The organism is Cohnella sp. CFH 77786 (genome assembly GCF_019400745.1).
Classification (GTDB): Bacteria; Bacillota; Bacilli; order Paenibacillales; family Paenibacillaceae; genus Cohnella.
The window spans coordinates 1-57671 of sequence record NZ_WJIB01000025.1 but is presented as its reverse complement, the minus strand read 5'-3'; the positions used below and the strand labels follow the sequence as shown (position 1 = coordinate 57671).

Genomic DNA, 57671 nt, shown 5'->3' with positions numbered 1-57671 from the left:
AAGGCGAATTTTGCACGAAAATCGGACTCGCAGTGCGGCAGATCATGGACCTTAGTCCTTGGACGGCGTCCCGGATCACGGGATGACGTTTATCGTATCCGACGGCGAGCAGCGCGAAAATCATCAGAAACGTGCAAGAAGCATAGCTGTAGAACGTCCCGTCCGGCTCGATCCTCTCCAGCATGTACCGTTCCGCACGCTTGCTCGCTTCCCCATGCAGCTGCTCCGGTATGCCGGCAAGAAGATCGATGCCTTTTCCGATTTGGTCCAACAACGACTGAAGAGCCGGGGAGCGATCGCGTCCAACCCCTTCCGACCAGAACGACAAGCGATCCCATGGAAGCGATCCCGCCAGTTCGGACAATTCGGGGGTTCGATCCGTTCGGATCGTGAACCGCCGGTCGGCGAGCAGCAGGGCCGGAATCATATGAACGCGGGCATAGCCGGAAAAGTCGAACATGTTGACCGGAAAGGAGGAGGGAAAGAGAAGCACTTCCAGGGGGATCATCGGGGAGCGCGGCCACGGATATTGGCCATTGACCGCCAGCATGACTTTGGTCATCAATCCGCCGATATTTCGAAGACCGCCTTGGGCCAGAATGAACGCTCGGGCTTTCGCTACCTGCGGATCCGCAACCTGGCTGTAACCGGAATAGAGCAGCGCGAAATAACACTCCACCGTCGCCGACAGATTCCCCTCTCGCTCATCGGGGTAGGCTCTCCAGGAACCGTCCTCGAATTGGGTGGCCAACAGCCGGTCGCGAAGAAGGCGAATGAGAGGTTCGTCCGGGATTTCCAATGCTCTCAGCACGATGATCATGTACGCATCCGTCAGCACCGCGTTTTCGAAGCAGAATCTCCAGGAGCCGTCCGGCGCTTGCAATCGAGACAAGAGTTCCGTCAATCGTTCGATTTCCCGGCCAACCTGGCCGCTCAGGTTCACTCCCCATCAACCCCTTCCTTTCCGCCGTTTGATTAAGCGATCAAGATTAGCATATTCCATGATTATAAAAAAAGAGGCGATTTCTCTTCGTCCGTGAAGACCCGAGAAACCGCCCTATTCGGATGATTCGGTTCGCTTTGCCCTTTGCCCTAGATCAAGCCGGCTTGCTGCAGAAAACGGCGGATGATGACCGCGGTCTCCGCTCTTGTGATATTTTGCAAGGGTCTTGCCTGATTCTGATTGCCGGTGACGATCCCGGAGCGAATCGTCAGCGCCGCGGCCTCGCGGGACCAAGAATGGAATTGTCCGTTGTCTCCGAACGCCGCCAGAAGCTTATCCTGATCTTGTTCGGCGAGCTCCGTTTTCATCTGCGCGACGCGCATTGCCCTGGCGATGATCACCATGGCCTCCTCGCGCGTAATCTGCTTGTTCGGGCGGAAAGTCCCGTCGTCGTAGCCGCTGACAAGCCCGTAGGCGACGCCGACGTGAACCGCTGAAGCAAACCAATCGTCCTGATGCACGTCGGTAAATGCAGGGCCCGCATCCGCAGATCTCAAACCTAACGCTCTTACGACAATGGCGGTGAATTCCGCCCTCGTAATTTCCTTGTCCGGCAGGAACCGCCCATCATCCGTCCCGCTTACGATGAGTCTAGAAGCCATGTCCTCAATCGCCGCCTTGGCCCAGTGACCGGAAATGTCTTCAAGCGTCTTGTGGTTATAGATCAACGCATAAACGCTGTTCGTAAGGCTGTTGATCACGGCCACATATTTACCGTTTACTTGTGCGACTTTAGTCGGAACATGATGCAATGTTCCATCCGAACCCACCACGACGCCGGTCGTGACCTTGTTCGGGTCTACCCCGTCCGGAATCGCGATCGTTCTTTCCACGAAGGCGTTAAACTTTTGCACCTCGATCTCCTGCCCGTCATGCACCGCTTTCACGGTGAATTCGACGGCCGGCGCTACAAGCTGGATATGGTCTCCCCGTGCCGCCGCAAAACGCACCTCCGAATCCGGAATGTTTGTGACGGAGATATGGAGTTCAATATCCTGCAGCGCGGTGTCGGCGCCGAATTTGCCGGACAAGGCGTCGATGCCGATCTGTTCGGCAGGCAGCGTGTACGAGCTGTTCCCGGTTATCAATTCCAGCAAGGCGTTTTTGGTTGTCATGGCTTTGACCGCTTCGCCGGTGAATATGCCTGCTGCGATATCCGGGTTGCCGTTAATCGGGATGGAAACGATCGGACGATTCGACACGGATTCAAGTTCCTTCAACAGCTGGGGACCGTCGACGATAACCGTGGTGGATTTCCGATCGTTCACCGTTTCCTCGACCGTTCGCGCGAATGGTTCGCCGATCACGATCGTGGTTGTTCCATTCTGGCCGCCCCGGTTATCACCGCTGCTGGTTCCATTGTTGCCGCTATTGTTGCTATCCGTGTTGCCGCCGTTGTCTCTGTTGTTGTTCCCGCTGTTGTCTCCGCCGCTCGGTTGACTCTTGTACAAAATCGACGCATGGACAGCCGAACTTACGTTTCCGAGCGCATCCCGGAACTGAACGAACACTTGCTTGGGTCCATATCCGTTCGTTAAGGTCCAGGTTTTCGTTGCCGTTAGGCCCTCCCAATCCGTCCAATCCGTTTCGTTATTGGAAATCCGCATTTCAACGGCTCCCGATCCTGCTCCGTCATCGGCTGAAATCGCCAAGGCAACAACAGGGGAAGTCGCGGAGGATGCCCCATGATTGATCGTGAACGTCCCGGTCGGCGCGGTTGTATCGAGTACGATGGAATCGGAAATTTCCGCCGAATTGACGTTGCCCGCCGCATCCCGGAGCCGGACATAGACCGTTTTCGTTCCATCGCCCGTCGTCGCGGTCCAAGATTTCTCGCCGGTTGCCGCTTCCCAATCGCTCCACGTACGGTTGTCGTTGGAGAACTGCATTTCCTGAACGCCTGTGCCGCTGCCGTCATGATCCGTCAATTTCAGCGTTACCGCCGGGTGCTTCGTAAACGATGACCCGCCATCGATAAGGACGGTACCGGTTGGCGCTGTTTTGTCGATCGTAAACGGAATCGTCGTGACGTTGCCTGCCTCATCGGTAACGATGAGCGTATGCGCGCCTTCCGATCCGTACGTTGTTCCGCTCGCGATCGGCGAACCGTCTAGCCTAGCCGTCCCATCGTTAAAGCTGATAACGACGTCGCGATTGTAAATTTGGTTGTACGTCACACCCGTGACGGTAGGCGGCGTTTTGTCGATCGTAAACGGAATCGTCGTGACGTTGCCTGCCTTATCGGTAACGATGAGCGTATGCGTGCCTTCCGATCCGTACGTTGTTCCGCTCGCAATCGGCGAACCGTCCAGCGTGGCCGTCCCTTCGTTGAAGCTGATCGTCACGTCGCTGTTGTACTGCTGGTTATACGTAACTCCGGTAACCGTAGGCGCGGTCGTATCGAGCGTAATCGATGCGCTGATCGTCCCCTTGCTCACGTTGCCGGCGGCATCCATGAACTGCGCATATACCGTCTTCAGCTTATCTCCGCTTGAAAGATTCAACGACGCCGAAGTCGCATAGCTTTGCCATGTCGACGGCCAGTTGTTCGGATCCTCGGTAAATCTCATCCCGGCGATAGAATCCCCTTCGGGATCCGATGCCGAAACGGAGACATTGACCGTGGTACTATTCGTATACTTTACTTCGTTGAATGAAAATGAGCCGGTCGGCGGTTCGTTATACGTCACAACCAGCTTCGGCACATATTGCGAGGCCTCAGACGAATAGATGTAGAAACTGCCGCTCTGCGAGTCGGCTTCGTTCCCCGTCAACACCAACGTAACTTTCCGATCCGAATCGCTCGTAAACGCTTTGACGATATCCGTCACGTCAACCGCAATCTTCACATCGTGACCGAAATCCGTTGGCGGCCAATACCTTCCTGCGGTCGCACTGCCGATCGATGGAAAAACGCTCCCGTCCGCATTGGTGATCGTATCCGGTGCTGCGCCCCAGACGTCGATATACGCCGATTGTCCCGCTTGTTGTTCCACCAACGAACTCGCATACAATTCGAGCGTAGCCGAAGCCACTTGGCCAGCTTTGGTTCCCAAATCAAACATAATCGCCGATCGGTTCTTGACGTTGACGTAGTTCGGGGGCTGATAGGTCATGCCTACATATAATAATCCTTGCGTATCATTGTCGTACGTATTATCCATATCGGGACTGTTGCTAATCTGAAACACATCCGCTGCGGCCGTGTATGTCTGGGTCGTAGCCGCATGCGCCTTCCCGGGCACAAACGCAATTGCGCACGCCATCAACAAAGCCATAATCGGCAACGATAAATTCTTGTTCATACTTCCCCTCCATGATGCAAACTAGGCCTCTCGGAATTCGAAACTCCCCGATCATCGCCGTGACGCTTTCACAATATGCTATTTCTTACTGTTGCAAGCATCTTGCTGTCGACGCATGGCTATACAGAATAGGGACATCGAACCTTTGCAGAGAAATTGTCGGTTATGAGGCCGAGAATTCCCAGATAAAGGACATGTCCTCGTTCTATCGTATCCTTCTATCTACCGATCGTCAAGCTTGCAAAATGAAAGAGCTATAAGACCTCAGATGAGAAAAAAGAAGCCTTCTTCGGCGTGTTGCCGATAAAGGCTTGTTGTTGGCGGGGCTGACCTCCGGCATCCGCGGTGGATACGCCGTCGATTACTCCTTCACGCTGATTAAAGTCCCCCCGCTGCGCAAGAACAACGGGATCACCTCGAGCGGCGCGTCGCACTCGATCCACTGTCCGCCTTCATGCGTTTCACCGCTGAACGCGTTTATCCAGTCCGCCCCTGCCGGCAAATAAACCTTCCGCGTTCGTGCCCCTGCGTGCAAGATCGGAGCGACGAGCAGATCGGGACCGTACATGTACTGGTCTTCGACATTCCATGTTTCGGAATCCTTCGGGAAGTCATAGAACAGCGGCCGCATGGGGGGCGTGCCCTTCTCGTGGGCGGCGCGCATCAGTTCGGTGGTATAAGGGCGCAGCCGTTCCCGGATGAACATGTAGGTTTTGAAGATTTCATACGCCTCTTCGCCGTAGCTCCACACTTCGTTCGCCGCCCCGCTGAAGCACAAGCCTCCGCCGCTCGTCCCCAATGGTTCGGAGTGCGGCTCCCGGTCTCCGTGAAGACGGAACACGGGACAGAACGCTCCGTACTGAAACCAGCGGATGATGCATTCCCGGAAAGCCGGATCGTCCGGATTGCCCCCGTGGAATCCCCCGATGTCGGTGGTCCACCAAGGGATGCCGGCCAAGCCCATGTTCAGTCCCGCCGCTAGCTGGTTCCTCATGGAGGCGAAGCTGGAATCGATATCCCCGGACCAGACCAAGGCGCCGTAACGCTGGCTCCCCGCCCAAGCGCAGCGCAACAGATTGATGACGTTGCTCTGGCCCGATTCCGTCATCCCGTCATAGAACGTTTTGGCATACATGACCGGGTAGAGGTTGCCGATTTGCACGTTCGGCCCCAAGTGATACCGGTAATTGTCGAAATCGTACACGGAATATTCCGGCTCCGCCTCGTCGAGCCAGAAGATGCGGATCCCCTTGTCGTAATAGTTCTTCTTGACGGTATTCCATACGAAATCGCGGGCACCGGGATGGGTGGCGTCGTAAAAGACGGTGTCGCTCAAAAAATCCATCGTGGTGCGGATGCCCCGGTCCGTGCGGACGAGGTAGCCCTTGCGCAGCATTTCCGGATAATTCTCGCTTTTCTTATCCACGGTGGGCCAGACGGAGACCATCAACTCGACCCCCATCTCCTTCAGCTCGCGTACCATGGCCTCGGGATCCGGCCAATAGTCGGGATCGAATCTCCAATCGCCCTGCATCGGCCAATGGAAGAAATCGATGACGATAACGTCGAGGGGAAGTCCTCTCCGTTTGTATTCGCGCGAGACCGAGAGCAGCTCTTCCTGCGTCTGATACCGGAGCTTGCATTGCCAGAACCCCATGCCGTAATCCGGCATCATCGGCACGGTGCCGGTCGCCCGGGCATAAGCTTCTTCGATTTCCGCAGGCGAATCTCCCGCGGTGATCCAGTAGTCCAGCTGCTTCGTGGATTTCGCTTCCCATTCGGTCACGTTCCGGCCGAAGGTCGCTTTGCCGATCGCCGGGTTATTCCAGAGAAAACCGTACCCCAAGCTGGACAAGGCAAAAGGAACGCTGGCCTGCGAGTTGCGGTGCGCCAGCTCAAGCGTGCAGTATTTCACGTTCAGGTTCGATTGCTGATACTGACCCATGCCGAACAGCTTCTCGTCCGGATCGGATTCGAAACGCAGGGTCAACTCGTAATCGCCGCCAAGGATCGGCTTGAATTCGCGTGCCTCGATGTTAAGGGCGCTGCAAAAATCGTGAATGTTGTTGCGATTCCGAACGTACTCCTGCAGGAGGACTTCATTCCTCGCGTTGCAGAAGGTTAGCTTCCCTCCGGCCGAGATGTCGACGCGGATGTTCCCGTTCTTGACGGTCGCCGTCCCGCCTTTGATCTCAATCTCCGCTTCGAGCTTGCGCTGCGGAAGCAGCGCCCAATCCTCGTCCCCCATCGCGGCCATATGCGTCGCGCGCACCCGAAGGCTGTTCTCTCCCCAGGGCTCGATCCACAGCTTCTCCGAATCGTATTCCCGAATCAGACGTCCGCCTTCCACTCGAAATAAACCGTCCATGCAAGTTCCTCCGTGTTTTGAGTCGTTGAATCAAGTAAGAATGAGACCGGTCCGATCGATGGACCGAATGCGGTCGACGATATCGAAGGTCAAGTTGAAATCCCATTCATAGCTGGATTTCGCGGGAAGCACAGCCGCCCGATTCCATTGAACCGCGGTGTCGAGAGCATCCAAGGCTCCGGTGCACGGTTCGAGCGCCGCCGCGTATCGCCCGTCCATGATCCCTTCCCATACGCCCAGATAAGGCACCTTATCGATCGGATAGGAAAGACCGACCGTATGGCCGGATCCGGAGTTATGCAAGGCACACCAGCCTTCTTCCACCGTTCCCACCGCATAATACTTTTCGCACTTGCCCGGATATTTCGGATATACCTTGTCGATCCGGTACCGCTCCCCCGCGACGGTCGTTTCCGGCCAATCGTGCAAGGTGCCGAACCGGCCCAAGCGGTTATCCACAGAGCAAGTGGACATCACTTGCTTGACCGAAGGCGGCAGAACGATCTCCGTATCCTCATCGCATCGAAGCAGGATATGAGGCGCCCAAATGAACGAGAAATCGAAGTCGGACAAATTGCGGGCACGATACTGAATCGTGACGGTTTGCTCCCTTGTAAACCTCACCGTCTTTTCCAGCCGGTAAGGAAACCGGACCCCGTAGGCGTCGAGCACGAGCGATTCGCCGGATGAGTGACAGCTCCAAGGCAGCGCCCAGACCTCGCCATGATCGGGAACGCCGATTCCTCTCCAGGGCGGGAGCGGATAGAAACAGGGTTCGATCGAGGGAAAGACCTCGTCGAAGCCGCTCGCGTCCCCGTCGGCATAACGGGAGTCGTAGCCGGAGCGCTTGTAGGAGGATCGCGGCGATTGCACGAGATATTCCCGGTCCAGCGTTTTGTCGTAGATGCTCTGGATTTTCCCTCCGCTTTCCGGAATAACCGTTACGGCAAGACGGACGTTCTCCAAGACGACCGAACGAATGTCTTTGTAGACCGATTCATGAATGTGCGCGGACACCGGACTCACCCTCGCTTACCCTTTTACCGCTCCGTTCGTCAGTCCGCTGACGATATAGCGCTGTATGAAAATAAAGATCAAGACGACCGGGATGATGCTGACCGTCCCGAAGGCCATCGTGTTGTTCCAAGACGTGCTCTGGAAGCCCAGGAAGTTGTAAATCCCCGCCGTAATCGGTCTCATATGTTCTTTGCCGATGAAGGTCATGCCGAAGATCAAGTCGCCCCACGCGAAGAGGAAGGAGAAGACCATGGCGACGACGACGCCGGGAACGGCGATCGGGATCATGATTCGCACGAAGGTCCCGAACAAGCCGCAGCCGTCGATTTTCGCCGACTCCTCCAGTTCCTTCGGCAAGGTGGCGAAATAAGTCCGGAGCGTGACGACGGAGAATGGAATCCCCGCCGTGGCGTTGGCCAGGATGGTTCCCCAGTAGGAAGAGCCGATCAACCCGAGATGCTTGAATTGAATGAACAGCGGCGTCAGGATGAGCGAGGCCGGCAGCATCTGCGTGACCAAGAACAGAAGAAGGAACAAGTGCATGCCCGGAAACTTGAAACGCGCCAGCCCGTACGAAGCGGGAACCGCTAGAACCGTCGAGATGGCGAGCGCCCCGAAGGCGATGATCGCGCTGTTCCGGAACCCTTCGAAAATGTTGTAGGACGATCCCGACAGCTGTTCCGTATAAGCTTTCAAATAAATCGTTTGCGGAAACCAGGTCGGCGGCGAACGGAAGATTTCCCCTTCCGCCTTGAAAGACGTGACGACCAGCCAGTAGACCGGAAACAGGAACAAAGCGACGAGAACGATGCTCACGACCGGCAGCAGCCAAGTCGACAATTGGCGTTGGCTCATGCCCCCTTCACCTCTTCCCGGTAAACCAGCCTCAAGTAGATAAACCCGATGACGAGCAGGACGAGGAACATCAGATTCGATGCCGCAGCTCCTTGACTGAAGTTGAATTCGTCGAACGACAGCTTGTACGCGTAGGTGGACATCATCTGCGTCGCGTTAACCGGGCCGCCGTGCGTCATGATGAGCACCAGATCGAACACCTTGAACGTATAGATGAAGCCGAGCACGAGCAGCGAGAGGATGGCCGGTTTCAACAACGGAAGCGTCAGGCGGAAAAAGCGTTGCACGGCGTTGGCGCCGTCTATGGCCGCGCTTTCGTAGATGTCCTTCGGGATCGTCGTAAGTCCTGTCGTCAGCAGCATCATGTTGAACGGAATGCCGATCCAGGTGTTGGCCAGCACGAGCGCGAACATGGCGGTAAATGGCGTCACCAGCCATTCCACGGGCCCGCCGCTGAGATGCAGCATCGCCAGAAGCTCATTCACGATGCCTCCGCTTGTGCCGAACATGAATTTGAAGGTCATTGCCGTAATCGTGGCAGGCAGCAGCCAGCTGATCATCACCAGCCCCCGAAGCCGCTCCGCCATCCGAAACGGACGGGAGAAGAGCAGCGCGAACCCGAGGCCGACGATAAACTGAAAGACGATGCACGCCACCGTGTAAATCAGCGTATTGGTCAGTGTAGTGAGGATCACGCCTTGATCAAACAGTTCCTTGTAATTGCCGAGCCCGACGAAGGGCTGATCGCCGCGGGCGATGTTCATGACGTTGACGTCGAACAAGCTGAGCCTGAAGTTGTCGACGATCGGATAGCCGACGAAAAACAGCATGTACAGCAGCGCCGGCAGCACGAACAGATAACCGGCCGCTCGCTCCATGGATCTTGCCATCACCTTCACCCCTAAGGAGGAAAATTGGAGTACATGAAGCTCTCATGTACTCCAATTCGGATTGTGCGGAGTTTCCCTGCCGCTTATTTGCCCATAATGGCGTCGATTTTCTCTTGCGCCTTCTTCGCCGCATCTTCGGGAGAGGCTTTCAAAGTGAGCGCCTCGGCCAATGCCTGCGAGATGGCGTTCGAAATTTCCGGCCATTTCGGATGCGGACCGCGCGGCTGGGCGTAGTTCATGTTTTCCGCGAACACTTTGAGCTGCGCGTTATCCGTCCAGTACGGATCGGCGGCGACGTCCTTGCGGGCCGGGAAGTAGCCGAAGCTTTGGGCGAACGGTTTGATCACATCAGGCGAGACGACATATTTGATGAAAGCGACGGCTTCGTCGACATTGGGCCCGTTCACGACGCCGAGATTCTCTCCGCCAAGCACGGAGGCGAACTGCTTGTCCTTCGGAACGAAGGCGAGCCCGTACTTCAAATCCGGCACGGTCGTAGCCAATTCCGGCAGCTGCCAGGGTCCGTTGATCATCATGGCCAGCTTGCCCGCGGCGAATTGTTTCATCACGTCGGATTGGCCCCAGTTGATGACCTCTTTGCTCATCGACCCGTCCTTGATCAGATCGGCCAGCACCGCGAACGCTTTCGCGCCTTCCGGGCTGCCGACCGTATCGAAATTGGCGCCGGTGGACAACAGCCAAGGCAGGAACTGGAATGTACCTTCTTCATTGGATGGAGCGCTGATGCCCAGTCCGGTTACGCCGTTCTTCGTCAGTTTCTTGGCGGCAGCCTTCAGCTCGTCCCAGGTTTGCGGAGGCGTAACGCCTGCGTCCGCCAGCATTTTCTCGTTGTAGAACAGCGCCAGGTTGTTGCTGCCGAGCGGGACGCCGTACTGCTTGCCGTCGTAAGACGCTGATTTCCACGGCCCCGGGAAAAACTGGTCTTTGTCCGGCCAATCCGCGATTTTGTCCGTAATGTCCGCGAATAGTCCCATGGCGGCGTATGCGGCATGGTCCGGATTATCGATGATCACGAGATCCGGAAGCTCGGACGAGGCGAGTCCCACCGACAACCTTTTCTTGAAGTCGGCGAACGGAACGTACACCGGCTCGATTTCGACGTTCGGATTTTGCTTCGTGAAGCCGTCCGTCAGCGATTTGATTTTGTCGAAGCGGTCTTTCCCTTCGAAGTAAAACCACAGCGTCAGCTTTTTATGCTCCGCCGGCTGGGCGGATTGCGATGCGGACGGCGATGCGGATGATTCCGCCGACTGGGAAGGAGATTCCGATGCGCTCTCCTTCTTGCCGGAACCGCATCCGACCAAGGCGAATACGAAAAACAACATCACTGCCAAAAGCCACAATCCCGACTTCTTCATTGCTGTGCCCCCTTGAGCAAGGTTGTTATTGCTTTTTCATTGTAATTTCCGTGAAAGCGCTTTGAAAATTTGAAATATCTAAAAAAGGTGGAGATGGATAAGGTCAACCGTCTAAAGCTTAGTTTAGTCCAACATTCTTAGGATTTTATAGTTTTGAAACGCTTACATGAAATTTAGAATGGGAAGTGCTTCATGATTCGTTCGTAAAGGAGGTTCTTGGAGGATTGCCCGGCTTCATGGATTGCTATCGTAACTCAATTATTTGAAAGGGGTTACACGAATGATATTTCAGAAGATCAGGCTGTTTCTGACTGCAACGTTGACAGGTATGCTGCTGTTTAACATGATTCCGGCGCCGCCGGCTTATGCCAGTACGACGATGCCGTCCCATGCAGCCGTGTATCAAGCCGAAAACGCAGCTCTATCCGGCACGGCCAAAGTCGCAACGGACCATACCGGCTATACGGGAACCGGCTTTGCAGCCGGATTCGACTTCAGCAGCACGGCGAAAACGACATTCACGGTAACGGTAGGCACTTCCGGCGATTTCTTCATCGATCTGCGCTACAGCGCCGGAAAAGTGGCCGGATGGCCGGACAATCGGACGGTCGGGCTCGTGGTCAATGGCGTGAGTCAGGGCAGTATAACGCTTGCCGGTACAAACACATGGGAAGCTTGGGCGGATGACGTCAGGACCGTGCCGCTAAACGCCGGCACCAACACGATTGCGTTTACGGCTTTAACCGCCAATGACAACAGCGATTCGATCAATCTCGATAAGCTGACGCTTTGGAAGGATGTCGCCAATCCTGTCGTATATGCTTTAAAGTTTGACCAAAGCGCGTATACGGTAACGGAATCCGGCAGCGTTCAGACGACAGTCCGCGAAGTCTATACGGATGAAACCGTAGTCGATGTGACCGCGGATTCGACCTTCAGCTCATCGGATCCCTCCAAAGCGACCGTAAGCGCGGCCGGTTTCGTCGAAGGGGTCAGTCCCGGTTCGGCAACGATTACCGCCCATAAAAACGGGAATACGGCAACGGCCGGGATCACGATACAGCCGGATCCCACGGTGACGGTTGATTTTGCCAAGCCGATGAGACAAGTGGACAGAAGCATGTTCGGCTACATTTTGACCCCCAATTACGACGTTCCCGACAGCAGAATGACGCTTCTCGGCCCTCTGATGAACAGGGAGACCATCCCCGCGCAAAATTTTCAAGCCGTCGGCGATGGGAATAACGCGCAATACCAGGTTGAGGAAAGCGTGCTTGCCAGAAGTCTTGAAGCCTACAAACGGGCAACCGACAATGGCATGAAATGGTATTTCCTGATCGGGCTGCACCCGTCCTGGACAGCGCCGAACAATAATCCATGGGGCGGCCCCCCTGCGAATGCGGCGTGGTTCAAGCAGTATACCAAGGATGTCATCCAGTTTTACAAGGACAACGGAGCCAAGATTGACATCGCCGATCTGACCAATGAGAACTGGACCGGCAACACGGAAACCTATAAGAACGTTTGGAACGCCTTGAGGGAAGTATACCCTGAAGCCATTCCTACCGTAGGACCTGGAGGCGTAAGCTTCGGACAGTATCAGAGCGCAAAATTCTGGCTGCCCTTTGCAAGCCAAAATAACATCTCCATTGAGGGTCCGTCATGGCATGATTTTTGGGAATCACAATCGTATGCGTCTTTGGAAATGCTTAAAGGATGGAACGATACCGTGAAATCCTGGCAAAACCAATATCCCGAGACGAACGGCAAATACCGGATCTGGGAAGAAAACAATTCGTCCACGACGGATCCGGCCAATTGGACCAGGGATATGGCGAACGTGATCAACTCGGGCATTACCCACAATGTGAAAGGCGTTATGCAAAACTATAATTGGAACGGCATGAGCGATCTGCTGCAAACGAACAAAACCCAACAAAATCCGGGGTTCAGAACTTCGATGTGGTGGGTGCATTACATGTTCTCCCAGCTCTCGGGCGAAATTGTAAGCGCTTCGACGGATGACGCGGCCACCGCTTTCACGGCTGTGGCCAGCAAGGACCGCACGGAATCGAAAATCATTTTGGTCAACAACGGGATGGCCGGAAACCGAAACATCATTCTGAAAAACCAACCTTACAGCGGGCAAAACGTTCGGGTGGATTTGTACCAAATAACGTCCTCCGAAAGTGACGGGCTGACGTACCAATCCAGCATCACTCCGGCATCGACCGACAATATCCAACTATCGCTTTCGAATATCGGAGCCAACGAATCGTGGCTTCTTGTTCTAAAGAAAACAGCGTTCGGGGCGCCCAGCTTCTTCCATCCAATTGCCCCCGACGACGGCGAGGTCGCAACCTCAACGCCTGCATTGACATGGACCGCAGCCAAAGACGCATCCACCTACACGCTTAAAGTATCCGTCAACAAGGACCTCTCCAATCCGGTCATCCATCAAACGGGCATAACGGGTACGAGTTACACGGTAGGTTCAGCCCTGACCATCGGCCAAAAATACTACTGGAACGTAACGGCCGTGAACGCCAACGGAAGCACCCCCGTTTCCAATAACGCCGTCTATTCGTTCCTCGCCGGCGCCAATACGAATGTGCCTGCGCAGTTCGGGCCGTATTTGCCTTCGACTCTTTTCTCCAATGAATCCACGACGCCCAAGTTCCTGTGGTCGAAGGCCTACAATGCGACTTCCTACCGATTGGTCCTTTCGACGAACAGCGACCTGAGCAACCCGGTTATCAATCAAACGGGCATCACCAGCTTGGTCGATACGCCGCAGTTCGGAGCCCAAACTGCGGGCACTTTCCAGCCTGCGGTACCGCTCGCTAACGACACGAAATATTACTGGATGGTCTATGCGGCCAATGCGGCCGGCGAAAGACCGATGAACGGCCCCGTTCAATCCTTTACGACCAAGCCGGCGAGCGGATCGCCGACAAGCTTCGGGCTTACGGCGCCCGCAAACGGAGCCGCGTCCGTGTCCACAAGGGCGGTGCTGTCTTGGCAACAGCCCAAGAATGCGTTCTTCTACAAGCTGGAGGTTTCGCCTAGCGCCGACATGACTTCTCCGATCATCGTTAGAGATCGGATGATCTATAACAAATACACGTTTGAGCCTAACATGTTGAATCCAGGCACAACCTATTATTGGAGAGTAACGGCGTATACGAAGGATCTTGCGAACTCGACTGCGGCATCGAACGGAATTTTCTCTTTTACGACAGAGGCTGTTCCAAGCTCGCCCCTGCTGTATGCAGAAAAAGCGGATAACGGGAAAGTCAAGCTGTGGTTCCAGCCGTCCAATGGAGCAACCTCGTACAAAATCAAGTACGGCAAAGCTCCGGGCGTTTACACCCACACGATAACCGGGGTTACGGGAAGTCCTTACGAGGTAACGGGACTTACGAACGGCACGAATTACTACTTTGCCGTCGTTGCCGTCAATGCGAGCGGAGACAGCTCGATCTGGAATGAAAGAACGGCAACTCCGACCTACCGGGGCCAGGATGATGTCGTATTCGAAGCGGAATATGAGACGCTGAACGGCACCAAGGCTGCGGCCGACCATACCCGATACACCGGAACCGGATTCGTGGCGGGTTATGACCTTTCCGGCACAAGATCGACTGTATTTAAAGCAACGGTTGCTGCCGCAGGAGCGTACAATGTCGTCGCCCGGTATTCGGCCGGACCCGTCGGGACGGCGTCGGTGAACCGGACGATTGGTTTATACGTGAACGGCGCCAAAGTGAAGGATGTTACCTTGGGCGGTACGGGCGACTGGGAAACTTGGGCGGAGTCGCCGGAAAGCATAAGCCTTCAGGCCGGCACGAACATCATTGAATACAGAGGCGAACTGGCCAGCCAGAACGACTGCATCAATCTCGATAACCTATCCATATCCGCTCAACCGACCGGCATCGTCGTACCGACGAATGCGGCTGTCTATCAAGCGGAAGATGCCGCCCTGTCCGGCACAGCCAAGGTTGCAACGGACCATACCGGCTATACCGGAACCGGATTTGCAGCCGGATATGATTTCAGCGGCACCGCTTCCACGGTATTTACGGTCAAAACCCATTCTTCCGGAGATTTTCAGATCGCACTCCGATACAGCGCCGGGAAAGTAAGCGGCTGGCCGGACAACCGGACGGTCGGCCTTCTTGTCAATAACGTCAATCTGGGCAGCATCACTCTCCCGGGAACGGATTCGACTTGGAACACCTGGGCTGATGATGTGAGGACCGTTCAACTCCATGAAGGGACGAATACGATCGCGTTTACCGCGTTGACCGCAAATGATAATAGCGACTCGATCAATCTCGACAAGCTGTCGCTTTGGAAAAACGTGGACAACCCGCAGTTTCATTCGATTGAGTTTGGGAACAATGCCTATACGGTTAATGAGTCCGGGGACGTTCAAACCTCCGTACAAGCCGTGAAGACGGATGAAACCGTTCAAGATGTCACCGCGTCTTCCCAATTCAGCACATCCGATCCTGAAATCGCGACGGTAAATGCGTCTGGCAAAATTCACGGCGTTCGCGAAGGTACCGCAACCGTTACGGCCCGGTACAATGGGGCGTCCGCAACCGCGACCGTTACCGTAAATCCGAGGCCCGAATTGGTCGTCGATCTGGCGACGGTTACCAAGGAAACGGCAGACCATGCCGGATCGGGAGCTTTGTATGCCTTTCGCAACGACGGGACGCCAAGAGATCAAGCGGTGATTCCGCTGAGACCGAAGATGATCGCCCAGCCGCCGGCCAATCCGGGCATGATTCCGAACAAACCATACGAAGTCGGGCCGGTCGGAGACGCGATTGTCGTCGCGCCGGCTGCCAAGCGGACGGGAATCGAACAGATTCAAATTTACATGTCCGACACGTATCCGAACTTCCCGCAGAAATGGGTCAGCTGGGACGATTACTACAGCAGGCTTGACGCGGAAGTGGACGCCGTCCTGAATTCACCCTATCCGCAAGGCTACTTTGTTTATATTCCTTGGAACGAGCCGGATTGGACCTGGAATAACCCCATCAACTCCGGAGATTCGTTCAACGTCGCTTTCAAGAAAATGTTCGACAGGATCAAAGCGAAAGACAAAGTCAACTTGATCGAAGGACCGAATATCGCCGTCTATTCGCACGATTTCATGTTAAGCTTTCTGACTTACTGCAAAGAGAAAGGTTGTTTGCCGGACATCATCAGCTTTCATTCGCTGGAGACGGCAACCATCCCCAAATTCGAATCCGAAGTGGATGATGTACGGGCCATCATGAAAAGCCTTGGCATTCCCGAAAGACCGATTTCGATCAACGAATACGTACAAGCGAGCGATTTGGGCAAGCCGGGGATCACGATTCAGTATTTGGCCAAGTTTGAGCGCAAACTGGTGGATAGCGCCGCCATGCCTTTCTGGTTCAAAAGCGGTTCGTTCGGCGACACGCTTACGGGCGAGATCAACATCCCCAACGGGAACTGGTGGCTGTTCAAGTTCTATGGAGATATGACGGGGAAAATGCTGAAGACGACGCCGCCAAGCGGATCGGCATTAGACGGAATGGCATCAAGAGATGACAATAGCCAGCAAGTCAAGGTCGTCTCCGGCGGGGCAAGCGGGGACTACAACATCGTCTTGGACCATGTCGCCGCTGCGCCCTATTTAACCGGAAACGTTCACGTAGTCATTCATAAAACCATAAATACCGGCAGCGTTCATACCAAATTGACGGAGCCCATCTATGTGTCTCAAGGGGAGTATGCCGTAACCGACGGAAAAATAAAAATCCCCATGCTTAACCTTTCAAGCGAAGAGGCTTACCAGTTCATCATTACTCCGTCAGCTCCTGGTGCGACGAATACGCCCGGCAGGTACCAGGCCGAATACGCCCAGCTCGACGGTACGGCCAAAGTGATGAGAGAGAACGCAGGTTATGATGGCACCGGGTATGTGGCCGGTTATCAGGGCACAAGCAGTGCCAATACGAGATTCGTCGTAGGGATGGAGCAAGACGGGCTTTACAGCGCGAAACTGCATTACAGCGCGGGACCGGTCGAAGGCTCGGCTGCGTACCGAACGCTGGGGCTGTATGTCAACCATAAAAAGGTAAAGGATATTGCCTTGCCGGGAACGGCCGATTGGCATTCATGGTCGACCGTTTCGAACGACGTGTTCCTGCAAGAAGGCGTAAACATCATTGAATACAAGCCGGAGGCGACCGGGAAGAGCAGCGATGTGGGGCTGGACTATCTGGACATCGCACCCGCCGCGGCGAGCGTATACCAAGCGGAAGCCGCCGTCTTGTCCGGAACGGCCGCTGCGGCAAGCGACCACGCCGGGTTTACGGGAACAGGCTTTGTCGCAGGATACAACTCCAGCGACAATGCCCGAACTGAATTCACGGTTCATGCGGACTTGGCAGGCGACTACAATCTGGCGCTTCGGTATTCGGCGGGAGAACAGTACTTGCTGAACTGGCCTGCTGACAGAACGATCGGTTTATATGTCAATGGCATCAAGGTAAAAGATATTCGCCTTAAGGGAACCGTCGGCTGGACGGAGTGGGATACGGACATTCAGACGGTTCCGCTTGCGGCAGGCGACAACAAAATCGCCTACAAAGCGTTGACTTCCGCTGCCGACAATAGCGACGCCGTCAATCTGGACAAGCTGACGGTCTGGCAGCATGACCTTACGGCGCCGACGGCCACGGTAAGTTATAGCCAAACAACGCCGACCAACCAGGATGTAATTGCATCGATCACGGCAAGCGAGAGCGTGACGATCGTTACGAATGGCGGCTTACCGAACCATACGTTCAGCAGCAACGGCTCCTTTACGTTTGAATTTGTCGATGCGGCGGGCAACCTGGGCTCGATTGAAGCGACCGTCGGCAATATCGACAAAACGGCTCCATTGTTGACGATTCAATTCGATAAACCGTCGATTTGGCCGGCAAATCATCAGATGGTGACCGTTCAAGCCGCCGTATATGCAAGTGATGACGCATCTGGCTTGGAATCCGTGGTGATAACCTCGATTACCAGCAACGAACCGGACAGCGGCCAAGGCGATATCGAGGCGAAGATCGGTTCCGCGGACACTTCTTTCGCATTGCGCGCAGAAAGGTCGGGCCATGAAACGGGACGCGTCTATACCGTGACCTATTCGGCAACCGACAAAGCGGGCAACCAGACGGTTGCATCGGCAACCGTCACCGTGCCCCACGATCAATCCGGGAAGAACAAGCCGTCAGGACATGAAACCAAGTAAACCGACTATGCATTCCTTTTCGGACGGATAGACGTTATATCAACAAGAAAGCGGTTATTGCTCGCAATAGAGCAAAAACCGCTTTTTTCACCCGACTGTCAGGATTTGTTCAGCCTCTGGAATTCGCCCGGCGAAAGACCTGTCGTTTCCTTGAACACGCGCGAGAAATACTTGGCATCCGGATAGCCCACCTTCCCCGCGATCTCGAACGTCTTCATTTCCGAACGGAGTAGAAGCTCCTTCGCCTTATGAATCCGAATTTCCTTGATGAAGGAGGAGTAAGTCTTTTTCACTTCTTTGGTAAACAAGGAGCTTAAATATTCCGGCGTTATCCGCAGCGAGGAGGCAATCTCCTCCAACGTGATTCCGTCTTGATAATGCTCCTTGATCATCCGGATGGCCTTCTGGAGCGTCGGGCTGTGAGGCAAGGCGACTAGCGAATTTTCGATATCGGAAACGATTCCCTCGGCGATCGTCTCCATCGCAAGGATAAGTTCGCCTTTCGTCTGAGCTTCCATGAGCGCATTAAGCCACTCTTTCTGTCGGTCATAGGAACGCGCATCGCCGTGATATTCCCCTAAGACGCGAAGCGCCGAAGATACGAACCGGACGGATGCTTCGATGACATGTCCGGGATCATAAGCATCCGCCAAACACCCTTCCAGCCACAGCCTGAATATACGCCGCACCTCATCCCTGTTCCCTTCGGAAATAGCTGCTGCCGCCTTGTTTTCGAGGGTGGCGGGATAAGGCAACACTTTGGCTTGGATCTCTCGGACAACCTGGTCATTCAGGTCTTGAGCTTGATTCAGCACGATCGACCACTTCCGGCACTCCTTCAAGCGGACAAGCCCATCCTTCAAGCCGCTCAAATCCGGAATCGTACCCCAGCACAACACCGGCTTCCTCTCCCATGACCCAAACGCCGCCACAACAACCGTTCGCAGCATGGGACCGAATTCCGATTCCGGCGTGCCGCTCTGAACGACGGCCGTTACCGAACGATCCGAAGGCAGATCGAACAGCACAAGTCGTCTATGAGGTCCCGGCATGCGGGAAATCTCCGTTCTGACGGACTGCCTCCTTGTCTCGAAATCATGTCCGAGATAGAAAGATAAAATCTGCAGCGGGATATTCGGCTCAAATCCAATCGCCTGTTCCACCTTCGAAGTTACCGCCGCCTCCGGTCCGTCCTGCAAGGACAAACGGGCGAGCAGCCGTTCTGCATGAACGGCGGGATCACCTCCCGGGTACCCGACCCACTTCTCGATCGCGAGCTCGTTGTCGATTTTGGCCAACGCCGTTCGGATATCGTCCGCCGTAACCGGCTTTTCCAAGTATTCCACTACGCCCATCCGAATGGCCTTCCTGGCATATTCGAACTCGGAGAAGCCGGTCAGGATGACCGATTTGTGGCGAAACCCGGATTCCTTCAACCGCTCCAACATTTCGATTCCGGTAAGCTGCGGCATCTTGATGTCCGCGATGACGAGATCCGGGGTTGTCTTCTTGATGACCTCAAGTCCATCGGCGCCGTTATCCGCTTCCCCTACGACTTCATAGCGGTTATCGATTTTACGGATTAACCGGATGATTCCTTCCCGCGTATTATCTTCATCTTCCACGACGACGATTCTCATCCGGCTTCTCCCCCTTCCGGAACGACAGGCAGCACCAATGTTACGCGTGTCCCTTGTCCGATCTCGCTGCTGATATTGCAGGATGCGCGAACGCCATAATACATGCGAAGCCGTTCCATCACGTTCTGGATGCCAAGACCGCTTCCTTTGCCCGCATGATCCAAGGCTTTACCCGAATTCAATCGTTGCAACGTCACTTCGTCTATCCCCGCTCCATTGTCCTCGATCCGGATAGAGAAGGAACTCTCGTCGACCACTTTAACGGCGATGCGAAGCACCCCGCCCTGCCTCCTTCCTTCGAACCCATGGATGATGGAATTCTCGATGAACGGCTGCAGGAGAAGCTTGTGAATCCTGAAACCGAGCGTTCTTTCATCATGCTCGACCACGCATCGGAACGAGGAGCGGAACCGGTGCTGCTGAAGAAACACATACTGGTTCATCCAGTTCAGTTCTTCCTTGACGGTCACCCACTTGTTGCTGTCCTTGACGCTGTAACGCAGAATCTGGGCAAGACCTTTCAGCATCTGGCTGATTTGGTGCTCTTCCTTCTCGATCGCGATCCAGTTGATCGAATCCAAGGTATTGTACAGAAAATGGGGATTGATCTGGGCTTCCAGCGCCCGGATTTCCGCTTCCTTCTGTTTCTCCACCGCCTGTTTCGTTTCCGTCATCAGCTCGCTTACGGTGTTCATCATTTTGTTGAAGCCGAAAGCGATGGCGGAGATTTCGTCCCGGTTCCCGCTCTCGACCTGTACGTTCAGCACGCCCTGCTGCGCGACCTTCATCGCTCTCACGACTTTCCGGATCGAACGGGTTAAGCTCCCGGATAAATAATAGATCAAGACGCCCGAAACGAGCAGCGCCGCCATTCCGGAGTAGACGCTGAGACGCTGCATCGAATGCATTTCCCGGAACAGCTCGCCCTGATCGATCAAATTGTAAATTTTCAGCCCGCTCTTCTCGTTCAGGTACATATTGCTGATGGTCGAACTTCCCCGGATTTCGGAGATGTTCTTCCCGATGTCCTGCTTGTCCGGCGAAGAAACGACCCGGTCCCGGCTGTCGGTCAGGAAGTTGCGGTTATCGACCTTCCGCTCGTCATGCGATCTGGAATCGGTCAAATTGATCGCCTGCGCCAACACGGATTCGTATACCGTGATGACGGCGACTCCAATCCCTTCAAGGCTTGGCCGGTTCAGATCGCTCAGCTTTCGCGCCAGGTGAAAACCGTACTGCTCCTTATTGTTGATCGTGTCGATCCTGGCCGGCGGAGTGATGACATTGCCGGATGGGAGCTGGATCGCCTCCCGGTACAGCGGCAAGCGGGTCAAGTCGGATATGCCCGTCCATAGATTCTGGTAGGGAGAACCCGTCTGCTGATCGTAACAAATCAAGGTGCCGTTGCTGGTGAAGATTGCGACGCTGCGGATCCCGAATTTCGCGTAGGAGTAGTTGGAAAGAAGATTAATCAGCTTCCTTTTGCTCAATTCCAAGTCCGCTCTAGGGTCGTTGATCTCCTTGACCAATTCGATCACTTCGTCGTTCGTAAAGATTTGAAAGAGGAGGTCTTCATAGGCGCGGAGCGAGGTATCCAAATTCTTCGACGTCTGCAGCAGGTTCACCTGAACGAGGTCGTCGATTTTTTTCTTCATCGCTTCCGTCGAAATGTAATAGGAAATGGTCTGTACGATCAGGACCGGCAGCAAGCTGACAAGCACGAAAGAAACGATCATCTTGTTCCTGAAGCTCCATTTTCGCAACATGATCCGTTTCATCCACCTTCAGCGTGTCGTTTGGCGAGATTCGCAAAGATATAAGCGCTTTCAAAAAGCATCCGAAGAAGCCGGTTCGAACTCGGCTTCTTCGCTTGCTTTCAGTATAAAGGTTGGGGTACGTTTTGATAATCGGTAAATTTTTAAGAAAGGTGGACAAGGATAAAGTGAAGACGTTCCGTATGTCACCTTACCGCTCATTAAATTGGTCGGCGGCTTTTTCAGCTTCAAGAAGCGATTGGTCGTCGATGTAACCCGTATTCGCATTGCTTTTTTTCGCCATTTCGAAATACGCGTCAAGCATTTTTTTGATTCTGTTTAGTCGTGCAACGTCATTCTCGTCTAATTTTGTTTTGTCGGCTAGTTGCCCAACGATGCTGCTCGCCCTTTCCATACGGATCCGAATCTTATTCCATACGGCATAATACTTCCTGTCTTGGGAGAGCGGCCCGTTTGCCCTCAAGCTTGCGTCATTTAGGAGCGCGAAAGCTCGTCCAAACTGAAAGCCTCTGTCAAATTTTACTGTCAGAATATTTTCAATGGAAAAACTTGCCTGAACAAAGTCGTGGCCTAGAAACGAGATATTCTTGCTTAAAATGGCTTCCTCGGCTTGCTTATTCGACTTTATCGTTTTCCATTGATAAATGTTAAAGGCAAGAGACACAAGTAAAATGCCTGCAACAATTTGTGTACTTCTCATGCTGATGAGTTGCAACTCCCTTAAAGGTACCAAGTATGTCTAATTTAGCACGTCGAAAAATAAGAGAATACATGAAACTTTTTCCACAACGCAGATGTTTTCGTCATTCCGACCGTCTATGTTCTTGTCGCCCGACACTAAGCCAAAGGACCAATACGTACGCAGCCGTCAGGTTCAACCATTTTTGTCTAACGACACAAAGATGACTAGAGATTTTATGTTGATTTAGCAATGTGATTAAGTGAAAACAGGTTAACTTTGTGTATCAAGTAAACAATACAAAGTTTAGGGGCCTAAGCTGTATTCCAGTTTGTTTTTTGGCATTGGATCCACCATCTTTAATCTTTACCTTTTCACCGAACAGAGCATTAATTTCATCTTTCTCAGCTTGGCTAACATTCGTTTTGATTTCAACTCTCTCTTCGATGGGATCAACACCAACATTAAAACCTAAATTAGTTTCAGAAAGCTTTTTCACATCGACCGGTCAACCCTATACAACATTGATGCATAAATGAAAATAAAGTTCTTTATTCTATTCCAGCAAATATTCGAGCAGTCCGTCTTGCTTGTCGAATATTTTACGGATATTTTCTTAAAGGAACTCGAAACCGGTTATCCGGATTGTTATGATCGATTGAATGAAGCCATGAAGCAGCGAGAACAACAAGTATTAGCTTTTTATGAAGAAGGAATTCGAAAAAGCATTTTTCATGATATCAATGGCAAGCTGTTAATCATACAGGATGAACTTCTTCGAAGTATGTTTAATGTCAAATATTTAATGACGAACCAATTAACCGTTCAACAAATTTTATATGATTATTATCAATTGAAGAAAATTCAGTTATTTAAACCCGAAAAACTTTCAGCCATTGATGATGAAATCATGATGCCGAAAATTGAGCATATGGCTCAAAAGATTACAAAAAACCTTTTTTGACGTCATTTTTAGGTCTGAGCTTTGAGAGATTTCTGGGATAGCTTCATGAGCAAGATACGGTGCCAGCTGTTATTTTAGCCCCGTCGGGAATGAATATGATTTCATTTTTAGTCGGCGTTCGCTCAAAGCACCTGATCTCCGCGAAAATCCAAGGTAACAGAAAAAAAGAGGTCAGGGCAAATCCCCGACCTTTCTTGTCTTTCAGATGTTACTCCAAGTATCAGAATAGACTCAATTTCGATCTACGCACGGCCTTGTGCCAGATATCCAGAGACCACGTCTGAAGTAAGCCCATACTCGTTATCCCGACGATCAATCCGATTGACTTTATCCCGTCAAGCCTGAAACATCCGATCGATTCGATCGACTTCCTCCTGCGATAGATGCACAGACAACGTCCGTAAGTTGTTCGCCACCTGTTCAGGCTGTTTGGCGCCCGGGATGAGGGCGTCGATGGCGTCCCGAGTCAGGTACCAGGCCAGCACGATGTGCGCTACCTCAACTTGCTTGGCATTGGCAATCTCGCGCAACCGCTCCACCTTCTCCAAATTAGCGACAAACGTCTCGCCCTGGAACATAGGGTGGTTGGCACGCAAGGCGTCCGAGAACGTCGTCTCCTTCGTATATTTGCCGGCTAACAGGCCCGAAGCGAGCGGGACGTAAGGTACGAACGAGATACCATGCTCCTTCGCGTAAGGGAGGATATCCTTCTCCTTGTCTCGCTTGAGTAAGTTGTACCCGTCCTGGACAACATCTACATAACCGTCTTTGTTTGCTTCCCGCAGCTGCTCGATCGAGAAGTTGGAGAGACCGATCGCGCGGATTTTCCCTTCGTCCTTTAGCTTCTTCAACGCCCCGACGGCTTCGTCCTTAGGCGTCTCCGCATCCGGGTAATGAATGTAGAACAAGTCGATGTAGTCGGTCTGCAGCCGTTTCAGACTGCTCTCGACCGCTTCCTTCAGTGCAGTCGGCTTGTTGTCCATGGCTTTGGTAGCGACGACAACTTTCTCCCGCCCGCCTCGTTCCCGGATCACCTCTCCGATGAGCTCTTCCGAGCGTCCTTGCCCATATAAGAAAGCAGTATCCAGAAAATTGATGCCTTGCTCAAGCGCCGTACGCACCACGCCTTTGCCCATTTCATCGTTCATATTCGGAAAAATGTTGTGCCCGCCAACCGCATTAGCACCAAGACCGATCGGATTCACTTTCAACTCCGTCCGGCCCAATCGAATTTGCTCCACCATTTTGCATCCTCCTCAGATCAAATTGTGCTTAACATTTCTTATACAACCTCGCGTTGTGATCTTCTCCGTACAGCTCCGCGATCTGTTCGAAAGTGTATCGCCGCGAAATTATCCCTTGCTCGCTTAGATCTTCGCGGTTGCTGGCTGCTCCGGGCTTACTTCCTTCGGCGCCTGGGTGCGCTTAATGAAGATGCTGATAACCAGCGCAATCACCGCCAGAACCAGGCCGAACAAGAATGCGTTATGCAGCCCCGCAACCATCGATTGTAGCGCTTCTTGCGGCGAAGTGGGGTCCGGCGAAGTTTTCATATAATCTTTCGCGCCCGACGTCATGATGCTGATGAACAAAGCGATGCCGATCGCGCCCGCGACCTGTTGCAAAGTGTTCAGGATGGCGGTGCCGTGCGCATAGAGGTGGCGCGGCAGCTGATTCAAGCCCGTTGTCTGCGCAGGCATCAGGACCAGAGACATTCCGGACATCATGATGACGTGAATGAAAATGATCCGGCCCTTCGTCCAATCCGATTCTATGCCCATGAACAACCAAAGAGCGACGCACATGAGCACGATACCGGGAACGACCAGCACCCGGGGACCGAATTTATCGAACAGGATGCCGGACACCGGCGCGATAATTCCGTTAATAATGCCGCCCGGCATCAACGCCAATCCCGATGCGAATGCGGTCAGCAACAGTACCTGTTGCATAAAGAGCGGTAGAAGGATCATCGTCGAGAAGAGCGACATCATCATAACGAGAAACAACACGGCAACGAGCGAGAATATCGGATACTTGAAAGCTCGAAGATCCCTGCGCTTGCATTTCCTCGATGACGGTCTCTTCATAGGCCCGGCTTCTGCCGTCGCGAATCTCGTCGATTTTAACCGGCCGCCCCGTATGGCCCGATTCGAGAGCGGCGAATACGACGCACAGCGCTTCCTGTCCTTCGACTCCGCCGGAGATCGGCGGTTTCCCTTCCGCGACCGCTTCCCACAGCTCCAGGTAAGCGTGCGCGAAAGGATCTCCGGGAACTTCGGGCGCATACTTACGGACCAACTCCCCGATCGGAATCCGCTCCCCGCCAGCCAAAGCCAGGTGATGTCCGGGACGAAGGCAGCCTTGACTGCCGTAGATGTATAATCCGCCCATTCCCTCGGCATGGACCGCGGTTGCACACATCCAATGCCCCAGAGCACCATTTTGGAACCGGAATACGGTCACGGCCGCGTCCTCTCCCGTCGGCTCGATCGTAATGCCTCCGGCGCTACGCACCTTCTCGTAAATATCCGTATAGGCGAACACTTCATGAATACCTCCGACCATCTCCAGAAAGGCATGCGTGCGGTGAACGCCGTGGTCGTTGATCCAGCCGGCTCCTGCTATCCCCTTCATGTGTCGCCAAGGCGTTCCGGCAAAAAAACCGTTTCCCACGGCGCTTGTGGCATAGTCAAGTACCAGCCGGACGGGACCTATGGCTCCGTCTCGAATGGCCCTGGCCGTCGCCGCGTTGTCCGCGCCCAGCACGCTGGGTTCGGAAACGGTCAGCACGCGTCCGTACCGGGCCGCATCTTTGATCATTTTCCGACCGAAGGAGGGCGAGATGGCCAATGGCTTTTGCATTTGTACGTGCAGGCCTGCGGCAAAGCAATCCTCCGCGACCGTATGGTGAAGGTCGTGGGTGACGAGCACCGTTACCGCGTCCAGATTTCCTTGGGCAAGCATCTCTCTGTAATCCGCATAAACCGCAGGCTTCACTTGAAGCTGCTCCCGGACTTTGGCTGCGAACGCCTCCGCCCGGTTGATGTCGATATCACATACGGCCGTGATCTCCAGGGCTAAACGGCCTTCCATCCGCAGTTCGAATATACCGCGGAGATGAGCGTCCGAAATGCCTCCGCATCCAATGAACCCGAGCTTCATCTTGTATCCTCCTCGAAACGTTTTGGGAGGGCATCCCCTTCAGATAATTCGGTTATAGCAAAGTACCGTATCGAAAAATTTCACTTTCATGCTCCCCTGACTTTCAATTTCATCAGAAGAGGCAAACAAAAGCTCTTCAGGCCACTAACCTGAAGAGCTCGTGCTTCGTTACGAAACGTATTCCGAATCCTTTTTCTCCGGTAACGTTTTGTTTGATCCGACCGGCTTGATCGCCTCGATTCGCCATCTTTGGTTGTCATGATCGTTCCTATCAGCCAGCTTCACCGTTCCGTCGGCTTCAGCTTCCAGCGCTTTACCCGGGTCGCTCTTCGAAACGATCGTTACCGTGCCGTCTTCATGCTCGATCAAGAACCAACGTTGATTGTCATAATTGAGATACGGATACAATTGGACGATGTTCTGCCCCATATCCCAATCCAGCGATTTGTCGCTGCTGGCGGAACGTATCGTATAAACATCGTCGGCGATCTTGTAGTAGATCCAATTCTGATTGATCGATTTTTTATCGGGTTGCTGTACTTTGACTCTGGTTGAGTTGTTTTGATCATCCACGCCTAGAACCTGACTGCTAGACATATTTACAAAACGATAAACTTTCGAATCGATGGGTGTCGCGTTCGTTACGTTCACATTCTGATAATACGCTTTACCGCCGAACACGTTCAGGCCGAAGTATCCTTGTCTATACGTGTAATCGGTAACATCGATCACCAGATTGCCGTCAAAATAAACTTGAATATGCGGGCCTGAAGCAACGATTTTCGCATGATACTTCCGGCCTTTCTGCAGAAACTTCGGCACTTTGGCTAAGATTTGCCGATCGTCGAATTGTCCACCCGCTTTGTAGAATAGCCGGAGCAACCGCAAATTCGGATCGACGTTGAAATAATAGCCATTGGAGCCATCCGCGCTCGCCCGGAACAAGATCGATCCGGCACCGCCGTCCTTCGAGATCATCAGGTCGGCCTCATAGGTGAAATCGGTTGCTTGATTGCCCGACATGTAATTCGAATCCTTGTCGAACGCACCGCGGATCCCATCTAATGTAGGAACCCACTGCGATGCGGGGTAAACGTTCCATCCGCTCAAATTCGTCGAGAAGGATCCGACAATGACATCCATGGATCGGCTAACCGCGCCGTTCGCTGTTTTGACCGTAATGGTTGCCGTCCCCGAAGAAACGGCCCGCACTCTCGCGCTATTGTCGTCCGCTCCCTGCACCTTCACGACTTTCGGATCGCTCGTTTCCCAGATCAACGATTTGTCGAGCGCCGTATGGGGCTCCGCATGGGCATAAACACGCCGTTCGTCGCCGACTCCGAGTTCCAGTAATCGGCGGTCCAGCACGATTCGCTGCAGGGTATTACCGTCTGGCACCGAACTTCTCCATGTATTTTTCAAGGAATACACGTGCAACGATTTCACGACAACCGTTCCGCCGGATGCATAAAAGCTCATCCCGCTGCGAGCGGAATCCGGCAGGATGATGTCGGAAAAGACCGCCGCCCCGCCGTTGCCGAATACCTCTAAAGAAGATTCATCCACAAAAATGTGCATTTTGACGACTCCGTTGACGGGTTGCACGGCCGCCTCATGCAGCGTCGTGAAATTGGCGGTAAAATCCGTTCTGCCGGAAGCCGACCGATCGACGAACATCTTATTATCGGTACGCCGGTAGCCGACGACCGTCTTCTGTTCTCCGCCTTCCCGCAGCCTGAAACCGAATTCGGAAGCCGCGCCGGAATCGGGGAGCTGGAGCTCTGCAACAATTTCGTATGCCGTTCCAGAGACCGTTCCGAGGATGTTGCCGGATTTCGGCGATACCGAGACATCTTTTACCGTGAAATCGGTTCCGCGCAAGGAATCGAGTTCGCTTACCGGATTCTGCGCAAGGACGATGTTGCCGTCCACCGTCTTCAGCGACAGCTCGCGGGGAATCGTCATTTGCCCTTTCCAACCGTCGGTCGGGAAGCTGAACGGATAATCCCAGTTCGTCATCCATGCCAGCATGATGCGCCGGTTATCCGGGGCGTTGTAGAACGACATCGAAGCGTAGAAGTCTTTCCCGATGTCCGTTTGCAACACTTTGCCAGGCGGATTGTCATTGACGAATTTCCCTTCCGCCGTTACCTGACCCACGAAATATTCCGCAGACGAACCTTGCGTAGCCGGATTGCTGCCGGTACTGATCATCAGCACCCATTTTTTATGGTCCGCATTCCCGTCCACCGCAAGCTGGAACAAGTCCGGGCACTCCCAAACCCCGCCTCGTATATAGGTGCCGTATCCGAAGTTGTCGGTCCACGTCCAATGAAGCAAGTCCGTCGATGTAAAGAAGCGAATGTGGTCCCCGCCCGATACCACCATGATCCAGCGGTCGTTGTCTTCGTCCCGCACGACTTTCGGATCGCGGAAATCCCAATCGCCGTTTAAGCCGCCCGGGTTGGGCACTACGGCGTCGTCCCCGTAATATTCCCACGTGCGTCCTTTGTCTTTGCTGTACGCTAGCCCGATCTTCTGATTGCCGCCCCGCTTATCCGGATTGTACGAAGTATAATAGGCAATCAAACCTTTGCCGCCCGAATCCCCGAACAACCCTGAAGCGTTCGTTAAATCCGCGACTGCGGACCCCGACCAGATATGCCCCATATTGTTCCATTGCAATGCAATCGGCATCCGCTTCCAATGTATAAGGTCGGTGCTGACGGCATGGGCCCATTGGCCTCCGTCCTGGTGGAACAGATGATATTCACCTTCGAAGTACACCAGTCCGTTCGGATCGGCGGCCGATCCTCGCGCCGGTGAATAATGGTATTGCGGCCGGTACGTTTCATCGTAATAATCGCTGTACGGCGTAAGGTACACATTCTGAAAATAGGCGGTCCCGTTCGTCACCGTCAATCCGGCGTACCCGCTCGAAAAGTCGGCATCCTCCGCTGAGATCCTCTTCGCTGAATAACCATCGACATAAACCGTTATGTTCGATCCTTCCGCCGTTATTTCGATATGGTGCTTCTTTCCCGCTGCCAAAGGAATGCCGGATTCCGATTGGATTTCGGTTTCGGCATCCCCGTGTTTTTTGAGTAATGTGACGGTTTGAGCGCTCGGCTGTATCCGAAGAATATATCCGTTCGTTCCTTCCCGGTCGGAACGGAACATCAACCCTGCGGCTGCTTCCGGCATAGAGGAATCGACGGTCACGTCACCCTCAAACACGAAATCGTTTGCCACACTGCCTGCGATGCGAGTCGCCTCCGCGTTCGCGGTTCCGACCCCTTTGACACCGTTCAGATTCGGCGTCCAATCGCCGGTTGACGTCCAACCGTTCAGATTCGACGTCAAATCGCCAATCCAGATGTTTTGGAACTGAACCGAACCGTTAAACGCATGAAGACCGAGCCGGCCATGGCTGTATTCTCCGTCATCCGCAACGATCAACGGATCGTATTTCCCGTCAAAATACACTTGAATATGCGACTGTTCCGCCTTGACACGCAAATGATAGATCTGATTCGCGGCAAGCGTCACGTTCTTCTCGATCCACAGCCGATTCGGATGCCGGTCATTCGCATCCAGCAAACGAATTTTCTGAGCCTTTAGATCCAGCTGCACCATATAGGCGTTTCGTCCGCTGTCGTCGGATCGGAAAATAAGCGAGCCAACGGCATTCTGGCTTTTCAGCATGAGATCAGCCTCGTAATTCAGGTCATTGCTCTTCGTTTCCGACAAGGCCATCACATTCGCGTCCGACGAGAGCAGCATGCCTTCCTTATCCGAAGTTACCGAACCGCTTTCCCGTTTTTGCCACCCGCTCAGATTGCTGTTCACTCCAGGGAAACTTGCTTTCAAATCGTTGACGAAGATGTTCTGGAACAGCATCGAACTGTTCCAAACTTGAAGCCCCAAGTAGCCACCGGTATAAGCGGTATCGTTCGCCTCGATTACCGGGGCAGCGTTGTTTCCCCAGTAGACTTTGAGCGTCGAGCCCACCGCCTTCATTTTCAGATGGTAGGTTTCGTTTGCCGCAAGCGAAACGCCGTACACGCCCAGTTCCCGGTCTCCGTTCGCATCCTTCAAGCGAATCCGGCTGCCTCCCGGATCGATCTGCAGCATATAGGAGCCCCATCCGTTGTCGTTGGAGCGGAACACCAATGCGCCTACCCCGCTGAATTGGCGAAGGGTCACGTCCGCTTCATACGTAAAATCTTCGGCAGTCGTTGTTGACAGCGCAAAGAAATTGCCGCCGGACGTGAGCTGCATCCCGTACGTGCTGTTCGTTACAGTCCCCTCATCCCCCGACGTCGCCCATCCGCTCAAGTTCGTAATCACATCTGGGAAAACCGCATTCAAATCGCGGACGATGATGTTCTGAAACCGCATCGAGCTATTCCAGACTTGAAGGCCCAAATAGCCTCCGCTATAAACGGAATCATTCGCTTCGATCACCGGGGCAGCGTTGTTCCCCCAATAGACTTGAAGCGTCGAGCCCACGGCCTTCACTTTCAGATGATAGGTTTCGTTGACCGCAAGCGAAACGCCGTAAACGCCCAGCTCCCGGTCTCCGTTCGCATCCTTCAAGCGAATCCGGCTGCCTCCCGGATCGATCTGCAGCATATAAGAGCCCCAACCACTTTCGTTGGATCGGAACACCAATGCGCCTACCCCTTGGAATTGGTGAATGGTCACATCCGCTTCATACGTAAAATCTTCGGCAGTCGTTGTCGACAGCGCAAAGAAATTGCCGCCGGACGTGAGCTGCATCCCGTCCGCACCGTTCGTTAACGTCCCGGCATCCCCCGACGTCGCCCATCCGCTCAGGTTCGTGTTTGCGGTTTGATCATTCGGAGTTGTGGATTCAGGCGTCATGATGATGTTCTGGAACAGCATCGAGCTGTTCCAAACCTGAAGGCCCAAGTAGCCTCCGCTATAAGCCGTATCATTCGCCTCCATCACCGGGTCAGCATTGTCCCCCCAGTACACTTGGAGAGTCGACCCCACCGCTTTCACTTTCAAATGATAGGTGGTGTCAGCCGCAAGCGAAACGTTATAGGCATCCAGCCCCCGGTCATTGTTGGCATCCTTCAAGCGAATCCGGCTGCCTCCCGGATCGATTTGCAGCATATAAGAGCCCCAGCCGCTGTTATTGGATCGGAACACCAATGCGCCTACCCCTTGGAATTGGCGAATGGTCACATCCGCTTCATACGTAAAATCTTCGGCAGTCGTTGTCGACAGCGCAAAGAAATTGCCGCCGGACGTGAGCTGCATCCCGTCCGCACCGTTCGTTAACGTCCCGGCATCCCCCGACGTCGCCCACCCGCTCAGGTTCGTGTTCGCCCCAGTACCATCAGCCGCAGCTCTTGAAGCGTTGCCTGTCCATAAAATCGGTATGGCAACCATCATCGCGAGCATGAGTTTCAACCAACAATGCACTCGATTTTTCAAGACAGCCATCCTCTCCCCGTTCGTCAGTCCTCAATGAGTTTATTCCTCAGGCCAGATCGATTTCATTTGCCAGACATCAAGCTTCTCCATCACGGCTGCGCCCTTGCGTGCGAATAGACGAACCGCATTGCTTGACGGGTCGGGATAGATACGGTTCGTGATCGTGACTCGGCCATCGCCCGCGAACAGTTCCACGGACGAGCGGTCGATAAACAAATGCAGTTTGACCCGGCCGTCTTCCATTGTCGACAGGAAAGCTTCGCTGACGCCTCCGTCACCTGCGCCCGACCGGCTCCGGTCCATCGTCAGCTTTCCGTCCGCCGGCCGGTACTTGACTTCCGTACATTCCGAACCGTCCTCCGAACAACGGACCTGCAAACCGAATTCCGCTTCATCGGATGTTGCCGCTTGGAAGATCGCGATCATCTCCAAAGCGTCGCCTTGAATTTCAGGCAGATTGACAACCGTATCTGCGTCGATCCCGAGTCTGCCGACTGCTGTATGTTTCCCGCGAAGATCGGCAAGCTCGGGCACAGGCTGCATGAGCAAGGTCCCGTCTTCGGCCAAAGTCAACAAACGCGGAATCGTCATGGCACCCATCCATCCTTCCGCCTGCTCCGGCATCCGGGCTCCCCAAATGTTCATCCAGCCGAACAGAATTCGTCTGCCGCGGCTGTCAATCATCGTCTGCGGAGCATAGAAATCGAAGCCGTAATCGAGTCGGTCATGGTGCCGCCGATGGAACCGGCCGCTCTCGTAATCGAAATCTCCCGTCATATAGAGCGTTTTGGTCGCGCCCATGTTCATCGGGGATACGATCAACACGTGCCGGCCTTCACCGCCCAAGGGAAACAGATCCGGACATTCCCACATATCCCCCATCGTTCCATCGCTTTCCGTCGCCACACCGGCATAGCGCCATTCCCGCAAGTCGTCGGAAAGATACAGCAGAGCTTTACCCAACCCGTCTTTGCCGTACCCGACGACCATGTACCAGACATCGCCATGCTTCCAGACTTTCGGATCCCGGAATCCGAAGCAATCCGCCTCGGGTGGACCCGGAATGACCGGTCCAGCGGCATTTTTCGAGAAATGCACGCCGTCGGTGCTTGTCGCCAGGCATTGCACTTCCTCCGGATCCCTGCCGTCTACATGCCCGGTATAAATAAGCGTAAGCACCCCCTCATCATCCACCGCGCTTCCCGACCAGCAGCCGCCGCCGCCGAACTCGACGTATTCATAGGGCTCCGAAGGCGCAAGCGCGACCGGGAGATGCTCCCAGTAGACCAAATCCCGGCTTCTGGCATGGCCCCAATGCATAGGCCCCTGCTTCGGCTGATACGGATCGTGCTGATAGAACAGATGGTATTCGCCGTTCCACTGGATCAACCCGTTCGGGTCGTTCATCCAACCCGCCGGCGGCATCATATGGTAGCACAGCCGAAATCCGGCGTCCTTTACCTTATCCAATTGTCGCTCAAGCGCTTCGTTTGCAAAAACAATTCTTTCCTCGTGAATCCTATTTTTCTGCGTTGCGCTCATGTTGCCCATTCTCACCTCTCCTATTGTTCAGACGATCCTGACGAAACCACGGCGGCGCAAATCGTTTGCCGATCCAGACAGTTCCTCCCACATTACCGTTATGTTACCGAACTCGCCGGACAAAAGATTTCAATCTGTTCGGTTTCACATTTTCAATATTTTCGTGCCGCAACGAAAAAAAACCCGGGAACCCCCCGGGGAAAGAACAAACTTATGATCGCGCGCACTTGTCCCGGTATTCTTTGGGACTTATGCCGTAAAACTTCTTGAATGCGGTGCTGAAATAACTGGAGCTAGAATAGCCGACAAGCGTAGCGATATCCGTCAACTTCAGCTCATTCTCCTCGAGCAGCCGAGCGGCTTTCGTCAGCCTCAGCTTCGTTACGTAGTCGCTGAAGGTCATACCGGCCGTTTGCTTGAACAGCCCGGATAAATACGTTTCGTTCAGATGAAACATCTCGGCCAGGAAAGACAGCGTCAATTCATAAGAGTAGTGTTCGTCCACGTAAATGCGTATCGCTTCCCCCAGCTGCTGCCCGTTGGAAAAACGGGTTTTCCTCACCTCGTCCATGACCAATTGCGCCAATTCGTGCAGCTGTTCCAGCACCTGCTCGCGGGATTCGTGACTCCTCACCGTCATCTGGCAGTTCCAGAGGTATTGCTTCAGGGAATCCCCCGCTTCGAACTTCTGGACAATGGCATACAACAGCAGAATGATCCGAAAAGTAAGGAAGGTGAACGCAAACATCGGCGTGTCCCGGTCCGCCGTGAACACCTTCTGAAGGTGTTGGCTGAACGACCGCATATCCAGGCTCTCCAGCGCATGGACGAGCTTGCGCTCCGTTTCCGGTGTGAAAGCGTTCGTCAAATCCATCGTCCGGCGAGCACCATCGGCATGCCCCTCCTCGACGGTGCCTTGGCTCCAAGCTAGCATACTTGATGCATATCCGTTCTTCAACTGTTTCAGCCCATGGATCCGTTCGCCGATTCCAACGACGCAATGGAGCCGAAGATACCGCTTGATATCCCGCTTCAACTCGCGGACGAACCGATCCGTGAACCCGCTGCCCGTCCTTGATCCGTCAAGGCGCACCAGGAAGAAAATCATGGAGGGTTGACTGACGTCCGGGAAACAGTAAATGTGGTTCCATTTGAGCGCGGTTTCCCTGCCGAGGAGCTGAAAGGCAAGATTCAGCAAATCCTTGCGCTCGCTCCATGCTTCCAGCCTTCCCGTCGGCACCCTCATCTCCACGGTGACGAACTGCGCTTGCAAATCATCCGCCGCCAGAGCGGACATTTGCAATTGATGAAGCCTTTCCTTCACCGCAGGCAAGCTGAGCCATTCGCTCTTCACCAGTTGCAGCAACAGCTGCTCCTGTGCCACTCGGACAAGCTCCTCGCTCTTCTTGAGATCCCGCTGCTTTTCCTGGTTCCGGTGCCGGTCTTCTTCCAGCTCCGCCGCGATCTTGGCCATCAATTCGGCCAATTCGCTTCGAACGACGGGCTTAAGCAGGTAATCCTTCACGCCGAACCGGATGGCCGACTTCATGTATTCGAAATCCGAGTAACCGGACAAAACGACCGTTCGGATGTGAGGATACGCTTCTTTGCAGGCTTGCATGAAAGCAATTCCATCCATCACCGGCATGCGGATATCCGATATGATCAGATCGGGCAGGGGATGCTCTCCCAGAAGCCGCAGCGCTTCCTCGCCATTGCTCGCCTCCAGAACAATCTGAAAACCGGCGGCTTCCCAGTTGATCTTCGCCTTAATGCTGGTACGAACGCCCACTTCATCATCGACAATCATGACGGAATAGATTGCAGTCACCCCCTAATCACGGGAAGCCTCAACGTAATGGCTGTCCCCTCATTCGGACGCGATTCGAGCTCCAGCCGGAAAATTTCCCCATACATCAATCGACAACGCGAAAGAACGTTGCGCAGGCCGATGCTTTTACCTTCCGTGTCCAGTATCGCGGCCGAATCGGATCCCCTCGCCACAGACATCAGTTCTTCCACCAGAGCCGGGTTCATGCCGATTCCGTTATCCATGACGGTAAGAAGAAGAGAGTGATCATCAAGTGCGGTTTTCACTCTGACCACGGCAAAGCCATCTCTCTCCAAGCTGTACTTTACGGCGTTCTCGATTAACGGCTGCAGAATGAATTTGGTGATCAACAGATCGTTTGCAGACGGATCCTCCTGAATCGCGACGTCCAGACTGTCCCCATATCGATGCATTAGGATGAACAAATAATCACGCATGTATGCCAGTTCTTCCTTGAGAGGAACCGTATCGCTATGAAGATCCAAGGAATACCTCATCATTTTGCCCAGCGCCTCCGTCGCATCCATGACCAGATCTTCCCGTTTCGTGGCAGCCAAACCGCTGATGAGCTCCAGTGAATTGTAATAGAAGTGCGGATTGATCTGAAGCAGAAGCGCTTTGTACTCCGCATTTTTGCGCCTGAGATTCGTTTCATATTCCGTCTCGATGAGATATTGAAGACGGTGGGTCATGCGGTCAAACACACGGGTGACGAAACCTACCTCGCTGTGCCCGTTACGCACCTGCGGTATAAGGCCGATCGCTTTCGAGAACTCGCTTTTTTCCACGTGCTTCATCGCTTTGGCCATGGCGCTTAGCGGTCTGGTTATGCCGTGCGACAATCGGAAAGCGGCAACAATGACGATGAGCAGAAGCAACAAACTGAACAGCAGCATCGTGCGTCTGATCACATCGATTTTTTGATAGAGTTCACGTTCCGGCACAGCTCCGAGGATGATCCAATCCTGGTCCGGCAGTTTACGGTAGAAGAACAGGAAGTTCTGTCCGTCCTGCTTTTCGGAGAACACGCCCCGCAATCCGCTTTGCGTTTGTTCCGCCAGGTCGGACAGTCCGGACCGGATTACCCCCTCGCTGCCTGCGAGACTCTGATTGAGCACGCTCGCTCCATTGCTCGAAAGCAGAAATACCCGACCGGTATTCCCGAAGCGGATTTTTTCGATTGCATCCTTCAACACGGCTGTCGGATAGTTGATTTTGACAAAACCGATCTCGCGCAAGGACTGAAGATGAACGAGCGGAATCAGAAAGCTGTTGATCTCCCGTTGCATCATGATCTCGTCAGACTGATCCCCGTCTTTGTGAGAATAGGTCCAGCGTGTTTTCCCAAGCTGGAATTGGCGGTACCATTCACTCTTCAGATAGGTGCGATCTTGCGTCCACACTCCCCCTGATTTGTCTGTGAACGCGCTGATCGTAATCTGGTTGGAATTGTTGACCGCAAAAGAAGAGAAAAATTCCCGCAGATGCTGCTTGGCGAGTACACGCTCCTCGATCGTTGAAGAGGCTTTGAGCTCCGCGGCCACCCAATCTTGGGTAATCCGGTTGCTCATGATTTGGGTGCCGATATCCTCGACTTGCGTAAGCAGCGTGGTGACGTGCGAAGCGAATTGATCGATCGTTTGGGAGGTCGATGTCTCGATCGAGCTCTGAATGAGTTTGGAAGACTCGCGGCTGATCACGACAATGAGCGTCACAAGCGGAACGATGAGCAGAATGGAAAAGATGAGCATCAATCGGCTTCGCAGCGAATAGAACACACCATCACCTCAATACGACTTCAACTTCCTTTCGAATTTATTTTAAAGGTTGGGCGAAGGAAAAAATTCTATTATCGTCAGGTCGCTTCTTTTAATATGATTCAACAGATGCCTCCTCGATTTTCTGGATCGCATCAGCCGTGGCATGATCGATGCTGCGTTTGCCGATCACCACTTCCTCAAACATCTTTTTAACCGCTTCGGACATTTGGGGGAAGATCGGCGTAATCGGGCGGGAGCGCCCGAACTTCCGATTTTGGATGACGAAAATATTTTTCGGATAGTCGTTCAGTTCAACGATTTCCTTGGCTACGGAATATCGTACAGGGATGTCCTTCGTGATCGAAACATACGTCTTGGAACCCTCATAGCCAGTGACATAGTTGACGAACTTCCAGGCTGCGTCCGGGTTCTTGCTCCTGGAGGAGATGGCATACGCCCAGCTCCCGTTTGCGACGGCCTGCCTGACTCCCTTCGGCAGTGGCGCGATGTCGTAGTCTTCCCCCAATTTAAAATCGGGAAAATGAGCCGCATAATAAGACAATGACCAGGAACCGTCGACCGTCATTGCCACTTTCCCGTTAGGAAACGGGTCCGGAGGATATTCAAGTGCCGAAACTTTATGCTTGTTGTACAGGTCTGAGTAAAACTGCAGCGCCTTTTTCGTTTCTGGTGAATCCAGATACCCTTTGGATGTTTTTCCGTCGGAACTCATGACCTCCCCGCCGAACTGCCAGATGATCGGGTACTTGAAGTAAGCCGTTGCTCCCGCATTCTGGAACCCTTGCGCGGGGTCGATTCCGTAAACCCCGCTTTCGGGATCCGTCAGTTTTTTTGCGGCATCCAGCACTTGTTCCCAAGTCATAGGTTGTTCCGGATCTTTAGAAGGCAGCGGAATCCCTTTGGCTTCGAACATCTTTTTGTTGTAGAACAGAGCGATCGAAGATTCCGTAAGCGGCGCCATATAAATTTCGTTCTTGTACGTATAGGTTGATAACGTCGATGCCGGAATATCCGTTATATTGCCGTCCGACTTGAAATACGACGTTAGCGGATACAGCGCTTTCGCTTCCGCGTAGGAAGCCATGTTGGGCGCATCGATCGCCATAATATCCGGCGGGTTTCCCGAAGCAATCGAGGTGCGCAGTTTGGTGTCATAATCCGAATAGGGAATGGGAGTCATCTCCACCTTAATTTCCGGATACTTCTTCATAAACCCGGCCACAAGCTGATCATAAGCAGCATTTTCTGCGTCGTTACCCGAGTTTCTCCAGAATGTAAGCGTGATGCGATCTTCCACGGGCGGCTTATCCGCAACCTCTGAAGGCTCTGACAACTTATCGCCATCTGTCGAAGAGCAACCTGTGATCATTGCCGCTGCAAGAAGCACGACAAGCGCAACCGTTAAGAATCTGTTTATCACTAAGACAACCTCCATCGGTGGATCTAATGCAAGTCATCACGTGTTGGAATGAAATCGGTTCCAAGACGTTTGTTAGGATTATATCACATGTCGAAACTTATCGGAGTAGAGAGTACATTCTCCACTTTTGTTTAACCCTCAATTATTTTCAACTTCTTGACAGTCCAATGTCTAGTGGGGAGCTTAATTAAAACGGCTGCGCCGTCCTCTGACAAAGAAAAAAACGGCCCGGATGGTGCAGACAGCATCATTTGAGGCGATTACATCAACAAACTGCAAAATATGGTGCGCACAGCACCATCTGAGGCGATTACTCCTGCAAACTGCCAACTATCGTGCCATCTTCGAAGATGCACGGCCGCGTTAAGCGGAGTTTTTTCCAAGTACAGAAGTTCTCAATGCTTTAGCGAAAATAACTGTCTGTATATGTAAAAAAAGTAAAAGGAGAACTTTCGCCCTCCTTTTACTTTTTTTCAGTTTTCTAATCTACCGTTGAAGGATGAAAAGGACATTCTGCGGAGCTTCAATTCGCTTCTGCCGAATTCTCCCGCTTCGAAATGAAGCGTGATCTGTTCGTTTTCATCAATGGCCCGATTCTTTTCTTGCCTATACAATTGCAGGAACGGTTCGGCGGCCGAGTCTGTCAGGCACGTGCGCTGACTTCCTTTGTCCTTCCGATGATCCTCGATTTTGTAATCGCCATGCTCTTCGGTTACACAGACAATGGATATTTGAGTCAGATAGGAGTTTGTTTCCGCTCCAATCGCTTTCAATCGGGAATCGGCGATTACGCATAGCGCCCGACGATGCGAGCCGCAGGCAAAAAGCCAGTTCAGTATCGTTAATATATTCGTGAACGAGAGAGAGCCCGACTGGCCGACAACGAGCGGAAAGACGCCGGTCAGGTTTAACTCGTTTCTTATCTTGGAGCACCCGATCATGCCAGGATCGGGATTCGTTTGGTGACAATAACATAGCAGGTCTATTTCTTTTACGCGCTGCATATCCGCGCTCAATAACTGAACGATCCGCTCCCATAACGGTTGCCTCCGATCGCTTATGAACGCTTCCGCATAATGGATTGAGATATACATTTCCGTTTTGTTCAAATCGACCACTTCCTAATCATACCGATGCAATGAACATCCATAATAACCCCCGAAGCCAACGGTTACCGTTAAATAATAATCGCCTCGCTTCAGGAAACCGTTCTTGACCGCATGATCGATGTTGTGCAAAATATCGGTATTGTGGATATGCCCTTCCTCTGACAGTGTCTGCGCATAAAACTTTTCCAAAGGAAAGCCTAGTACTTGAGCAAAAGTGTTCCACGTCTGCAGTCCCAGATTCGTGCAGAAAATAAGTGCGATGTCGCGAATACCCATGCCGCAATCGCCAAGCACCGTCCTCACTACCTGCCGGATTCCCAGGTAAAAGGTTGAAAAATATAACTTGATCCGCTCCGGTGCAGCGTCGTAAAGGAGTCCGTCGACTTTCATCCTCGTAGTGAACACTTGTTGACCCTCGCCATGACGCTTCTGGTATAAAGCCGCGCTGGCACCGTCGCCATAAATCATGTATGAATCGCTCCGGTGGTTCGAAGCCTTCGCTTTGTCGGCGGTAACGAACAGAATGGCCTCATCTCCCCCTCGACACGCCGCAAAAAAAGCTTCTGCCAGGCGGAACGACAAATGCACGGTCGAGCAGCCGTATTCCTCCAATGGAATAACGGGAACCTGTTCCAGACCGAAATGGCCAACCAAGCTTGCAAACAAATGGCGATCCGATTGATCTCGATTCGTCACGCAAGCGAAAATGATCGCCGCAATCCGAATCTCCCTTTGCGATGCCCGGCTCAGAATCGGAGTGCATGCCGCGCCGATCATCTGCTCCAGACTAAGCGACTGCTCGACGGGAACAAGCTCAAAACCATTGCCGCGATAGGCGGATTCGCTCATCCAAAAATCGATGCCGTCATCCTTCACCTGTCGGATCGCGTCCTCGGTCGTGATGCGAGAATGCGGAATATAGACCGAATGATCAATAATCGAGAATAAAGGATCACGCATCGTGACTCGCTGGCTTGCGAAAATGCAAGATCTTGTACTTGCGCTTCCCGCTTCGCATGTCGTCGTATATGGGCGTTCCCGGAACGCCCATCGTACTTATGATCTCTTCGTTCATTCGGTCGGACCCGCCGAACGCGGCCAACCGATTCCGCAAAGCAAGATCGCTTGAACGAAGGGCGTTATCCGTAATGTCGCGCGATTGCTGAAGCTCAAAGCCCAGATTGCGCAAATAACGCTCTCCTTCCTCGAACTTCTCTGCCGCCAAGTCGTCAGCATAGACGAACATGCCGCCCGGCTTCAATACCCGGTAGACCTCCATGTAAAAGGAATCAATGTGCGGATAAAGATCGGACGATTCAACATTCAGCACGATATCGCAGCACTCCGTACCGATCGGAAGCTCCTCTGCGTCTCCCACGAAGAAATAAGAGTGAGGATGCCTGTTGTTCGTCTGACAGAACGCAATGTTCGCCTCTGTCAAATCAAGGCCCACCACGCTGCGCGGGCTCCAGCTCTTGAAAAGTTCGCGGACGTTGCCGCCTCTCCCGCATGCTACTTCCAATATATCCATGCCGGTTAGATCCAGGCCGTTTAAGATCTCCTTCAACAAGCGGATCGAGTTGTGATTGACGCCCGCCGTCAGGACGGAAGCCGTATCTTCCTCAGCGGCATAACCCCAATTGATAAACTTGCAGAAACGGGACAAGCCGTTCTCCTCCAGAGCCTGATGAAAAGCGGTGAACATGCGCTTGACCTCGTCTTTGCGCGCGGCTGCCCCGTTCTCCCGCTCCGGCGAGACGGACAGAAGGCAAGGCGCGCCGCTTGCAAGAACCTCATAGCGGGCAGCGCAAACGAGACACTGCAGCTGCACTTCCGTTTCCTCCAGCCGATGCTTGCAGCGGGGACATACTAAAGCTATTCCGACTGGCGGCCACCGTAAACTCATGGATAGACCCTCCTGCATATAGGGATTGAACCCGAACCGGATCCTCCCGCGTCAACCTTTGACAAAGTGTAGAATCTTGAACAGCCTTCTGCCGTCCATCATATCCTTGTGGTTCTGCGTGCCGGGCGCTTCCAACCATTCCAGCGTGCCGTCGTCGTTCCCGAATGTACCGTCAAGCGCATGAATCCGGCTCCTAAGCGATGCGTCGCCGGAGCGAAGCACATTGGGCGTAATGTCGCGGCTGAGTGTCATACGGAAGCCAAGCCGATGCAATTCCGCTTCGTTGACCTCAAACTCAGGCGCGTTTAGAACGTCGGCATAGAGGAATAGACCGCCCGGCTTGAGCACCCGGTACACTTCTTCATAGAAGCGCCCTATATTCGGATACAGATGCGAAGACTCGATATTCAGCACAACATCGCACGAGCCCGAGCCGATTGGCAGCTCTTCCGCGTCGCCGACGCAAAAGTGCGCATGGTCAAATCGGTTGTTTCGCTCGCAAAACACGATGTTCGATGGGGTAAGATCGAGGCCGACCACGCTTCGGGGACCGAAGCTCCTGCACAGCGCGTTAATGTTGCCGCCCCTCCCGCAACCAATCTCCAGAACATCAAGATTCGCAAGATCGTGATCGCCGATGATTTCCTGCAGCAGCCGAATGGAGCTTTGGTTGATGGCGCCAGGTCTTGAACTCCCCTCCTCCTCATCAAGCGGCGCATAGCCCCAGTTCACGAAGGTTGAAAACCGGGACAACCCTTTATTCTCCAACACTTGGTTAATGGAGGTGAAGATCGTTTGTATCTCTTCCTTTCGCGCCGCCGACGGATCGGATTTTGACAACATCACGGGAATGCCTTCCGCCTTCTCGTAGCGTTGGCCGCAGCCTTCGCAATCCAAGCTTGCTTCCGAATCGCTCAGACTGCCTTTGCAGCTTGGACAGACAAGGTCAATGCCGGATAATGTCCATTTCGTCTTCATCGGTTTTCCCCCCATACAACTCAGCCGCTAGCGCTGCTGTAGTTACGAATCGCTTTATTCCACAATAATCGGACGAACACGAGCAATAGAATCGACACGCATACCCCCCAGGTGGCTTGGGTGGGAGTAAGCCGGTCCATAACCATCATGGGCGCAAAATTCGTGATCACGAGAAAGGGCAGCACATAGACTCCAATCCTCTGAATAAGCCGCGAATAGATCGGCATCGGCATATTGTTGGCATCCCAGATCGCGTAGAAAATACCGGCCAGCCCTCCCGTATTGACGAACCAGAAGGATAGCAGCGCAGGAATAAACATCAAGCTGTACGTGATTGTCAAAGCCATTATCAAATAAAACACGAACACAGTCAGATGGTATGCGGTGACGGGAATATCAAGCGCCCTCCAGCCGATCGCCACCATCGTCCCGCCGGCGATGAGATTCGGAATCGGCATTCCGAGATCGATATAACGGAGCGTCACTAAAAACTGCAGCGATACCGGCTTTACCATCAGCAAGTCGAGCGCGCCCGAACGGATATACTCGGAGACGCGAACAAAGTTGGGGAAGAACAAACCTGCATAGAAGCCCGTCATCATCGTGTAGGTGCCGACGAACATCAGAATGCCGTCCGGGCCAATGGATCCGATATGCAGGTCCGTCTGGTAAACGACGACAACATACAACAGCTTTGAAAATAAATAAGCGATTTCGACTGCGATACCTAGCACGAAATTCGTACGGTACTCCAACTGCGCGATAAAGCAGTTCTTAATGAAAAGCCAATAAATGACTAGATAGTTTTTAAAATTACCGAGCCTGCTCTCCAACAGCTATCCCCCCAACCCGAGATACTTTCTTAGTCCCGCGCGCCACGCGGCTCGAGAGATCAGGTACATAGCGGTTAGCCAGAAGAGCTGCATGAGCAACCCGTTAAGGATCTCCTCCATCGTCAACCTTCCGTTAATGACATTCGAAGGGAAATAAATCGTGTACTTAAACGGCAGGCAGTCCAGTACCTCGTTCAAAGTCGAACCGAAGACCTCGATCGGGAATACTCCCCCGCTCAATATAATGACGAACAAGCCGGTCATTTCGAAAAAATACGAGATTTCCGAGAGTTTGAACGCAATTGCCGCAATCGTATACGAAATGAAGAAGTTCAGCAGCAAAGACAACACCATGGAAAGGATAAAAAAAAGCAAGGTGACGAAAGAAATCCGAATCCCGAACGCGTCGGAAAAATAAATGAGCGTAAGGAACATGACCAGCAGCATCACCGAGAAAAAAAACAATTTCTGCCCAAGCATCGTAAACAGTTTCAAGCCGAAATAACTGACAGGCTGAATCAGATACTTGCTTAAAGCCCCATCCTTGATCTCCGAGGCGATCGCATGAGCCATGTCCGTCGTGACGATCTTGGTCACGATGGCCGCCACGATCGTGTAGAGAATCATCTCGCCGTAACTGTAACCGAAAAACTGCGAAGACTCGGATCTGCCGTATACCGATGACCAAATATAGTATTGAATCAGTATGGGAAAGAATGCGCTGATCAAAGAGAACGCAAAATCCGTCCGATACTCCATCGACGATTGAACGCCAAGCTTGAATACGCGTAAATATTTCGGGTACTGGCTCTGGCTCATACCGGCACCTGCTGGTCCCTTCTATACAACGAGACGACGACTTCCTCGATCGGGATGTCTTCGATCGTGATGTCTTCGATCGGAAAAACGGACAATAAATCACGTGAAGCCGGGCGAATCCGATCCTTCGCGATTTCAAGCGTTGCCTGATAGCCGTTCGCCTCCCGGACCACTCCGAAAGGCTGCAGCCTTTCAGGAACCACGTGTTCCGCGAACTTCAACCTGATGATTTTGGTCTCGTTCAACACATCGTCGATTCGCTTCAAGTCTCCGTCGTAGACGAGATTCCCCTCATTGATAATGAGTGTCCGCTTGCACAAATCCTCAATATCCTTCATATAGTGGCTCGTCAGAATAATCGTCGTGCGATGATACGCGTTATAGTACTTTAGAAACTCGCGCACTTTCCTTTGGGTGACGATATCAAGCCCGATCGTCGGTTCATCCAGAAACAGCAGCTTCGGCTTATGGACAAGCGCCGCGATCAGCTCCATCTTCATCCGTTCGCCAAGCGAGAGACGTCTGACTTGCACATTCAGGATTTGCCTTACGTCAAGCAGATCTACTAGTTCTTCCATCGTCTGCTCGTATTGTCGGTCGTCCACTTGGTAAATGTACTTATTCAGCAGGATGGATTCGGCGGCAGGCAAGTCTGTCCACAGCTGACTCTTCTGTCCCATGACGATCGCGAACTGCTTCTTGAACTCCTTTTTCCGTTCATAGGGCCTGAAGCCCAGGACGGACAGTTCCCCGCTTGTCGGAAACAAGATGCCGGAAAGCATCTTCAGCGTCGTTGTTTTGCCGGCGCCGTTCGGCCCCAGAAAAGCCACCATCTCTCCCTTCTCAATGGAAAAGGAGATCTCTTTGACCGCGTTTTTGATCAAGGTTTTACGGTAGAAGAGGTTTTTGAGAGAATGCTTGATGCCGACTTCTTTCGTATAATAGGTAAAATCTTTGGCTAGCCGCTCCACTCTGATCGCTTCCAATCGCCGAATCCTCCCGCGTCTATTTCTTTCATAGTTAACGACCGTAATGATAGAGCAGTCCGCAACGCGAACAGACCGGCATGAGTCCGCAGGACAGCACCTCGCGGTGCTTGCTGTAAGCTTCGCCATGCCATACATCCTTAACGCTTGCCTCGCTCAGGTTACCGACCGCCATTTCGGGAAAGAACTTGCACGGCGTGACGTTGCCGCTCGGCAGAACATCCATACGCGTCGAAATGGCCAAGCATTCCTTTCGATTCATCCCCGTTTTCTGAATGCCTTTGACGAAGTCCTCGATTTCATCCTGTTCCAATGCCGGCATGAACCGGATACGGCTGCTCCAGGTGTGCTCGGAGATTCGGCGAACCTCGCGTTTCAGCGATTCAATATTCTCCTCGGCGATGCGGAAAGTGAAAGAATGCCAACTGCAGCGGCCTTGCTGGATGGGATCCAGCCAGTTGAATTCCCGAATGTAGAAGTCGTCCATGTCCGCCGCCGCTTCCGGGGATATATACCACGGATATACGAAATACACGGAATCGACGCCCAACTTTTCGAAGTGCGCCATAAAATCGAACAGCTTTGGAATCATCAGATCGTTCATGGTCAGGCTAATGGAAACTTTGCCCTTGAAAATGTTCCGCTTTTGAAGATCGAGCAGGCATTCCACCGCTTTGACGACCTTCTTGTAGGTTCCTTTTCCCCGAATGGCATCGTTCTCTTCCTCGAATCCCTCCAAACTGACGAGAACGACGAGTCCTTCCCCTATCTTCAACAGGGAGTCCAGGTTCTGTTCAAGCAAGATGGCGTTCGTGCAGATCGTGGTCGTGCGCGGGTCTTTCTCCAAAAGGCCGGCAAGTTGATCGAACTTGCTGTAATAGAGCGGTTCCCCTCCCCAAAGATAGATCTTCGACTTCTTTTCCGACGTAAAAGCAAGAACCTTCTCGACCAAAGCGATGTCGATTTCCTTCCCCTGTTCCTCCTTGGACATCTCCCAGTGAAAGCCATCGGCATTCCATTCGTAGCAATGTTTGCAACGGAGATTGCACCCATTGTTCAGCTTAATGCCGATATCCTCGGGAACCTCCATCGCATATCGGCTGTCGATCGCCCTGAGGCGGCTGGCGCGCGACATATTCATAATCGTTCGCTTCAAATCGTTAAACACACGCTCATCGAACTTCCGTGTCGTTTTCGGCTGCATGGCTGACACCTCCATAGTGATTGCAGCGCTCCCGCGCGCGCATAAGATTATCGTGCAAGCGTTCCAGAATATCCGCCCGGAACCCTTCGGATTTCCAATCCGCATACGCGATGCCGAATCCCTGCGCGATCCAGTAGTCGGCATTGGCGGCCTCATGCCGGCCGAAGGGTTCAAGAAAGACGAAAGGCGTCGCGGCCGCGAACGACTCCATTAAAGAATAGCCGCCCGGTTTGCTGATAATGGCGGCAGCGTTGCGAATGACATCGAACAGCAGAGGGTTCGACTCTCGGTTGAGATATACGGGCTTCTCTCCATGATCGATCCGCGCAAGCGGCGGGAATGGATACCGGCCTTGCCCGTCCTTGATCCAGGGACTCCATTCCGGATCGTTCCTGAAATAGCGTATTTGTTCATGCGGCTTGATATCCTCGTCATAATAGGCGAGCACATCGAGTTGTTTGCCCGCATCCAACAGCTCCTGAACCGCCCGCGCATACGTTCCGATCCCCCATCCACCGCCATGAGCGATATAACGCTCTTCCCGATCGCGAAACGGGACCGGCGCCTCCTCGGTGATCGGGATTTGCAGGGTAAACCGTTCTCCCTGCAGGTCATAGAACCAGACATGACGATATGGACGGGTTCTCTCCCCGTAAACAAGATAAGAAGGGGAGAGGACGGCGTCGAGATGGAGCATGTCGATTTCCAACCGAAGTCCGTCCGCTTGCCGTTCGTACTGCTCCAGAATCGGTATCCAAAACCCCGTGAACGCGATAAAACAAGTCCGCCGCTCCCGTCCCCATTGCTCCAGCAGCCGGGTCACTTTAACCGGATCCAAGCAATCCGCGATGTCGCGCGCCCATTCGGCGCTTTTCCGGGCGAGCGCGAAATGGTGATGAAAGGCTTTGCGGTAAGCGGGGACCTTCTCCTTGATCGCCTCGAAATAGGTGTTTTCCAGCACGCAGATTTCATTCGGAATTCCGCGCCGGCTCAGGTTCGAGCTTACCTGCACGGCAGGCACGTACACGCCCAGCGAGTTGCCCGAACCGAGGAGTGTGATCGGGGGCTTCGGAAGATTAGCCATACCACATTCCCCCTAACTGAACGAAGCTTTCTTGAAGACGATCGAGCAATCTCTTTCTCCCGGTTGAATCGCCGGCAACGACCGACATGTAAAGCCTGCCCTTGACCGGCTTGCCGTTTGCGGCTTCCGGGATCCGGGCTTCGTCGAAACCCGCGAACAACGTCGCGGAGGAGAGAAGGAGAATCCCTTCCCCTTGATGATTCGGGTACAAGATACCCCGATGTTTGAGCTCCTGAAGCCACATTCCGTAATCAAAGCGATGGCGGCAGCCGACAGAGCGAAACGTAAAAAAACCTTTCTTACCGTCGCACGCCAGCGTTTGATCCAATTTATGGTTGATCAGACCCATCGATTTTCGCGCGTTGATTTCCACGATCGGCACCAAGGTCCCGCCCCATAAAACCATCGAATCGACGCACACGTGGCCGAAATAGCCATCCAAATAAAGACTCGAAGCAACTTGTTCCATTACGGCGAAGTAGCCCGCGGACTCCAACGCTTGAATGTCCGCTCCTTCCATCGTTTCCGATCCTGCATACGCGAACTGCTTGTTCAGCATCTGCTGCAGGCCGACGAGCCGGTATGCACCGTCTACTGCGATCTCAAACTGGCACGAAAAGTCGCGTTCGACGGCGAAAAAAGGCTCGACAAGCAAGGAAGTGTTCGCGCCTTCCGCCTCCTGCTTCCGGATATACGATACGAACCTTTCCAGCGAACCCCCCGTCTGAAGAAGGATATTACCTTTCCCGGAAACACCGAACGGGTCTTTCACCAACACCGAGCCATGAAGCTCAAACAAGGAATGAGCGGACTCCTGCAATTGTTGCGCGCTATACACCGGCTTGCTGTAGGAGGTTCCGAGCAGCCGTTCGGACAACCGGGCCGAATACATCTTTGAATTCACCCGTTTTACGGACTCCAGCGAGGGCAGCTTGTTCGCGTATCCGTATTTGGTCATGACCTCATGAACGTACGGCACAACCGAATATGGGGACATCCTTCCAAACTTCTTCAGGCGGTCGTCCGTGTCTTTCCCTTCCCCTAGGACGCGAAAGAGATTCGGGTGCTCCCCGGACGTTCCGGAGCAGATATGAGCAAATGGAAAACCGATGCTTGCCAGATAGTTCTTGTGCGCTTCCTCCATCGGAAACCGCGTCAGCAGGGTGTCATTCCTGCTGCACAAGGGGGCCATCAGCTCATCCATTGCCATGACGATGCGCGAACGTTCCTTGTCCGGTATGGCGGGCAGCTTGCTGCACTTTTCATCTCTCCAGTAAGACTCCGAATCAAACGTACCGGCCAGCAGCATGCTAGACAATTTTTTTCTCCAACCCATTCAAGTAATCCATGAAAGCCTCGATCGACAGCAGGCAAGAAAGATCCAAATCTTCATAAGCGATCTCGATGCCGAACGCTTCTTCGACGCCAAGAATAAACGTGATCATTTGCAGTGAATCCAAACCTACATCGTTAATCAAGTCGCTGCTCGGCGTCAGCGTCTCGCGAAGCGAATCGTTCTCACATACGGTCGCGATAATCGCTTTGATTTTTTCAAACATGCTTAACACCTCTCCAACGGGAATAGGGATGCAGATAAAAAGGCAAGCCAAAATACCCATTTAATGATATAATAGTTATATATTTGTAATACAAAGCGAAACGGAGGCCTCATATGAACCGCCGCTACCTGTTCGTTTCCCCGCATCTGGACGATGCTGTCATTTCCTGCGGAGACTATATCGACGCTCTTGTTCGGAGCGGCAGCCGCGTAACCGTCGCGACTGTCTTTACGGGTGCCGGCACGGAACTGTCCTTGCTCGCGCGAATTATTCACAAAAAAATCGGGCTGGGTTTGAATGCCATGGACTCGCGCCGGGAAGAGGATCGTCTGGCTTGCAAACGGCTTGGCGCGGATTGGCTCCATCTGGATCTGTTGGAATGCATCTATCGAAAGAATAATGAAGGGAATCCCGTTTACAACAAGTTAACGGACATCTTCCGAACCGATTATCATGCCGAACATGAGGTTATACAGGAGGTGACGGCTGTCTTAAACAGGAGGGTAAATCCAAACGCTTACGAAAAAATATTCGTTCCGCTCGCCATTGGAAGGCATGTGGATCATGGCATCGTCCGCCATGCCGTCGAAAAACACGTCGAGGCGCTCGATGCAAGGGGCATTTCTAGCTTGATCTACTACGAAGACCTGCCCTACTTGTGTTTTCGCAACGATCCGGGTTGGGAAACGGATCTCGCGCAAGATCTTCATTCCACACATATCACGTTGCCCCGCTCATGCCTGAAAATGAAAATAGCCGCGATCTTGCAGTACCCTTCCCAGATCGGCCTGTTGTGGAACTCGAAAATAAGCATGATGAAGCAAATGATGCGTCATTCTCGTTCGTTCCATCCGTCTCGTCTTGGACTTGATCGCCAACATTACGCTTTCAGACTGCATGCTGCGGGTGCGCCTGACGCGGTGCCGCTGGTTACGCTTGCGCCTTCGTCCGGCCTTCAAGAATAAAGGCGGCGAGGTCGCCTACCGTCACTTGGCTGCCGGTCATGTTCCCCAATAGCTCATCCGGCAGCGACAGACCGTACTCGCTCTCCAGCTCGATGACCAGCGTGATGACCTGCATCGAATCCATCCTTTGCCAAACGTCGAGTAACGGTGTATCCGCCGTTACCTGAGCAAGATTAGAGTCTTGGTCCGATGCCATATTCCGTTCGATCAGGCGCACGATTCGCTTCAGCGGCTCATTCCTTATGGTCACGATTCCCCCTCCGTTTCTCATCTTCTTGGATTATTTTGCCACAAGCCGATCCAATATTCTTTCGATTATTTCTTTTTCGGACTTTTGAATTTCTCTTATTTTTTCGAATACTTTGTCGATTATCTCGCCATTGTTCGACAACGTATATTTCACGATGAGATTGCGAGCCAGCAATGCGTCGTTCGCGATCGATTGATATTGGTCCCGGATCGTCGAAGCTTCCTGCAAATATCTATGCCTGTCCATATAGTCAATCCGTTCCAGCATCAGCGACTTATGATCGAAAATCACATGAAAAGGTTTATAGTCCGCTTCCATACACCCCGCACGGATTTTTTCGAGGTCTTCGAGCAGCTTCCCGTACACCTCCAGCCCGAAGACGCAAGGAGGGGTCTCGTAGGTTAATTCCCTGCTTTTTTCGAAGGCGTTGCTGCCGGTTAGAAATCCCTGGAACTGCTCGACGACATGGCCCATGTTGAAGGCATAATTGCTTCTCCCGTCGAAGCTGATCAAGGAGAGTCCCCCCTTCCACGTAAACAACCAATCCCTGCTCTCGTCAATGTCATGATATGCCTTCTCGAGTTGGTCGAACGACACTTCTGCAAACGAGTAAGCGCCAGTGCCCTTGAACGTAAAATCGGCCACATGGAAAATGCGTTTATGTTCGTCGTACCCGTAGATAAACATATCGTGGGAGAAGAATTCGCCGATTTCAAGAATAAACGATTGAACGAACACGCCGTATACATAGTTGTTCATGTCTATGCAATCCATGATGAACGAACAAATATCTTCGTTGAAATACCGAACGGTTTCACGTTTCAAACGCTGATGGAACAGCCACGGACAAAACTCGAAGGTCGGAGTGCGGTAAAAGTCCACAAAAGATTTGCCTTCGTTCATGGTGAGCTCAAGCTGAATGAAATGACTCATGATCCATGGTTCCGTTTGCGGATAATTGGCCAAAATGGCAAACGAGTTCGCCTGCCACTGCCAGGAGGTGACGATCGGATACTTCATCGGCAATCGCTTGGCACGCATATTATTCCCCTCCCATTAAAAAAATCCCCGATCACATGCTTCGTTCGGAGATTCTACGATGACAATATCAAATAATGATGCTGAGTGCCAGAAGCGAAGCCTTCCGGTATTGAAGGCTTATTCGGCATGGCTTCGCCAGTCTCCTATCCTCCCTTTCTTTCATTGTCGTAGACAAAGATGTTGAAAGTCGCAATCACATTGCCGTCTATACTTGTCGCTTTGACCTCAGCTGATCCCGGCATCAGCCCTTTCACGATAACGCCGTCTTCCGCCGTTTCAACAGCCGCGATTGCAGCATCGCTAATTTCCCAATTGATCTGCTGGGGGGAGTTGTACGGCAGGACGTTGGCTGTCATCTTCCGGCTTTCATCCACAGGTACATCCAGCGAGTCCTTGCCAAACACAATTCGAAGCGGCTTCAAACCATCCGGGTCTTCATCGCGCCAAACCGATCGCATCGGATAGTAGTGAGCCTCATTCAGCGTCACGCCGCCTTCCTCCGCGGTTAGCTCCAGACCGCTGCTTGTCGGGTCCGGAAATATGAGGTTGGAAAATACGGTTTCACCGTCGTTCGCGAACAGCTCAGCGCTGGATTCATCGACAAAGAACCGCAGCTTCAACTTGTTCCCGTTCAGCCTTACCGGCGCGGACATTGTTTCCGGGAAGTCTTTCTCAAACGAGGCTACGCCCGATTGCGTACGATCGACGGTAAGCTGCCCGGTACTGGCGTCATAGCTTACACGGGTCGCCTGGCGGTCTCCCTGTCTCAGATTAAATGTAAATTTCGCATTCGGCGTAACTGTCAATTCCGTTTCCAATTCATATGACGTACCTTTAATACCCGCAAACGGGTTATGGCCTTTGACCACCAACTGCTCAGGCAGTACCACTTCCTTGCCCCGCAGCGACTGCAGCTCCTCAATCGGTTGTTGAATCATTCGCAAGCCTTGACCCTCCACCTGTCTAAGCTTCAGCTCACGGGGGATCGACATATTCCCTTTCCATGGTTCGGTTGGCATCGCGAACGGATAGCGCCAGTTGGACATCCAGCCCAACCAGATGCGGCGGCCGTCATTGGCCGGAATATCGGAATAGGATACGGCGGCATAGAAATCCTTTCCATAATCCGTCCACAGCACGTCAGAAGGCTTGTTGTCATTTGTAAACGTTGTGCCGTCGAAAGACCCTACGAAGTATTGTGCAGTCGAACCTTTGGTCGCCTCATTGCTGCCAATGCTCACGGTCAGCACCCACCTCTTTTCTTTGGTGCCCTCCAAAGGCAGCTCGAACAAATCAGGGCACTCCCAGACCGCCGCGTGCGAGCCTTGATCGCTCCCGAACTCGCTGGCCATCCTCCATGCCTTCAGATCGGGCGACGTATAAAAGCGGACGCGGTTATCAACAGCGACGACCATCACCCATGATTTGCTTGGCTTGTGCCAGAAAACTTTTGGGTCCCTGAAATCCTTCAGTCCGGGGTTCGGAATGACTGGATTTCCCACATATTTGGTCCACGTTCTGCCCTTATCTTTACTATAGGCAATGCTCTGAGATTGGACGCCGCCTTTAAAATGCGTAAAGATCGCGACGAGGCCTTCTTTGCCATCGAAAAATCCGCTCGTATCCTCCCGGTCAACCACCGCACTGCCAGACCATATCTCACCGAGCGAATCCCGTACAAGTGCAACGGGAAGATGCTCCCAATGAATGAGATCCCTGCTGACCGCATGTCCCCATTGCCCGCTGTTTTGATAAAACTGATGGTACTCGCCCTCAAAATAAACCATGCCGTTCGGATCGCTCATATTGCCGTAGGGTGGCGACAAATGATATTGGGGACGGTAAAGTTCCGTATAATAATTCGGATCGCTCGAATATGGGAACCCCGATCCATCTTCCGAGAATGTCGATGTACCGCGTCCTGTCATCAAAATCGTTGCTCCAAACCCGATAAGTACGGCAGCGGCAACCCCGGCCGTTAAAATCAACGAGTTCTTCCTCATACTACTACCCCTTGACACCGGACATGGTGATGCCCTGCACATAATAGCGTTGCAAAATAAGGAACAGAATCAGAATCGGTACGGTCGCGATCGTATTCGCAGCGAGCACTTTCGTCCATTCGGTGCCCGATATGGACGTGAAGTTCGCAATAGCGACTTGAATCAGCTGCAGCTTGTCATCATTAATCACGACCAGCGGCCATAGATACCCATCCCAGTTCCCCAGAAAGGTGATGATGCCAAGCGTGATCAGGGCAGGCACGGATGCAGGCAGCACGATCGCCCGGTAAATCTGCAGCCAGGATGCGCCGTCCAGACGCGCGGACTCCAGGATTTCAGTCGGAATTTCTTCAAAAAACTGTTTCAACATGAAGATGCCGAAAACGGACAATGTAGATGGAATAATCAAAGCCTTAAACGAGTTTAGCCAGCCCAGGTTGTTGACCAGCATGTAGTTGGGCACAAGCATGACTTCCCCGGGAATGATCAAGGCGCTCATGAAAAGGACAAATATCGCGGCGCTACCACGAAAGCTCAACTTTGCAAACGCGAAGGCCGCCAGGGAATTAATAAGCAGGACAAGCAAGGTCACCGTGGCAGCCACAAACAGTGTATTGAATACATACCGCAGAAATGGATGTTGATCATCGAAAATGACATCCGTAAAGTTTTTCAAAGTCCACTCTACAGGGACTAAGGTATTTAAGCTCAAATGGCCAGCGTTCTGAATTAACTCCTGATAGGAACGCATGGATCCGAGGATCATCCAAATAATCGGCAGAAGGCAAACAACCGCAATTATCGTCATCCCAAGAAAATGAATGATCCGAAGCATCAGCCTTCATCCTTTCTAATAATTTACTTTTGACCGCAAGGAGAACATTTGAACGACCGATATAATCAGGATCATGAAAAATAGAATGAAGGCCGCCGCGGACGCATAGCCCATCTGCATTTGTTCAAACGCGGTCTGAAAAATAAAATAGACAATCGTTTCCGTAGAGGAGTTGGGACCGCCTGACGTCAATACAAATACAAGTCCCGAAAGTTTGATAGCGTCGATCGTAGTAATAATAATGATAAAGGCCGTCGTTCTCTTCAGAAGAGGCAGTGTGATGTAGACAAACTGCTTGATCTTCGTTGCGCCGTCTACTCTCGCCGATTCATACAGGTCCTGCGGGATATTGTTCAAGCCGGCGAGGTATATGATCATGAAAAAGCCCACGGCTTTCCATATCCCCAGAATAATGACGCCGTTCATCGCGATATCCGGATTGGAGAGCAAGCTGATCTTGGGTACGCCGACTGCGCTGAGCAACGCATTCAGCAATCCGTAATCTTTGTTGTAAATCAGCTTAAAGACCGTGCCGGCCACCGCGGTTGATATGACAACAGGAACAAAAAAAGCGGTACGGAAAAAACCGGTGTATCTGTGCTGAGGTTTGATCAGCAGCGCCAATCCAAGCGCAATCGCCGTTTGGACGGGAATGACGATAACGGCAAAATAAAACGTATGCTTGATGCTGTTCACAAACTTCGCATCCTGCAACAGCGCCGAATAATTTTTTAATCCGACGAACGATTTACTGCCGCTGACCAGCATATAATCATGGAGACTGTAATAAAACGCTTTCGACATCGGGATGAATACAAATACAACAAGCAAGATAAAGGCGGGCAATATGAAGATAATGCCCGTTCGCTCATCGCTTTTGCGAAGCGAATACGATTTGCCCAAAGCCATCGGCGTGATCTCCTTTCGGATGATTTGTTCGGTTTCGAAAGAAAAGCGATGGGAGGGAGCCCTCCCATCGCAGCCTTCGGGTCAGTGTTACTTTTTCAAGCTTTTGAGCGCAGTGTCAATCTTTTTCACGGCATCCGCAGCCGCGGCGTCAACATCCCGGTTGCCTTGCCCGACATCCGCAAACAGCTCGCGGATCGCCGCGCTAACCGCAGGATATGCAGGCGTTACCGGGCGCGGTCTGCTGAACTTCTGAGTCTGCCCGACAAATACGGTGTACGGATATTCTTTCATCGCCGGAATCTGGTCGACGACCGAATAGCGAACCGGCATAACCCCGGTCATTTCCGCATAAATTTTTGCACCTTCCGTGTTTGTCATGTAGTTAATGAATTTCCAAGCTTCTTGCGGGTGCTTGGAATTCGCGGTGATGCCGAAAGTCCAGCTTCCGTTGGCCATCGCCTGCCGCTTCATCTTCGGCAGCGGGGCGATGTCCCAGTCCTCGCCCAATTTGAAATCAGGGAAGTTATTTTTAAAGTGACCCAGCGCCCATATCCCGTTTACAGAAATCGCTAATTTGCCAGTCGGGAACGGATCCGGCGGCAATTCTAACGACGCCACCTTGGATCCCTGATACAGCGATTGATAGAAGCGAAGCGCCTCTTTGGCCTCATTCGAATCCAGATAGCCCTTGGCCGTGCTTCCGTCAGGACTCAGCACTTCGGCTCCAAACTGCCACAGAATCGGCGTTTTGAAATAAGCCGGACCTTCTCCGCCGCCAAAACCGTCGGCAGGATCAATACCGACTACGCCGGCCGCCGGATCGTTCAATTTCTTGGCAGCGTCCAGAACCTGGTCCCAGGTCCAAGCTTCATCCACATTTTTGGATGGCAGCGGAATCCCTTTGGCTTCAAACATTTTTTTGTTGTAAAACATGGCTATATTCGCTTCGTTGATAGGGGCGAGATAGATTTTCCCATTGTATTTCATTGACTCTACAATACCGTCCGGAATATCGCTCAGGTTCGCGTCCGCTTCCATAAACGAAGTTAGATCGTACAACGCGCCGGCACTCACGTAAGAAGGCATGGTCGGCGCATCGATCGCAATGATATCTGCCGCATTATTTCCCGCCAGGGCGGTGCGGATCTTCGTTTCGTAATTATCAAACGGAATATTCTCAAGCTCCACCTTGATACCTGGGTTTGCGGCTTCAAAGTTTGCGATCAGCTTGTCAATAGCGCCGTTCTCCTGATCATTGCCGCTTGGACGCCAAAACTTCAGCGTAACGGTTTCGGCCTTCGGCGAGCTTTGTTCCTCTTGCGGCTGATTGGAACTGGCTGGCGCTTGCTCCCCGCCGGATTTGGAGCATGCGGCCGCCAAGGTCAAGATCATAACCGCTGCTAGCATCAAAACAAAAAATCGTTTCAATTACAGCACCCCTTCTCATATTTAGCTTGCAAAATTAATATAACGGTTTATTACCGAATATAATTTCGCTTTCTTTGGGGAATGACTTTCAAAATCTTTAGAACGCGCACAGGTTTCAAGTGTTCCGTTTTTTGAGCTGCTAGCCGTGCTGAAGTAGCTTGAATTGGAAAAACCGACAAGCTGGCAAAGTGGATAAGCTTCAGCTCGGTATCCCGCATCAACTTTTGCCGTGGTCGTTGTCACTTCCGTTGATGTGCGCTCTTTTACGCAAGGCTATGTTAAATCCTGATGTTGATTTTTACGATAATCGTAGAAGAGGCGGCTTATTGAGCTATCGAGAAACTTGAACTCGTGACGGGTTCGATTAGCCAGCTTGACCGGACGTAGGCGGTATTGGCTGATGCGATGATGAATGTGAGTGCCGTCGCCGAGGAATCGTCGGCATCGTCCGAGGAAGTTGCGTCGCTCAGTAACGAGCAGTTGAGCATCAGTGAAGGCATGGTTCGTTTGTCCGAAAAGCTGGATGCCGCATCGCGTGAACTAAAAGTCGGCATATCGCAATTTAAAATTCGATAATCGGGTAAGAGGGGGTGGCTAGCCCCCGACTCCGGGTAGAAGGGCCATCCAACTGGTGGCCCGAACCCCCACAGAACCCGGCGTGCGGATTTCCCGCACCGGGCTCTTCAGAAATGGATTCACAGCATAGCGTAGGTCTTCAATCGATTGTAGGGGATGAAGAGTTTCGGTCGCTTAAGGGGAAATAATGTGCGAATGTGGCGGTATTCTTCCCAGGTTACATAGCTTTTCTGACTTCGCCTGCTCAGCACCTTCCGCCAGAAGGTGACGGTAGCAGCATAGACTTTGCTCAGGCACCTCATGTTGCCAGCCATTCCGTAGTAAGCATAATGGCCCTGCAGCATCTGGTTTATCTTTATCGCCTGTGTCTCAACCGCTTCATGCTGCATTCTTCTCATCGTTTCCTGCACGTTCCCAATGCTTCGCTTTAGTCGCTTCTTCTCCGTCTTTCTGCCCACCATGAAGTTCCCTTGTCGGTTTCGTGTACAGTAATGCGTGAAGCCTAGAAAGTACAGTGTATCCGATCTTTCCTTTTCCTTTGGCCTTGCTGTGCCTGCTTGCAAATCGCCCAAACTCAATCAATCTGGTTTTGCTCGGTTCAAGCTCCAGCTTAAACTTGTGGAGTCGATTCCGGAGCGCTTCCTGAAATCGGATGGCTCACTTCGGTACTGAAAACAGACGATGAAATCATCGATATACCGAATGAGGTAGGCCTCGCCCCTAAGCCGCGGCTTGATAGCTTTCTCAAACCATAGATCCAGCACGTAGTGTAGGTACAGGTTGCTTAGCAAAACACTGATTGAGCCGCCCTG

The 57671-nt window shown here is 52.8% G+C and carries 40 protein-coding genes and 2 pseudogenes (1 of these 42 running past the window's edge); 4 read left to right on the top strand and 38 right to left on the bottom strand.

The window, feature by feature from the left end; genetic code table 11:
• The 7 genes from shc to GE107_RS25005 form a co-directional block, all read right to left on the bottom strand.
• Positions 1–943 carry the 5' portion of a squalene--hopene cyclase gene (gene shc / locus GE107_RS25035; RefSeq protein WP_370636533.1) on the bottom strand. It extends 971 nt beyond the left edge of the window, so only the first 943 of its 1914 coding nucleotides appear in the window; its start codon is at positions 941–943; the stop codon falls past the left edge of the window.
• A gap of 149 nt (positions 944–1092) precedes the next feature.
• Positions 1093–4308 carry an S-layer homology domain-containing protein gene (locus tag GE107_RS25030; protein ID WP_219644319.1) on the bottom strand — a complete coding sequence of 1072 codons (3216 nt, stop codon included), beginning with the start codon at positions 4306–4308 and terminating at the stop codon, positions 1093–1095.
• A 361-nt stretch (positions 4309–4669) separates the two neighbouring features.
• Positions 4670–6676, bottom strand: a complete 2007-nt coding sequence (locus GE107_RS25025) for a glycoside hydrolase family 31 protein (protein WP_219644317.1) — start codon at positions 6674–6676, stop codon at positions 4670–4672.
• Positions 6677–6706: 30 nt separating this feature from the next.
• On the bottom strand, positions 6707–7702 hold the full coding sequence (locus GE107_RS25020) for an aldose epimerase family protein (RefSeq protein ID WP_219644316.1): 996 nt from the start codon (positions 7700–7702) through the stop codon (positions 6707–6709).
• A 6-nt stretch (positions 7703–7708) separates the two neighbouring features.
• A complete protein-coding gene (locus GE107_RS25015) occupies positions 7709–8548 on the bottom strand; it encodes a carbohydrate ABC transporter permease (RefSeq protein WP_219644313.1) in 840 nt (279 codons plus the stop codon).
• Positions 8545–9438 (bottom strand): carbohydrate ABC transporter permease, encoded by an 894-nt coding sequence (locus GE107_RS25010; RefSeq protein ID WP_219644311.1) that lies wholly within the window; start codon positions 9436–9438, stop codon positions 8545–8547. The genes GE107_RS25015 and GE107_RS25010 overlap by 4 nt, the downstream gene beginning before the upstream one ends.
• Positions 9439–9521: 83 nt before the next feature.
• A complete protein-coding gene (locus tag GE107_RS25005) occupies positions 9522–10817 on the bottom strand; it encodes an ABC transporter substrate-binding protein (protein WP_219644309.1) in 1296 nt (431 codons plus the stop codon).
• 280 nt (positions 10818–11097) lie between these two features.
• Between GE107_RS25005 and GE107_RS25000 the strand changes: the two genes are divergently transcribed.
• The gene (locus tag GE107_RS25000; protein WP_219644306.1) at positions 11098–18111 is read left to right on the top strand and encodes a CBM35 domain-containing protein; all 7014 of its coding nucleotides are present in this window, start codon (positions 11098–11100) and stop codon (positions 18109–18111) included.
• Between the two features lie 98 nt (positions 18112–18209).
• On the opposite strand, the gene GE107_RS24995 is transcribed toward GE107_RS25000, so the two are convergent.
• The 4 genes from GE107_RS24995 to GE107_RS24980 form a co-directional block, all read right to left on the bottom strand.
• On the bottom strand, positions 18210–19751 hold the full coding sequence (locus tag GE107_RS24995) for a response regulator transcription factor (RefSeq protein WP_219644303.1): 1542 nt from the start codon (positions 19749–19751) through the stop codon (positions 18210–18212).
• Complete coding sequence (locus GE107_RS24990; protein WP_219644301.1) at positions 19748–21517, bottom strand: cache domain-containing sensor histidine kinase; 1770 nt, start codon at positions 21515–21517, stop codon at positions 19748–19750. Before GE107_RS24990 ends, GE107_RS24995 begins: the two co-directional genes overlap by 4 nt.
• Positions 21518–21716: 199 nt before the next feature.
• The gene (locus GE107_RS24985; protein ID WP_219644299.1) at positions 21717–22226 is read right to left on the bottom strand and encodes a hypothetical protein; all 510 of its coding nucleotides are present in this window, start codon (positions 22224–22226) and stop codon (positions 21717–21719) included.
• A gap of 265 nt (positions 22227–22491) precedes the next feature.
• The gene (locus GE107_RS24980; RefSeq protein WP_219644297.1) at positions 22492–22704 is read right to left on the bottom strand and encodes a hypothetical protein; all 213 of its coding nucleotides are present in this window, start codon (positions 22702–22704) and stop codon (positions 22492–22494) included.
• An 87-nt stretch (positions 22705–22791) separates the two neighbouring features.
• Here GE107_RS24980 and GE107_RS24975 point away from each other — a divergent pair, with 87 nt between their 5' ends.
• Positions 22792–23169: a hypothetical protein gene (locus GE107_RS24975; RefSeq protein WP_219644296.1), complete on the top strand. Its 378-nt coding sequence runs from the start codon at positions 22792–22794 to the stop codon at positions 23167–23169.
• 335 nt (positions 23170–23504) lie between these two features.
• On the opposite strand, the gene GE107_RS24970 is transcribed toward GE107_RS24975, so the two are convergent.
• The 19 genes and pseudogenes from GE107_RS24970 to GE107_RS24880 all read right to left on the bottom strand — a co-directional run bounded on the left by GE107_RS24970 (position 23505) and on the right by GE107_RS24880 (position 48852).
• Entirely contained in the window at positions 23505–24413 is a 909-nt protein-coding gene (locus tag GE107_RS24970) for an aldo/keto reductase (RefSeq protein WP_219644294.1), read from the bottom strand.
• 123 nt (positions 24414–24536) lie between these two features.
• On the bottom strand, positions 24537–25259 hold the full coding sequence (locus GE107_RS24965) for an MFS transporter (protein WP_370636530.1): 723 nt from the start codon (positions 25257–25259) through the stop codon (positions 24537–24539).
• A gap of 43 nt (positions 25260–25302) precedes the next feature.
• A pseudogene (locus tag GE107_RS24960) lies at positions 25303–26334 on the bottom strand (Gfo/Idh/MocA family protein); the annotation flags it as partial.
• 168 nt (positions 26335–26502) lie between these two features.
• Positions 26503–31800: a 3-keto-alpha-glucoside-1,2-lyase-like domain-containing protein gene (locus GE107_RS24955; protein ID WP_219644289.1), complete on the bottom strand. Its 5298-nt coding sequence runs from the start codon at positions 31798–31800 to the stop codon at positions 26503–26505.
• Positions 31801–31839: 39 nt separating this feature from the next.
• Positions 31840–33351, bottom strand: coding sequence for a glycoside hydrolase family 32 protein (locus GE107_RS24950; protein ID WP_219644288.1), 1512 nt, complete (start codon positions 33349–33351; stop codon positions 31840–31842).
• A 202-nt stretch (positions 33352–33553) separates the two neighbouring features.
• Entirely contained in the window at positions 33554–35173 is a 1620-nt protein-coding gene (locus tag GE107_RS24945; RefSeq protein WP_370636529.1) for a response regulator, read from the bottom strand.
• Positions 35170–36951 carry a cache domain-containing sensor histidine kinase gene (locus GE107_RS24940; RefSeq protein ID WP_219644286.1) on the bottom strand — a complete coding sequence of 594 codons (1782 nt, stop codon included), beginning with the start codon at positions 36949–36951 and terminating at the stop codon, positions 35170–35172. Before GE107_RS24940 ends, GE107_RS24945 begins: the two co-directional genes overlap by 4 nt.
• A 91-nt stretch (positions 36952–37042) precedes the next feature.
• Positions 37043–38341: an ABC transporter substrate-binding protein gene (locus GE107_RS24935; protein ID WP_370636528.1), complete on the bottom strand. Its 1299-nt coding sequence runs from the start codon at positions 38339–38341 to the stop codon at positions 37043–37045.
• A 506-nt stretch (positions 38342–38847) separates the two neighbouring features.
• On the bottom strand, positions 38848–39483 hold the full coding sequence (locus GE107_RS24930; protein ID WP_219644284.1) for a hypothetical protein: 636 nt from the start codon (positions 39481–39483) through the stop codon (positions 38848–38850).
• 12 nt (positions 39484–39495) lie between these two features.
• Positions 39496–40443, bottom strand: coding sequence for a 3-oxoacyl-[acyl-carrier-protein] synthase III C-terminal domain-containing protein (locus GE107_RS24925; RefSeq protein WP_219644282.1), 948 nt, complete (start codon positions 40441–40443; stop codon positions 39496–39498).
• A complete protein-coding gene (locus GE107_RS24920; RefSeq protein WP_219644281.1) occupies positions 40436–41389 on the bottom strand; it encodes a class I SAM-dependent methyltransferase in 954 nt (317 codons plus the stop codon). The genes GE107_RS24925 and GE107_RS24920 overlap by 8 nt, the downstream gene beginning before the upstream one ends.
• Before the next feature lie 51 nt (positions 41390–41440).
• Complete coding sequence (locus tag GE107_RS24915) at positions 41441–42367, bottom strand: methyltransferase domain-containing protein (RefSeq protein ID WP_219644278.1); 927 nt, start codon at positions 42365–42367, stop codon at positions 41441–41443.
• 20 nt (positions 42368–42387) lie between these two features.
• The gene (locus GE107_RS24910) at positions 42388–43101 is read right to left on the bottom strand and encodes an ABC transporter permease (protein WP_370636527.1); all 714 of its coding nucleotides are present in this window, start codon (positions 43099–43101) and stop codon (positions 42388–42390) included.
• A gap of 102 nt (positions 43102–43203) precedes the next feature.
• Positions 43204–44019, bottom strand: a complete 816-nt coding sequence (locus GE107_RS24905; protein WP_219644274.1) for an ABC transporter permease — start codon at positions 44017–44019, stop codon at positions 43204–43206.
• A complete protein-coding gene (locus GE107_RS24900) occupies positions 44016–45005 on the bottom strand; it encodes an ABC transporter ATP-binding protein (RefSeq protein ID WP_219644272.1) in 990 nt (329 codons plus the stop codon). Before GE107_RS24900 ends, GE107_RS24905 begins: the two co-directional genes overlap by 4 nt.
• Positions 45006–45039: 34 nt before the next feature.
• The gene (locus tag GE107_RS24895; RefSeq protein WP_219644270.1) at positions 45040–46209 is read right to left on the bottom strand and encodes a radical SAM protein; all 1170 of its coding nucleotides are present in this window, start codon (positions 46207–46209) and stop codon (positions 45040–45042) included.
• Positions 46178–47293, bottom strand: a complete 1116-nt coding sequence (locus GE107_RS24890) for a glycosyltransferase family protein (protein WP_219644268.1) — start codon at positions 47291–47293, stop codon at positions 46178–46180. Before GE107_RS24890 ends, GE107_RS24895 begins: the two co-directional genes overlap by 32 nt.
• A complete protein-coding gene (locus GE107_RS24885) occupies positions 47286–48611 on the bottom strand; it encodes an ATP-grasp domain-containing protein (RefSeq protein WP_219644266.1) in 1326 nt (441 codons plus the stop codon). Before GE107_RS24885 ends, GE107_RS24890 begins: the two co-directional genes overlap by 8 nt.
• A complete protein-coding gene (locus tag GE107_RS24880) occupies positions 48604–48852 on the bottom strand; it encodes a phosphopantetheine-binding protein (RefSeq protein ID WP_219644264.1) in 249 nt (82 codons plus the stop codon). The genes GE107_RS24885 and GE107_RS24880 overlap by 8 nt, the downstream gene beginning before the upstream one ends.
• 113 nt (positions 48853–48965) lie before the next feature.
• Here GE107_RS24880 and GE107_RS24875 point away from each other — a divergent pair, with 113 nt between their 5' ends.
• Complete coding sequence (locus GE107_RS24875; protein ID WP_219644262.1) at positions 48966–49817, top strand: PIG-L deacetylase family protein; 852 nt, start codon at positions 48966–48968, stop codon at positions 49815–49817.
• Here the strand turns inward: GE107_RS24875 and GE107_RS27330 are convergent.
• The 6 genes from GE107_RS27330 to GE107_RS24845 form a co-directional block, all read right to left on the bottom strand.
• Positions 49783–50067: an acyl carrier protein gene (locus GE107_RS27330; RefSeq protein ID WP_219644261.1), complete on the bottom strand. Its 285-nt coding sequence runs from the start codon at positions 50065–50067 to the stop codon at positions 49783–49785. The two genes, GE107_RS24875 and GE107_RS27330, sit on opposite strands and share 35 nt — an antisense overlap.
• A 30-nt stretch (positions 50068–50097) precedes the next feature.
• Positions 50098–51108, bottom strand: coding sequence for a hypothetical protein (locus GE107_RS24865; RefSeq protein WP_219644260.1), 1011 nt, complete (start codon positions 51106–51108; stop codon positions 50098–50100).
• A 143-nt stretch (positions 51109–51251) separates the two neighbouring features.
• The gene (locus GE107_RS24860; RefSeq protein ID WP_219644258.1) at positions 51252–53111 is read right to left on the bottom strand and encodes a GH32 C-terminal domain-containing protein; all 1860 of its coding nucleotides are present in this window, start codon (positions 53109–53111) and stop codon (positions 51252–51254) included.
• 4 nt (positions 53112–53115) lie between these two features.
• Positions 53116–53946: a carbohydrate ABC transporter permease gene (locus GE107_RS24855; protein ID WP_219644257.1), complete on the bottom strand. Its 831-nt coding sequence runs from the start codon at positions 53944–53946 to the stop codon at positions 53116–53118.
• A 15-nt stretch (positions 53947–53961) separates the two neighbouring features.
• Positions 53962–54855: a carbohydrate ABC transporter permease gene (locus tag GE107_RS24850; RefSeq protein WP_219644255.1), complete on the bottom strand. Its 894-nt coding sequence runs from the start codon at positions 54853–54855 to the stop codon at positions 53962–53964.
• 87 nt (positions 54856–54942) lie between these two features.
• Positions 54943–56283, bottom strand: a complete 1341-nt coding sequence (locus GE107_RS24845) for a sugar ABC transporter substrate-binding protein (RefSeq protein ID WP_255570851.1) — start codon at positions 56281–56283, stop codon at positions 54943–54945.
• 393 nt (positions 56284–56676) lie between these two features.
• Between GE107_RS24845 and GE107_RS24840 the strand changes: the two genes are divergently transcribed.
• Positions 56677–56859 carry a hypothetical protein gene (locus GE107_RS24840; protein ID WP_219644253.1) on the top strand — a complete coding sequence of 61 codons (183 nt, stop codon included), beginning with the start codon at positions 56677–56679 and terminating at the stop codon, positions 56857–56859.
• Positions 56860–56978: 119 nt separating this feature from the next.
• Here the strand turns inward: GE107_RS24840 and GE107_RS24835 are convergent, their stop codons facing one another.
• Together GE107_RS24835 and GE107_RS24830 are read right to left on the bottom strand one after the other, a co-directional pair.
• The gene (locus GE107_RS24835; protein WP_219644251.1) at positions 56979–57248 is read right to left on the bottom strand and encodes a hypothetical protein; all 270 of its coding nucleotides are present in this window, start codon (positions 57246–57248) and stop codon (positions 56979–56981) included.
• 189 nt (positions 57249–57437) lie between these two features.
• Positions 57438–57671, bottom strand: a pseudogene (locus GE107_RS24830) (hypothetical protein); the annotation flags it as partial.

Coding starts and splice junctions, on each gene's coding strand:
- GE107_RS25030 (WP_219644319.1), bottom strand. CDS start 4,308: ATGAACAAGAATTTATCGTTGCCGATTATGGCTTTGTTGATGGCGTGC.
- GE107_RS25025 (WP_219644317.1), bottom strand. CDS start 6,676: ATGGACGGTTTATTTCGAGTGGAAGGCGGACGTCTGATTCGGGAATAC.
- GE107_RS25015 (WP_219644313.1), bottom strand. CDS start 8,548: ATGAGCCAACGCCAATTGTCGACTTGGCTGCTGCCGGTCGTGAGCATC.
- GE107_RS25010 (WP_219644311.1), bottom strand. CDS start 9,438: ATGGCAAGATCCATGGAGCGAGCGGCCGGTTATCTGTTCGTGCTGCCG.
- GE107_RS25005 (WP_219644309.1), bottom strand. CDS start 10,817: ATGAAGAAGTCGGGATTGTGGCTTTTGGCAGTGATGTTGTTTTTCGTA.
- GE107_RS25000 (WP_219644306.1), top strand. CDS start 11,098: ATGATATTTCAGAAGATCAGGCTGTTTCTGACTGCAACGTTGACAGGT.
- GE107_RS24995 (WP_219644303.1), bottom strand. CDS start 19,751: ATGAGAATCGTCGTCGTGGAAGATGAAGATAATACGCGGGAAGGAATC.
- GE107_RS24990 (WP_219644301.1), bottom strand. CDS start 21,517: ATGTTGCGAAAATGGAGCTTCAGGAACAAGATGATCGTTTCTTTCGTG.
- GE107_RS24985 (WP_219644299.1), bottom strand. CDS start 22,226: ATGAGAAGTACACAAATTGTTGCAGGCATTTTACTTGTGTCTCTTGCC.
- GE107_RS24970 (WP_219644294.1), bottom strand. CDS start 24,413: ATGGTGGAGCAAATTCGATTGGGCCGGACGGAGTTGAAAGTGAATCCG.
- GE107_RS24965 (WP_370636530.1), bottom strand. CDS start 25,259: ATGAAGAGACCGTCATCGAGGAAATGCAAGCGCAGGGATCTTCGAGCT.
- GE107_RS24950 (WP_219644288.1), bottom strand. CDS start 33,351: ATGGGCAACATGAGCGCAACGCAGAAAAATAGGATTCACGAGGAAAGA.
- GE107_RS24925 (WP_219644282.1), bottom strand. CDS start 40,443: ATGCGTGATCCTTTATTCTCGATTATTGATCATTCGGTCTATATTCCG.
- GE107_RS24920 (WP_219644281.1), bottom strand. CDS start 41,389: ATGAGTTTACGGTGGCCGCCAGTCGGAATAGCTTTAGTATGTCCCCGC.
- GE107_RS24915 (WP_219644278.1), bottom strand. CDS start 42,367: ATGAAGACGAAATGGACATTATCCGGCATTGACCTTGTCTGTCCAAGC.
- GE107_RS24905 (WP_219644274.1), bottom strand. CDS start 44,019: ATGAGCCAGAGCCAGTACCCGAAATATTTACGCGTATTCAAGCTTGGC.
- GE107_RS24895 (WP_219644270.1), bottom strand. CDS start 46,209: ATGCAGCCGAAAACGACACGGAAGTTCGATGAGCGTGTGTTTAACGAT.
- GE107_RS24890 (WP_219644268.1), bottom strand. CDS start 47,293: ATGGCTAATCTTCCGAAGCCCCCGATCACACTCCTCGGTTCGGGCAAC.
- GE107_RS24880 (WP_219644264.1), bottom strand. CDS start 48,852: ATGTTTGAAAAAATCAAAGCGATTATCGCGACCGTATGTGAGAACGAT.
- GE107_RS24875 (WP_219644262.1), top strand. CDS start 48,966: ATGAACCGCCGCTACCTGTTCGTTTCCCCGCATCTGGACGATGCTGTC.
- GE107_RS24865 (WP_219644260.1), bottom strand. CDS start 51,108: ATGCGTGCCAAGCGATTGCCGATGAAGTATCCGATCGTCACCTCCTGG.
- GE107_RS24860 (WP_219644258.1), bottom strand. CDS start 53,111: ATGAGGAAGAACTCGTTGATTTTAACGGCCGGGGTTGCCGCTGCCGTA.
- GE107_RS24855 (WP_219644257.1), bottom strand. CDS start 53,946: ATGCTTCGGATCATTCATTTTCTTGGGATGACGATAATTGCGGTTGTT.
- GE107_RS24850 (WP_219644255.1), bottom strand. CDS start 54,855: ATGGCTTTGGGCAAATCGTATTCGCTTCGCAAAAGCGATGAGCGAACG.
- GE107_RS24835 (WP_219644251.1), bottom strand. CDS start 57,248: ATGCAGCATGAAGCGGTTGAGACACAGGCGATAAAGATAAACCAGATG.